The 57,671-nt window shown below is 49.6% G+C and carries 56 protein-coding genes (1 of these 56 running past the window's edge); 40 read left to right on the top strand and 16 right to left on the bottom strand.

The features are described 5' to 3' along the window. From ACI955_RS07795 to ACI955_RS07785, 3 genes are all read left to right on the top strand, one after another. Window positions 1-1,272, top strand: partial view of a DUF3604 domain-containing protein gene (locus tag ACI955_RS07795; RefSeq protein ID WP_415243174.1) — the 3' portion only. The gene continues 789 nt to the left of window position 1, outside the view; the window shows 1,272 of its 2,061 coding nt (coding positions 790-2,061); the start codon falls outside the window, past its left edge; its stop codon occupies window positions 1,270-1,272. 119 nt (window positions 1,273-1,391) lie between these two features. Continuing rightward, window positions 1,392-2,177 carry a hypothetical protein gene (locus ACI955_RS07790; protein ID WP_415243173.1) on the top strand — a complete coding sequence of 262 codons (786 nt, stop codon included), beginning with the start codon at window positions 1,392-1,394 and terminating at the stop codon, window positions 2,175-2,177. Continuing rightward, a complete protein-coding gene (locus ACI955_RS07785; RefSeq protein ID WP_415243172.1) occupies window positions 2,164-3,189 on the top strand; it encodes a HupE/UreJ family protein in 1,026 nt (341 codons plus the stop codon). The genes ACI955_RS07790 and ACI955_RS07785 overlap by 14 nt, the downstream gene beginning before the upstream one ends. 19 nt (window positions 3,190-3,208) lie before the next feature. Here ACI955_RS07785 and ACI955_RS07780 read toward each other — a convergent pair whose 3' ends face one another. Next, window positions 3,209-4,033, bottom strand: a complete 825-nt coding sequence (locus ACI955_RS07780; RefSeq protein ID WP_415243171.1) for a hypothetical protein — start codon at window positions 4,031-4,033, stop codon at window positions 3,209-3,211. Between the two features lie 69 nt (window positions 4,034-4,102). Here ACI955_RS07780 and ACI955_RS07775 point away from each other — a divergent pair, with 69 nt between their 5' ends. Then, window positions 4,103-4,909 carry an alpha/beta fold hydrolase gene (locus ACI955_RS07775; protein ID WP_415243170.1) on the top strand — a complete coding sequence of 269 codons (807 nt, stop codon included), beginning with the start codon at window positions 4,103-4,105 and terminating at the stop codon, window positions 4,907-4,909. A 91-nt stretch (window positions 4,910-5,000) separates the two neighbouring features. Further along, window positions 5,001-5,867 (top strand): DUF2971 domain-containing protein, encoded by an 867-nt coding sequence (locus ACI955_RS07770; protein ID WP_415243169.1) that lies wholly within the window; start codon window positions 5,001-5,003, stop codon window positions 5,865-5,867. Between the two features lie 14 nt (window positions 5,868-5,881). Here ACI955_RS07770 and ACI955_RS07765 read toward each other — a convergent pair whose 3' ends face one another. Beyond that, entirely contained in the window at window positions 5,882-7,483 is a 1,602-nt protein-coding gene (locus tag ACI955_RS07765; protein WP_415243168.1) for a GMC family oxidoreductase, read from the bottom strand. A 119-nt stretch (window positions 7,484-7,602) separates the two neighbouring features. Then, window positions 7,603-8,403 carry a pseudouridine synthase gene (locus ACI955_RS07760; protein WP_415243167.1) on the bottom strand — a complete coding sequence of 267 codons (801 nt, stop codon included), beginning with the start codon at window positions 8,401-8,403 and terminating at the stop codon, window positions 7,603-7,605. A gap of 103 nt (window positions 8,404-8,506) precedes the next feature. Between ACI955_RS07760 and ACI955_RS07755 the strand changes: the two genes are divergently transcribed. Continuing rightward, entirely contained in the window at window positions 8,507-9,010 is a 504-nt protein-coding gene (locus ACI955_RS07755) for an SRPBCC family protein (protein WP_415243166.1), read from the top strand. Between the two features lie 21 nt (window positions 9,011-9,031). Here ACI955_RS07755 and ACI955_RS07750 read toward each other — a convergent pair whose 3' ends face one another. The 4 genes from ACI955_RS07750 to bioA all read right to left on the bottom strand — a co-directional run bounded on the left by ACI955_RS07750 (window position 9,032) and on the right by bioA (window position 12,378). Continuing rightward, on the bottom strand, window positions 9,032-9,601 hold the full coding sequence (locus ACI955_RS07750) for a YtfJ family protein (protein ID WP_415243165.1): 570 nt from the start codon (window positions 9,599-9,601) through the stop codon (window positions 9,032-9,034). Between the two features lie 155 nt (window positions 9,602-9,756). Continuing rightward, window positions 9,757-10,167, bottom strand: a complete 411-nt coding sequence (locus ACI955_RS07745; protein ID WP_415243164.1) for a secondary thiamine-phosphate synthase enzyme YjbQ — start codon at window positions 10,165-10,167, stop codon at window positions 9,757-9,759. A gap of 84 nt (window positions 10,168-10,251) precedes the next feature. After that, entirely contained in the window at window positions 10,252-11,070 is an 819-nt protein-coding gene (locus ACI955_RS07740; RefSeq protein ID WP_415243163.1) for an ion transporter, read from the bottom strand. Between the two features lie 6 nt (window positions 11,071-11,076). Then, the gene (bioA, locus tag ACI955_RS07735; RefSeq protein WP_415243162.1) at window positions 11,077-12,378 is read right to left on the bottom strand and encodes an adenosylmethionine--8-amino-7-oxononanoate transaminase; all 1,302 of its coding nucleotides are present in this window, start codon (window positions 12,376-12,378) and stop codon (window positions 11,077-11,079) included. 280 nt (window positions 12,379-12,658) lie between these two features. On the opposite strand from bioA, the gene ACI955_RS07730 reads away from it, so the two are divergent. Continuing rightward, entirely contained in the window at window positions 12,659-14,023 is a 1,365-nt protein-coding gene (locus tag ACI955_RS07730) for a class II fumarate hydratase (protein WP_415243161.1), read from the top strand. Between the two features lie 28 nt (window positions 14,024-14,051). On the opposite strand, the gene ACI955_RS07725 is transcribed toward ACI955_RS07730, so the two are convergent. Then, entirely contained in the window at window positions 14,052-14,525 is a 474-nt protein-coding gene (locus ACI955_RS07725; RefSeq protein ID WP_415243160.1) for a thiol-disulfide oxidoreductase DCC family protein, read from the bottom strand. A 42-nt stretch (window positions 14,526-14,567) separates the two neighbouring features. Further along, on the bottom strand, window positions 14,568-15,230 hold the full coding sequence (locus tag ACI955_RS07720; RefSeq protein WP_415243159.1) for an arylesterase: 663 nt from the start codon (window positions 15,228-15,230) through the stop codon (window positions 14,568-14,570). Between ACI955_RS07720 and ACI955_RS07715 the strand changes: the two genes are divergently transcribed. Then, window positions 15,217-15,912, top strand: a complete 696-nt coding sequence (locus ACI955_RS07715) for an ABC transporter ATP-binding protein (protein ID WP_415243259.1) — start codon at window positions 15,217-15,219, stop codon at window positions 15,910-15,912. The two genes, ACI955_RS07720 and ACI955_RS07715, sit on opposite strands and share 14 nt — an antisense overlap. Beyond that, window positions 15,909-18,404 carry an ABC transporter permease gene (locus ACI955_RS07710; RefSeq protein ID WP_415243158.1) on the top strand — a complete coding sequence of 832 codons (2,496 nt, stop codon included), beginning with the start codon at window positions 15,909-15,911 and terminating at the stop codon, window positions 18,402-18,404. Before ACI955_RS07715 ends, ACI955_RS07710 begins: the two co-directional genes overlap by 4 nt. Before the next feature lie 13 nt (window positions 18,405-18,417). On the opposite strand, the gene ACI955_RS07705 is transcribed toward ACI955_RS07710, so the two are convergent. Then, on the bottom strand, window positions 18,418-19,095 hold the full coding sequence (locus ACI955_RS07705; RefSeq protein ID WP_415243157.1) for a TetR/AcrR family transcriptional regulator: 678 nt from the start codon (window positions 19,093-19,095) through the stop codon (window positions 18,418-18,420). Window positions 19,096-19,473: 378 nt separating this feature from the next. Between ACI955_RS07705 and ACI955_RS07700 the strand changes: the two genes are divergently transcribed. Continuing rightward, entirely contained in the window at window positions 19,474-20,265 is a 792-nt protein-coding gene (locus tag ACI955_RS07700; RefSeq protein ID WP_415243156.1) for an SDR family oxidoreductase, read from the top strand. Between the two features lie 119 nt (window positions 20,266-20,384). Here the strand turns inward: ACI955_RS07700 and ACI955_RS07695 are convergent, their stop codons facing one another. Next, complete coding sequence (locus tag ACI955_RS07695; protein WP_415243155.1) at window positions 20,385-20,642, bottom strand: translocation/assembly module TamB domain-containing protein; 258 nt, start codon at window positions 20,640-20,642, stop codon at window positions 20,385-20,387. A 28-nt stretch (window positions 20,643-20,670) separates the two neighbouring features. After that, window positions 20,671-21,093: a hypothetical protein gene (locus ACI955_RS07690; RefSeq protein ID WP_415243154.1), complete on the bottom strand. Its 423-nt coding sequence runs from the start codon at window positions 21,091-21,093 to the stop codon at window positions 20,671-20,673. Between the two features lie 221 nt (window positions 21,094-21,314). Here ACI955_RS07690 and ACI955_RS07685 point away from each other — a divergent pair, with 221 nt between their 5' ends. Further along, window positions 21,315-22,604: an MFS transporter gene (locus tag ACI955_RS07685; protein ID WP_415243153.1), complete on the top strand. Its 1,290-nt coding sequence runs from the start codon at window positions 21,315-21,317 to the stop codon at window positions 22,602-22,604. On the opposite strand, the gene ACI955_RS07680 is transcribed toward ACI955_RS07685, so the two are convergent. After that, a complete protein-coding gene (locus ACI955_RS07680) occupies window positions 22,597-23,262 on the bottom strand; it encodes a nitroreductase (protein ID WP_415243152.1) in 666 nt (221 codons plus the stop codon). The genes ACI955_RS07685 and ACI955_RS07680 overlap by 8 nt on opposite strands. Window positions 23,263-23,432: 170 nt before the next feature. Next, on the bottom strand, window positions 23,433-24,413 hold the full coding sequence (locus ACI955_RS07675) for a malate dehydrogenase (RefSeq protein ID WP_415243151.1): 981 nt from the start codon (window positions 24,411-24,413) through the stop codon (window positions 23,433-23,435). A gap of 287 nt (window positions 24,414-24,700) precedes the next feature. On the opposite strand from ACI955_RS07675, the gene ttcA reads away from it, so the two are divergent. From ttcA to ACI955_RS07560, 23 genes are all read left to right on the top strand, one after another. Next, window positions 24,701-25,603 (top strand): tRNA 2-thiocytidine(32) synthetase TtcA, encoded by a 903-nt coding sequence (gene ttcA / locus ACI955_RS07670; protein ID WP_415243258.1) that lies wholly within the window; start codon window positions 24,701-24,703, stop codon window positions 25,601-25,603. Window positions 25,604-25,898: 295 nt separating this feature from the next. Continuing rightward, the gene (locus tag ACI955_RS07665) at window positions 25,899-26,609 is read left to right on the top strand and encodes a hypothetical protein (RefSeq protein ID WP_415243150.1); all 711 of its coding nucleotides are present in this window, start codon (window positions 25,899-25,901) and stop codon (window positions 26,607-26,609) included. Then, window positions 26,609-27,604 (top strand): FliG C-terminal domain-containing protein, encoded by a 996-nt coding sequence (locus ACI955_RS07660; RefSeq protein WP_415243149.1) that lies wholly within the window; start codon window positions 26,609-26,611, stop codon window positions 27,602-27,604. The genes ACI955_RS07665 and ACI955_RS07660 overlap by 1 nt, the downstream gene beginning before the upstream one ends. Before the next feature lie 137 nt (window positions 27,605-27,741). Then, complete coding sequence (locus tag ACI955_RS07655) at window positions 27,742-28,086, top strand: Hpt domain-containing protein (protein WP_415243148.1); 345 nt, start codon at window positions 27,742-27,744, stop codon at window positions 28,084-28,086. A gap of 120 nt (window positions 28,087-28,206) precedes the next feature. Next, window positions 28,207-29,163, top strand: coding sequence for a flagellar motor switch protein FliM (gene fliM / locus ACI955_RS07650; protein WP_415243147.1), 957 nt, complete (start codon window positions 28,207-28,209; stop codon window positions 29,161-29,163). 96 nt (window positions 29,164-29,259) lie between these two features. Then, a complete protein-coding gene (gene fliN / locus ACI955_RS07645; RefSeq protein WP_415243146.1) occupies window positions 29,260-29,679 on the top strand; it encodes a flagellar motor switch protein FliN in 420 nt (139 codons plus the stop codon). 64 nt (window positions 29,680-29,743) lie between these two features. Further along, on the top strand, window positions 29,744-30,310 hold the full coding sequence (locus tag ACI955_RS07640; protein ID WP_415243145.1) for a hypothetical protein: 567 nt from the start codon (window positions 29,744-29,746) through the stop codon (window positions 30,308-30,310). Then, window positions 30,307-31,149 carry a MinD/ParA family ATP-binding protein gene (locus tag ACI955_RS07635; RefSeq protein WP_415243144.1) on the top strand — a complete coding sequence of 281 codons (843 nt, stop codon included), beginning with the start codon at window positions 30,307-30,309 and terminating at the stop codon, window positions 31,147-31,149. The genes ACI955_RS07640 and ACI955_RS07635 overlap by 4 nt, the downstream gene beginning before the upstream one ends. A 95-nt stretch (window positions 31,150-31,244) precedes the next feature. Continuing rightward, window positions 31,245-31,625: a response regulator gene (locus ACI955_RS07630; RefSeq protein WP_415243257.1), complete on the top strand. Its 381-nt coding sequence runs from the start codon at window positions 31,245-31,247 to the stop codon at window positions 31,623-31,625. A 247-nt stretch (window positions 31,626-31,872) separates the two neighbouring features. After that, on the top strand, window positions 31,873-32,763 hold the full coding sequence (locus tag ACI955_RS07625; RefSeq protein WP_415243143.1) for an Hpt domain-containing protein: 891 nt from the start codon (window positions 31,873-31,875) through the stop codon (window positions 32,761-32,763). Window positions 32,764-32,909: 146 nt separating this feature from the next. Continuing rightward, window positions 32,910-33,548, top strand: a complete 639-nt coding sequence (gene ccmA, locus ACI955_RS07620) for a cytochrome c biogenesis heme-transporting ATPase CcmA (RefSeq protein ID WP_415243142.1) — start codon at window positions 32,910-32,912, stop codon at window positions 33,546-33,548. Further along, on the top strand, window positions 33,541-34,227 hold the full coding sequence (gene ccmB, locus ACI955_RS07615) for a heme exporter protein CcmB (protein ID WP_415243141.1): 687 nt from the start codon (window positions 33,541-33,543) through the stop codon (window positions 34,225-34,227). Before ccmA ends, ccmB begins: the two co-directional genes overlap by 8 nt. 141 nt (window positions 34,228-34,368) lie before the next feature. Then, window positions 34,369-35,118: a heme ABC transporter permease gene (locus tag ACI955_RS07610; RefSeq protein WP_415243140.1), complete on the top strand. Its 750-nt coding sequence runs from the start codon at window positions 34,369-34,371 to the stop codon at window positions 35,116-35,118. Beyond that, a complete protein-coding gene (gene ccmD / locus ACI955_RS07605; protein WP_415243139.1) occupies window positions 35,119-35,310 on the top strand; it encodes a heme exporter protein CcmD in 192 nt (63 codons plus the stop codon). It begins immediately after the preceding gene. 54 nt (window positions 35,311-35,364) lie between these two features. Then, the gene (gene ccmE / locus ACI955_RS07600; protein WP_415243256.1) at window positions 35,365-35,808 is read left to right on the top strand and encodes a cytochrome c maturation protein CcmE; all 444 of its coding nucleotides are present in this window, start codon (window positions 35,365-35,367) and stop codon (window positions 35,806-35,808) included. Window positions 35,809-35,823: 15 nt separating this feature from the next. After that, a complete protein-coding gene (locus ACI955_RS07595; protein WP_415243138.1) occupies window positions 35,824-37,806 on the top strand; it encodes a heme lyase CcmF/NrfE family subunit in 1,983 nt (660 codons plus the stop codon). Continuing rightward, window positions 37,793-38,350, top strand: a complete 558-nt coding sequence (locus tag ACI955_RS07590) for a DsbE family thiol:disulfide interchange protein (RefSeq protein ID WP_415243137.1) — start codon at window positions 37,793-37,795, stop codon at window positions 38,348-38,350. Before ACI955_RS07595 ends, ACI955_RS07590 begins: the two co-directional genes overlap by 14 nt. Next, the gene (locus ACI955_RS07585) at window positions 38,347-38,838 is read left to right on the top strand and encodes a cytochrome c-type biogenesis protein CcmH (protein ID WP_415243136.1); all 492 of its coding nucleotides are present in this window, start codon (window positions 38,347-38,349) and stop codon (window positions 38,836-38,838) included. The genes ACI955_RS07590 and ACI955_RS07585 overlap by 4 nt, the downstream gene beginning before the upstream one ends. Continuing rightward, window positions 38,835-40,043 carry a c-type cytochrome biogenesis protein CcmI gene (ccmI, locus tag ACI955_RS07580; RefSeq protein ID WP_415243135.1) on the top strand — a complete coding sequence of 403 codons (1,209 nt, stop codon included), beginning with the start codon at window positions 38,835-38,837 and terminating at the stop codon, window positions 40,041-40,043. Before ACI955_RS07585 ends, ccmI begins: the two co-directional genes overlap by 4 nt. 156 nt (window positions 40,044-40,199) lie before the next feature. After that, window positions 40,200-43,697 (top strand): chromosome segregation protein SMC, encoded by a 3,498-nt coding sequence (gene smc / locus ACI955_RS07575; RefSeq protein ID WP_415243134.1) that lies wholly within the window; start codon window positions 40,200-40,202, stop codon window positions 43,695-43,697. A gap of 127 nt (window positions 43,698-43,824) precedes the next feature. Continuing rightward, a complete protein-coding gene (gene zipA, locus ACI955_RS07570) occupies window positions 43,825-44,808 on the top strand; it encodes a cell division protein ZipA (protein WP_415243133.1) in 984 nt (327 codons plus the stop codon). A 32-nt stretch (window positions 44,809-44,840) separates the two neighbouring features. After that, window positions 44,841-46,868, top strand: a complete 2,028-nt coding sequence (gene ligA / locus ACI955_RS07565) for an NAD-dependent DNA ligase LigA (RefSeq protein ID WP_415243132.1) — start codon at window positions 44,841-44,843, stop codon at window positions 46,866-46,868. Further along, window positions 46,865-47,470 (top strand): transglycosylase SLT domain-containing protein, encoded by a 606-nt coding sequence (locus tag ACI955_RS07560; RefSeq protein WP_415243131.1) that lies wholly within the window; start codon window positions 46,865-46,867, stop codon window positions 47,468-47,470. Before ligA ends, ACI955_RS07560 begins: the two co-directional genes overlap by 4 nt. Here the strand turns inward: ACI955_RS07560 and gloA are convergent, their stop codons facing one another. Continuing rightward, window positions 47,471-47,911, bottom strand: a complete 441-nt coding sequence (gene gloA / locus ACI955_RS07555; protein ID WP_415243130.1) for a lactoylglutathione lyase — start codon at window positions 47,909-47,911, stop codon at window positions 47,471-47,473. A 108-nt stretch (window positions 47,912-48,019) separates the two neighbouring features. Between gloA and ACI955_RS07550 the strand changes: the two genes are divergently transcribed. The 5 genes from ACI955_RS07550 to ACI955_RS07530 all read left to right on the top strand — a co-directional run bounded on the left by ACI955_RS07550 (window position 48,020) and on the right by ACI955_RS07530 (window position 55,623). Beyond that, window positions 48,020-48,493: a flavodoxin family protein gene (locus ACI955_RS07550; protein ID WP_415243129.1), complete on the top strand. Its 474-nt coding sequence runs from the start codon at window positions 48,020-48,022 to the stop codon at window positions 48,491-48,493. 230 nt (window positions 48,494-48,723) lie between these two features. Further along, a complete protein-coding gene (locus ACI955_RS07545) occupies window positions 48,724-51,123 on the top strand; it encodes a TonB-dependent receptor (protein WP_415243128.1) in 2,400 nt (799 codons plus the stop codon). Window positions 51,124-51,380: 257 nt separating this feature from the next. Next, entirely contained in the window at window positions 51,381-53,966 is a 2,586-nt protein-coding gene (locus tag ACI955_RS07540) for a TonB-dependent receptor (RefSeq protein WP_415243127.1), read from the top strand. Window positions 53,967-54,047: 81 nt separating this feature from the next. Further along, on the top strand, window positions 54,048-55,022 hold the full coding sequence (locus ACI955_RS07535) for an XdhC family protein (RefSeq protein WP_415243126.1): 975 nt from the start codon (window positions 54,048-54,050) through the stop codon (window positions 55,020-55,022). A gap of 4 nt (window positions 55,023-55,026) precedes the next feature. Continuing rightward, a complete protein-coding gene (locus ACI955_RS07530; protein WP_415243125.1) occupies window positions 55,027-55,623 on the top strand; it encodes a nucleotidyltransferase family protein in 597 nt (198 codons plus the stop codon). On the opposite strand, the gene ACI955_RS07525 is transcribed toward ACI955_RS07530, so the two are convergent. Further along, the gene (locus ACI955_RS07525) at window positions 55,620-56,504 is read right to left on the bottom strand and encodes a LysR family transcriptional regulator (protein WP_415243124.1); all 885 of its coding nucleotides are present in this window, start codon (window positions 56,502-56,504) and stop codon (window positions 55,620-55,622) included. The genes ACI955_RS07530 and ACI955_RS07525 overlap by 4 nt on opposite strands. Window positions 56,505-56,634: 130 nt before the next feature. Between ACI955_RS07525 and ACI955_RS07520 the strand changes: the two genes are divergently transcribed. After that, window positions 56,635-57,671 (top strand): 3-isopropylmalate dehydratase large subunit (locus ACI955_RS07520; RefSeq protein WP_415243123.1); only part of this gene is annotated, 1,037 nt, incomplete at its 3' end.

Below are 57,671 nucleotides of genomic sequence, written 5' to 3'. Positions count from 1 at the left end.
GATCGTGACTGTGTTAATGCGGGAACGGGCTGTGAGGTACTTGTGATACCGCATAATTCGAATCTGAGCGATGGCTATATGTTTAGCTTGACTCGCGATGATGGCGCGCCCATCACCGCCGAAGATGCCAAGCAACGGGCGAGGTTGGAGCGTTTGGTTGAGCTGATGCAGCACAAGGGTAGCTCTGAATGTTTTTACGACCCCTTAAATAGTGCCGATGAGCTATGCGGTTTTGAACAACTACCCTACGGGACTTTCGCGGATAAATTTGTCGGTAAAATATTGCCATTTATGAGTAAGCCGGCCAAACCAGATGCAGGGTTTATTCGCGATGTTTTACGTGATGGTATGGCGCAGGAACAACGATTGGGGGTGAACCCATTTAAACTTGGTTTTATTGCTAGCTCAGATACCCATCTAGGCGCGCCGGGTGCGGTGGCAGAAAAAGGATTCTTGGGGCATGGCGGCGCAGGAGTGCCGGTTGGTGAAGAAGTGCCAGAAGGTCTACCCGATGATTTAGAGTTTAATCCTGGCGGCTTAGCGGCAGTATGGGCGGAGGAAAATAGCCGGACGTCTTTGTTTGAGGGCATGCAGCGACGCGAAACCTATGGCACCAGTGGCCCGCGTATAAGCCTGCGATTTTTTGGCGGTGATGAGGCTTTGCCAGACGATATTTGCGAACGCCGTGATTATGTTGCACTAGGTTATGAGCACGGCGTCGCGATGGGCGGCGATTTAAGCTTGCCGGATGTAAGCGCGTCGCCCGTGTTTACCGCATTTGCAAAAATGGATGCTGGTCGTTCCGGTCGTCCCGGAATGCCGCTGCAGCGAATTCAAATCATTAAAGGTAGTGTTGATGATAAGGGTCAGCGTAATGAAAAGGTGATTGATATTGCGGGTGACGCCGCCAGTGGTGCGGGTGTTAATTTAAAAACCTGTGAAACCTTTGGTCGCGGATATACCCAACTATGCGGTCGCTGGAAGGACCCGCAGTTTGATCCCGCCGAGTATGCTTATTACTACGCGCGTGTCGTCGAAAATCCGAGTTGCCGTTGGAGTCAGCAAATATGTGTGGCGGCAAAAGTTAACTGTGACGATCCCAGCACCATAAAATCAGGATACGAGCAGTGCTGTGTCGCCGCGCATCGACCTATTATTCAGGAGCGGGCGTGGTCGTCGCCTATTTGGCTTTCGCCTAAGGCCGAGGTAAGCCTTAGGCCGATGGCCGTCAATAAGCAAGACTCTAATGCTGTCGAGGGTCTTCTGCCTTGAGGCGAGAATTGTTCTCGCGACTATTGCATTTTTTTATTATCGGCTTCGCGCTCTACAGTGTTTCTGCTACCTATGATAAACATCAGCAGCGCTATATAGATTGTCTTTCTGAATCACAGTTGAAAGTTTTAACATCTGATTGGACGCGCAGTACTGGCCGAGCGGCGACGCCGATTGAACTCAGTCATTTAGCGCAAGTTGCTTTGGATGAGAAAATGCTAGTGAAGGAGGCCATGCTGCAAGGTTTGCATAAATCAGATTCCGTCATAAATCAGCGCTTGCTTCGAGATGCGGACTTTTTGGGTTTAGAGGGAAGTGTAAAAGACAAAATTGATGCAGTAATGACTATGAATATGCCGGCGAGCGATGAGGTTATTCGTCGTCGCTTAATTCAGCTTTTGCAGCATAATATGACAGAGCTTGAGGAGGGCAGTTATCCCTCTGCAGCGCAGTTAGACCAGATATACGCCGAGAGCAAAGAGCTCGGTCTAGTTGCAGCGCGTTTTAGTTTTGAACATGTGTTTTTTGACTCTGATGACGGAGAAGCAAAAGCGCGAGTGGCGCTAGACGCGCCCGTGCCTAATCAGGGTGATGTCTTCTTGGATGGCAATTATTTTTCTAACATGACGCTGGTGTCGATCACCTCAAAATTCGGTGAAGACTTTAGTCTTGCCCTAGTGAACACAGATACACCTGTGAGTGACTGGTTTGGGCCGCTGGAATCAGTTTACGGATTTCATCTGGTGCGTATTCTGCAACGTCACGATAGCTATCGGCGTTCGCAGGCAGATATGGCGCCAGTGCTAGCAGATCGTTGGCGGCGAGAGCGGCAAACCCAAGTCTGGGCTGCATATATTGACAAACTGCGTGATAAATATCAGGTGGTTTGTCATGCGAATACTTAGTGCTTTACTGATGTTTTTTTGCCTTTGCAGTGAGCTTAATGCGCATAAACTGGCGCCGTCTTTACTAGAACTTAGGGCGTTGCCCGGCGGTGCGATTGGGCTTGTATGGAAGACCCCGGTTTTAGCGGCAACTTTGCCTACTGTGGTCTTGCCTGAATCCTGCCGCACTATAGATCGTATTGAGAGAATAGTTCGTGATGGCGCAGTAGAGCAGCGTTATACCCTTGCCTGTGCAGCGCCAGTGTCCTCCTTAGTGTTTGCTATTAACGGACTAAGTGAGTCGCGTTCTGCTGCGCTACTGCGCTGGTATGGCAGTGATGGCGGCGAGCAACAGAGCTTAATAGGCTCGGATGAAGATCGTTTTTCGCCGGCGCTTGTCAATAGTAATGGGCCGCCGATATTGCAATTTACTGGCCTCGGTATTAAGCACATCCTTATTGGCAGCGATCATCTCTTATTTGTTTTGGGTTTGTTACTGATTGCCGGTAATCGCTATCGCCTACTCATCTGGATAAGCGCTTTTACCGTCGGTCACAGCATCACCTTATTTCTAGTCAGTATGGGTGTCATTCCACATTGGCCTGCTATGGCTGAATGGCTCATTGCTGCGAGCGTTTTAGTCATGGCGCTGTATGCGGGCAGGTATCCGCACAGCGATGAATCAAGAAATTATAGTAAAGGCTTTACAGCCTTAGTCGCGGTCTTTGGTGTGTTGCATGGCCTGGGTTTTGCGGCGGTATTAGAAGAGCTTAGGGTGCCCAGTGGCGACATGCTGCCTGCGCTTTTGGGCTTTAATATAGGCATTGAGCTTGGACAGGTTTTCTTTATTGCCATGGTGACAGTTGCACTAATGATAGCTAAGCGTTTGTTAGTGGCTAGGCTCCAATGGCGAATTCGCGTCATAGCTATGACGCGTTCGGCAACAATTTATGTTATGGGCTCAGTCGCTGCTTACTGGATGATTGATCGTGGCATCGTTTTATTTGAAGCCACGTTTCGCAGTATTTACTAAGTTAAATATGAGAGCGGCGTTAAGGTTTTGACGCCTCGGCGTCAGCGGCGACTTTGGCTGCGACAGGTGCAGCTTTTCCTGGGTAATTTTTCATGTTAATCAGCGGGTGAAATGCTATTTCTATGCCTTCTTCGATGTTGTTGCTGCGGCTAAGAATTTTTTTGCGTCTAACAAAGCCCTTGTCAGATTTGCGGGAATCGATCCCGTGCAAGGTATCGATACCACCGCGACTAGAGAACAGTGGCTTGCCTTCGGTAGTATAAATTGTAATCAGTAGTGACGCGCCTTTTATAACTTGCGTCCAATTGAAATCGGTTGGCACGCTGGAGGTGGTGCCTTCTGTGGCCGGTTCGCGTGTTACGCCGTACCAGCGGGCATAGTGTTTCATCCCCGGGCTATGCTGCACGTCGTGTTCGATAAGATCAGTAAATACCACTGCATCGATGTCGTTTTGTGCCTGCAGACTTTGCAGGGTAGCGGACATCACTTTTTGCCAGCCAACGCGGTCTACTTTCCCGGTAGTAGGGTCATAAAAATTACCGTAGGTTAGTAGCGCTTGCTGCCAGGCATTATTAAATAAGTGGTTTGGCGCAAGGCTTATGCCGTTGTCTTCTAAATAGTCTTCTACCATACCGTCAACTTTATCAACGCTATCGCGTAATACTGAGCGAGTCGGTTCGCCGCTGACATTGACGGTTGCCAGAATGATTTTCTTAAGCGGCTTTTGTTGTATGTCTTCACGACTGATAAAATAGTCGTAGGTGGTTGGGTTGTAATCTGTTGAACTACAGCCGGTAGTTACTGCGGCGCCAATTAGCGTCAAGATAAGCAGAATAAATCGCACAATGAGCCCTTTTTTATTGAAAATGCCTGCGCATTCTAGCAATGGCCATAGGTGAAGAGAAGCGAACATATGCCCAGAGTAGTGAGATTGCATACTGAAGTGAGTGGGAGTGGGGCTGTCAGCGTAGTTTTATTACACGGCCTGTTTGGCTCGGCGAGTAACTTGATGGCAGTTGCACGTTGTTTAGAAAACTATTTCACGGTAATTCGCATGGATCTTCGTAATCACGGTAAGTCGGCGCATAGTGATCAAATGGATATTCCGGTCATGGCCGAAGATGTTGTTGCGGCTATGGACGCGCTGGATATTCCAAGGGCACATTTACTCGGGCACTCGCTTGGTGGCAAAGTCGCGATGCAAGTCGCAATAACACAGCCCAAGCGGGTGCTGCGCTTGATCGTTGCTGATATCGCTCCGGTGCGCTACGGGCGCGGCCACGACGCAATTATTACTGCATTGCTGGGTCTTGATTTACGTTCACTAAAAAACCGCGAACACTCAGATCAACTGCTAATGAAGGATGTGCCCGAGCTTGGAATACGCCAATTCTTACTCAAAAATTTAATGCGCGACGGCAAGGATGACTGGGCGTGGAGAATGAATCTGGCGGTGATCGCTGAGTTGTATGACAATCTTCGAGATGCACCATCTCCTGAACCATTTAATGGCCCAAGCTTGTTCATTCGCGGTGAAAAGTCAGGCTATATTCGCGACGAAAATCGGGCGCCGATGATGCGTCAATTCCCCAATATGTATTTTGAGACCATTCCTAAGGCGGGTCATTGGCTACATGCGGAATACCCGGCTATTTTTAATAGTCTGGTGGAAGAGTTTTTGCGGGCTGATGAGGCAGCGTACGAGGGTGGCGTGGCATAAGCTAAGCTAAGTTAAATTTGTTTGCGGTGACCGTTGCGAAATTATAGCGCTCATAACACGACAGTAAAGCGGCGGAAGTCGAGGAGTTGATATGATAAGTAACATCACCGAAGCCTTATTTTCTGAACAGCCCCAAGAAACCCTATACCACTACACATCACTCAGTGGCGTTCTCGGTATTATCGGTAGTCGCACACTGTGGGCCAGTGATATTCGTTATATGAATGATTCTGCAGAATTGCGTCATACCGCAGACTTGCTTGCCAATGAGGTCGCTAAACGTATTAACCAAGTTCATCCCCGGCCGCATTTATTGACTTGTTTTTTGGACTGGGTAAAACACCGTATTACCAACGGTCATATATTGTTTGGCGCGTCGTTTCGTTCAAATGGTAACTTGTTGAGCCAATGGCGCGGCTATAGTTCGGTGGGCAAGGGTGCCAGCCTAGGGTTTAATCCCAGCGCGGTGGTGGCCTGCGCGGCGAAGCAGCAATTTCGGATGGGGCGGTGTATCTATGATCACTTGGCGCAGCAAGCCTTAATTGCGCAGGTGATCGATTCAGTAGAAGTATTGGCCGATGGCATTGAGGACGGCGTGGAGCGTACCGTTTACCATCAGTTGTTTGAGCATCTTGAGAGTGATTTACTGCGCCTAGCGGCCATTCTTAAACATCCCTCGTTTGAGGAAGAGCAAGAGTGGCGACTGGTATCGCCAGTGGTTTCAGATTATCGTGACGCCGCGGTAAATTTCCGTGAAGGTCGCAGCATGCTAGTGCCCTATATGCGCTTTTCACTAGTACTGGACGACAGTAATGCCGTCGATCTAGATCATGTGTATTTAGGGCCCACACCAAATATTAGCTTGTCGATGAACTCGATGAAAATGTGTCTAGACAAACACGGTATTCGCCCCCTGAGTGGCATTGAATACTGTCAAATTCCCTATCGCCAAAACTGACTTTCACGAGGCGCTCAGCCCTTATTCTCGCCCAGTATAAAGTCAGCACAACGCTCGCCTATGAGCACGGTAGTCGCATGGGTATTTCCCGATATTAGGGTGGGCATAATGGACGCATCTGCGACCCGAAGCCCTTCTATACCATGTACTTTTAAACGGTCGTCAACCACGGCCATGTCATCGCTGCCCATTTTGCAGGTGCCTACAGGGTGGTATACCGATTCGCCGGTATTGCGAATAAATTCCAGAATATCTTCATCGCTTTGGATCTCAGGTCCAGGCAGCAGTTCTTCTCTGCGATGTTCATTAAAGACAGGAGCTTCAAAAATACTGCGAGTTTTGCGCACCGCCGCAATCATTTTTTGACGATCGCCTTCGTCGGCAAGGTAGTTGTGTAGCAGGGCCGGTGCATCTTTTGGGTCGTTGCTGCGAATATGCACGTGGCCGCGACTTTTTGGGCGTAAATAGCACACGGTTGCGGTCGTGCCGGGCACCGTTATCATCTTACCGTTGTCGTCTTGCGTCCCAGCTGCCGGAGTAAAGTGAATTTGCGCGTCTGCGCGTTGCTCGGCGCTATCGGTTTTAAAGAAAACACCGACCTGTGAGGCGGGATGCACCAACATGCCTTTGCGTTTAAAGGCCAGCTTTGCAAAGGTCGCTATCATGGCCAGCGGCCGTGAATCGTCATAGAATGTTTTTAAGCCCACAAATGAACGCTGGGTATTTACGGTCAGGTGGTCCTGCAAATTTTCGCCGACACCCTTCAATGCGGTGTGAACTTTTATGCTGTGTTGCTGCAATACCGCTGGGTTGCCGACACCCGATAGCTCTAATAATTGGGGTGAGTTAATGGTCCCGCCACACAAGATGATCTCGCTGCGGCAGCGAGCGGTAAATTGTTTACCCTTGTGGATATAGCGCAGCGCGGTCGCGCGATTGCCTTGGAACTCTATTCTGCTTGCCAGAGCGTGGGTTAAAACGTTGAGGTTGGGTCTTTCCATCGCAGGCTTCAAGTGGGTCTTAGCAGTACTTTGGCGCAAGCCATTGCGAATGTTCACTTGATAGAATCCCGCTCCCTCTTGATTTTCTCCGTTGAAATCCGTGTTTGCAGGGATGCCGGATTCAGTAGCGGCCTGAATATACATATCGGCCAAAGCGTACTTGTCGCCCACGTTATCAACCCAGAGCTGACCGTCGCTGCCATGATAGTCACTGCTGCCGTTAGTGTTGTGTTCGCAGCGTTTAAATATAGGGAGTAGGTCGTCGTAGCCCCAGTTGCGATTGCCTAACGCTGCCCAGTGATCGTAATCCTCTCGCTGGCCACGAATGTACACCATGCCGTTGATTGAACTAGAACCGCCCAACAGTTTGCCTCGCGGCTGGTCGATACGCCGGTTGTTCATGTGCGGCTCGGGCTGGCTTTGGTAACACCAGCTAAATTGTGGGTTCTTCATGGTAAATGCGAAGCCCAGCGGTATATGTACCATGGGATGGCTATCTTTACCGCCCGCTTCGAGCAGCAGAACGCTGTGTTTGCCGCTAGCAGAAAGACGGTTGGCTAGGGCGCAGCCGGCAGATCCTGCGCCGACAATAATATAATCATAATGAGTTAGCATACTTGGTTTCCGCGTTACCCCGCTTGAGCGTTATTGGTTTTTGCGACGGGAATATTGTTATATCCGTTACCATACGATTAGGGGATGCCGGATGTAAGTTATAATTTTGTAACCTTTTACTATTGCCATTCCGGTGGCAGTAAGTCAATCCATGCAAAGCGACTGAGAAGATCTGAAAAGTGCACATCGATTGGCGCATTGATGCATATTTCAAGGCCGCTTACCGGGTGTTGAAAGGTTTGCTGTGCAGCGTGTAATAGCAGCCTGGGGCATTGAAGGTGTTCTGCAAAGTAGCGATTATGGCGACCTCGGCCGTATTTGGCGTCGCCAATAATAGGGTGGGATATATGCTTTAAATGGCGACGTAACTGATGGCGTCTGCCGGTCTGCGGTTGCAGTTCTAAAAGCGAATAGCGAGACTGGGGATAGCTTTCAATCTCGACATCCAGCTGGTATTGCCCCAATAATCGAAAGTCGGTAACGGCGGATTGTTTCGCCGCTACCTTGCTCTTGGCAATGCGCTGGTCGGTAATTTCTGTTAACGCGTGGTCGATACGGCCCGCTGAGGGGCAATGGCCGCGAACGACTGCCAGGTAAGACTTTTTAATTTGCTGATTGCTGAAGGTGTGTCCCAGTTTGCTTGCCACGGCGGCACTGAGGCCGAATAATAAAGCGCCGGACGTGGGCTTGTCTAAGCGATGAGCTGGATAAACATACTGGCCAATTTGGTCGCGGAGTATCTGGATAGCAAAGCGGGTCTCGTGGCGATCAATTGGGCTGCGGTGAACTAATAGGCCGCTGGGCTTATTTATCGCGATGATATATTCGTCCTGATAAAGGATATTTAGCTTTTCAGCTGTCTTTGCTACTTGCTCGAAATTTGGCATTTGCCTGCTGATCTTAGATGAAGACTTTGTCATATTTACGTTCATGTCTTGTTAGAGAATTACCGCTGATGTTAGATTCCCGCATACAGGCGCAGTTGGCCTGATTAGTGAGAGATCACTTTATTGGAGAGTTCGCGTGGCAAATAAGTACCTGTGTAAAACCGTCGACATGACATTTTTTGATGTCGCCCCGTTTCGCTATGTTGCCGAAGTGGAGGTGAAAGTCAGTGCGGCAGACGTATTTGCATCTTTCGAGAATGCTGACGACTGGCCGCGTTGGGCTATGCCTATCCAAAAAGTGGAGTGGACTGCGCCTAAACCCTTTGGTATAGGCACCACGCGTACGGTCAGTATGATCGGCGGCCTTGTGGGTTATGAGGAGTTTATCGCGTGGGAGTACGGACGGGAAATGGCTTTTTGCTTTACCCATGGCAGCAAGGACAATATTGAGTCGTTTGCAGAGCGCTATGAGGTCGATGCAATCGATGAAAATTCCTGTCGCGTACGCTGGACAATGGCGATGAAACCCAAGGGGGTCAGTAAGTATTTTTTACCGGTATTCAGTCCGATGATGCATTTAGGTGTAAAGGCAATGCTGCGCAGATTTGCGCGCTTAGTTGAAGGCCGCCGCTGTTTCTAGCGGCCCTCGCGGCTAAATGGCTTAGCTTTTGCTCTTTGCTATCTCTTCGTCTAGCATCGCGATAATAGTATTAATATCGTCTGCCGACAATTTACCCTGCTTTAGGTAGCGAATTTTACCCTTATAATCCACCAAGATAAACGCCACGGTTCCCTGTTCCAATTGCCACGCGGCAAGACCATGGCCTTCCTCATCCGCTACAAGCACCGCCTCTGGGTGCTCGCGTTTGTTCTTGACTAGCTCACCGCTAACCAGTCCCGACGTGCCCCACAGCGCATCATCTAGATTAATAATACTGATTGACTGGAAGCTGCCTGGCTCATAGTTCGCTTGGTTGAGACGCTCTTTGAGCGGCGCGATAATCGAGTCAGCAGACATTCTGGCGGCGACGTGGAAAACCAAGGCGGGTGTGCCTGTGCTTATTTGCGCTGTCGACCAAGGTTGATGGTGTATTTTGTCGTTATCCAGTATGAGCTCACCTTTGGATGGAACCTCAAAGCTCGGCAGGGTGCCGTTAACTTCGATAGCGCTGCAAAAGGCCGACGCCCCTATCATTGATAGGCTTAATACAATATTTTTAATACTACTCATGGAGTAAGCACCTAGTTTATTAGTGTTGAAAAAATCTGGCCCAGAATACCACAGGCTTTAAGACCTAAAAATGACGCTTAGTTCATATTGTTTGCCCATGTATATGGGTAAAGAGGTTACTAGTTGCAGATTAACGCAAACTGAATACGGGTGGCTCAACTGCCGATATGCATGATGATATTACGCCTTGTCGCCGCATGCCGGTGCTCCCACAGGTAAATGCCCTGCCAACTTCCAAGGGCGAGTTGACCGTCGATTATTGGTATGGATAGAGAGGTTGCGGTTAGTGAGGCTTTTATATGAGCGGGCATATCATCGCTGCCTTCAAGCGTGTGGGTGTAGAGAGGGTCGTGCTCGGGCACCAAGCGGTTTAACCAGTGTTCCAAGTCTCTGCGGGCGCTGTCATCATAATTTTCTTGAACCAGAAGGCTAGCCGACGTGTGCTGAATGAACAGGGTGCAGAGACCATCTTGGCCGCGATATAGCCGGGATATAGTTTCGCTGATCATACTCGTGACACTGTGCAAACCTTGGCCTGAGACCGTCAAAGCTAGTCTTTCAATCATGCAGTGCATCCCCTTAGAATTAGCTGATCACCTTTTGGCACAGTATATTATGTCGTTTTAATCGGGCTATATTTTTTTGAGTTTTTAACTAGGTGGAAGCAGTTTGTCGCCGCAGTGACGGCAGAAGTCAGAGTCTTTTTCATGGCCAAATTTCTTACAACTATCGCATTGCTTATTACTAATATTACGTTGGCTTTCTTGTATTAACTCGGCACTTAGAATACCGGTAGGAATAGCGATAATGGCATAGCTGGTGATCATAGCCATAGCGGCGACTAGCTGGCCCAGTGGGGTGCGCGGGGCGATGTCGCCGTAACCTACGGTGGTTACTGTAACAATGGCCCAATACATACTGCGCGGCAAACTCGTGAAGCCGTTTTGGGGGCCTTCGATGAGGTACATTAAAGCGCCAAAAATAACGATAAGTGTGAGCACACATACTAAAAAAACAGATATCTTTCTGCGCGAAGATACCAGTGACCGAATGAGGACGTTGGCTTCGCTCATATAATGAAATAATTTGAAAACTCGAAATACCCTCAGGACCCGAAATATTCGAATGATCAAAAGATGTTGGGCGCCGGGTATTAGTAAAGATAGATAAGTGGGTATGGTAGCCAGCAGGTCTACCACACCGTAGAAGCTGAAAATATAGGCTCGACGGTTGGGCGAACAATAAATGCGCGCCGCATATTCCAGTGTGAATAGCACCGTAAACACAACTTCTGCTGCGAATAGCCAGTCTCCGTATTTTTGATGGATGGTGGCAACGGAATCAATGAATAGTGCGGCAACACTGCTTAATATTATAATAATTAAAAAAATATCAAAATTTCTACCCGCACCAGGTTCCGTGCCAAAAATAACGGTGTGCAGCCGATTTTTAAGATTCACTGTTGGCATGCTAAATTATTCCTCTTCAGTCACAGCAGCAACAATACTCCGGCATAGCTGAGTTAGGTCTTGATCACTAATAATATAGGGAGGCATGGTATAAACCAGTTTGCCAAAGGGCCGCATCCAAATACCTTTATTGATAAATCGCGCTTGAATACTCGTCATATCAACATTGTCTTTAAGTTCTATTACGCCTATTGCTCCTAGGCAGCGTACGTTTGCGACAGAAGTTAATGACGCTGCATGGCTAAGTTCTTCGCGGAGGATAGCCTCTATTCTTTGGATATTAGTTTGCCAGTCACTGGCCAATAGTAGGTCGATACTGGCGTTGGCGATACTGCAGGCTAAGGGGTTACCCATAAATGTGGGTCCGTGCATAAAGACGCCAGCTTCACCATTGCAAATACCTTCTGCTATGCGGTCGCTGCACAGGGTAGCGGCTAATGACAAATAGCCCCCCGTTAAGGCTTTGCCAAGACACATAATATCTGGACTGATCTCGGCGTGTTCGCAGGCAAATAATTTACCAGTGCGACCAAAGCCGGTCGCAATTTCATCGTGGATTAATAAGACATCATACTCATCGCAGAGCTTGCGCAGTCGGCGAAGATAGTCGCCACTGTAAAACTTCATACCGCCAGCCCCTTGTACAATGGGCTCTATAATCACCGCGGCCAGTTCTTGATGATGCTCTTTTAATGCGCTGGTGATGGCTGCCATGTCGGTGTCGCTGGCGGCATTGCCAAACGCGGTGCGGGGGGATTCAATAAAGATATGTGACGGTAATACTTTATTGAATAAGTGATGCATGCCGGTCACCGGATCACAGGTCGCCATCGCACCAAACGTATCGCCGTGGTAGCCATTGCGCAGTGCAAGCAATCGAGTTTTATGTTGGTTGCCAGTGGAGTACCAATATTGCAAGGCCATTTTAATGGCGACTTCAACCGCAACCGAGCCGGAATCTGAGATAAATACCTTGGTGAGGGCGGCTGGCGTTAGGTCTACCAGACGCTTTCCTAAGGTGGCAGCGGCGGGGTGAGTGATGCCACCAAACATAACATGGGACATATCGCTTAACTGTGCGGTGGCAGCGGCATTTAGAGCTGGGTGATTGTAACCGTGGATAGCCGACCACCATGACGACATACCGTCAATTAGCTCGGTGCCATCAGCTAAGGTGAGCCGCACACCTTTTGCAGAGACTACCGGAATCATTTCTACAGGGTTCAGCATGGATGAATAGGGATGCCAAATATGATCTTTGTCCCATTGAAGCCATTGTTCGGTAGTGGCATTGTGGTAGTCAGACATTATCATCTCCCTGTTAATTTACGTTATTTTAAGCATTTAGCGGCGATAACACGAGGGTATCGTGTCTGTGGCCATGCAATGTTTGGAATGGCGCGGGGTGATATCGCCGAAAAGGTGTTTAATGAACTCATTTTACTAAACGGGCGGTGATAATAATGTCACTATCAGTGCTGAAAATGGCGGCGTCTGCAGCCATTAATGACTGGCGGTGATAAGGTTTAACTGTAATAGATACGATACTGGTCGCAGCTGTGATACTCGTGAGAAGGAAGAAGCAACTATGAGCGATTACCGGATTGAGCGTGACAGCATGGGCGAGATTTCTGTGCCAACAGGTGCTAAATACGGCGCGCAAACACAGCGTGCCATCAATAATTTTGCAATCAGTGAACTCACCTTACCGAGCCAATTTATTGCGGCTATCGTTCGTGTCAAACGCTGCGCAGCCATGGTGAATCACAAGGAAGAATTGCTGTCAGAGCCCCTATTCCAAGCCATCACCACCGCCGCAGATAAGTTGCTTGCGGGGGCGTATAGCGAGCAGTTTCCCCTCGATGTGTTTCAAACAGGCTCGGGTACGAGTACCAATATGAACGTCAATGAGGTCTTGGCGAATTTAGCCGCTGAGCAAAGTGGCTTAAGCGTTAGTGCCAATGATCATATTAATATGAGTCAAAGCAGTAATGACGTGATCCCAACGGCCATCCACGTCAGTGCGGCTATGGCAATACAGCATCGCTTGCTACCCGCACTAGAATACTTGGAAGCCACCATACGCGAGAAAGCGCGCAGTCTAGACAAGGTGATAAAAACAGGCCGCACTCATTTGATGGATGCAATGCCCTTAACCCTAGGTCAAGAGCTCAGCGCCTGGGCTGAGCAAGTCCATAAGTCTAAAAATCGCTTGCTCGAATCTCAGCAATATCTGTGTCAGTTAGCGCAGGGTGGAACGGCGGTGGGCACCGGCGTGAATGCGCCGGACTTATTCGCAGAAAAGTTCTGTGCCGCCATTAGTATAGACACCGGTATAGAATTTGTACCTAGTCCATCTTTATTTGAAGCGCTGTCTTCTCAAGACACTGCCGTGGCGGTTTCTGGGCAACTAAAAGTACTTGCTGTTACGCTGATGAAAATAAGTAATGACTTGCGGTGGATGAATAGTGGGCCACTGGCAGGGCTAGCGGAGATCCGCTTAATCGCCTTGCAGCCGGGCAGCAGTATTATGCCGGGAAAAGTGAATCCGGTTATTCCCGAGGCGGTTGCGATGGCGTCTGCGCAGGTTATTGGCAATGACAGCTGTATTACGGTGGCGGGTCAGTCAGGTAATTTCCAACTTAATGTGATGCTGCCGCTGATTGCTTACAATCTATTACAGAGCATTGATTTAATGGCGAACTCTTGCCGTGCAATGGCAGATCAAGCTATTACTGGTTTCGAAGTAAACGAAGACGTACTGGCGGCGAGCGTGGCTAAGAACCCAATATTAGTAACCGCCTTAAATCCTATTATTGGTTATTTGGCGGCGGCTGATATTGCCAAAAAGGCCTACGCACAGCAGCGTCCAATACTCGACGTCGCGGAAGAGATGACAGATCTGAGCCGAGAGCAGTTAAGCGAGTTATTAGACCCCTTAAAGTTGGTTTGACTAGCTGTTTTAGTGGACGACGCTACAGTTAAGGTTTCAAGGTGGCTCGGTTAAAATTTAAAAAGCGGTTATCGTGATCCGGGCTTGGCAGGGTGCACTGAGTATATTTTCCGAAAAGCTGGTAGCGACGGCAAGCAATATAATCGTAGACCCAGTCTCGAATAAACCGTGGTACGATCTTGAAAATACACAGCAGTCGCCAGGGGTAGGGAATGGTGGCCATGATAGCCAAGAAAGCCGTGCTTTTCTCATAAACCTGGCCTTGCGTTAAATAATACATGGTGTCGTATCGACCTTGCTGGGTGTTGGCTTGATTCAATTGATAGTAGGCCATGAGTGCGAGACCTTCGTCAGATTGCACTGCCGCGAGTTTAATTTTCTGAGTTTTATCAAATCGAATAATAAAACGACCCCAGGCGTGACATAGCTTGCATACGCCGTCGAACAAAATCACCTTATCTGCGGCCTGTATTGCAGCTAATTGGTCGGCATCTGTCATCATGTGTCCCGCTAGGTTTGATGGGAATCGTTGGCTTACAAAAACTTAATCCAGCATTGCTCGCAGTGTAGGCAATACATTCTGTAATATCAGCGGCTGGGCCTCAGCGGTGGGGTGTATGCCATCACGCTGCATCAGCGCGGGCTTGCCGGCTACGGACTCGAGTAAAAAGGGAACCAGAGCCAGTGTGTATTTGTCCGCTAGCTGAACGTAATTTTGCGCAAAAGCATCGGTGTAGCGTTTACCGTAGTTTGGTGGTATTTGCATGCCAATGAGCAGTACTTTGGCGTCAGCATCCATACTTTTGCTGATCAATGTCTGCAGGTTTTTACGTATCCCTGATGCGGGATAGCCTCTTAGGCCGTCGTTGCCTCCTAGCTCAATGACCACAATATTGGGTTGGTGTTCTTTTATTAGTCGCGGTAGGCGCTGTACTCCGCCTGCGGTGGTCTCGCCGCTGACACTGGCATTGATGATGATCGCGCGATCAGCCAGCGCGGTTTGCAAGAGATAAGCCCAGCCGTCTTGCTGGCGAATACCGTAGGCGGCACTCAGGCTGTCGCCTAGAATCAGTATTTTATGACTGGGTGCGTCAGCAGCAGTGGCGAAAGTAGTACTCAGAATTAGGCTAATTAAGCCGCCAGACAATAGTATCAGCCGCACAAGTGCCGTGCTGCTTGAATGGATAAGGGAAATAAACTTCATCATGATTTGTGTTAATAATCTCTGTAAGACGGTTGTCACCGGTGGGCAGCAATTAGACATATTGAAAGGGATCAGCTTTGAAATCAAGGGAGGCGAGAGCGTTGCCATCGTTGGTGCATCGGGAGCGGGCAAGTCGACGCTACTCGGATTACTGGCAGGCCTTGATAATGCCAGCAGTGGCGATATCTTTTTGCATAATCAAAATATCAGTGTGATGACTGAAGATCAGCGGGCCGCGCTGCGTGCACGTCACGTTGGATTTGTGTTCCAGTCATTTCAATTATTGCCAGGTATGACAGCGCTAGAGAATGTGATGTTGCCACTAGAGTTGGCTGGCCATCGTTCGCCCGCTACTGAGGCTAAGCAGTTCCTAGATAAAGTCGGCTTGGCCGAGCGTGGCGGTCATTATCCCCGCGTATTATCAGGTGGTGAGCAGCAGCGAGTTGCCTTAGCTAGAGCTTTTGCGGTTAGCCCTGACATTTTGTTTGCGGATGAGCCTACCGGTAATTTAGACGAGCACACCGGTCAGCGGATTATTGATTTACTCTTTGAGTTAAACAGTCAGAGTAAGACTACTTTAGTATTGGTGACGCATGAGGCAGTTTTGGCGCAACGCTGCGAACGTACCTTGGTGATGCATGACGGTCTGCTGCGTGAAGAGCCGGTCGCCGGTACCACGGTATGATTATTCGTGGCATGCGCCATTTATCGCGAGCATGGCGCGGTGGAGAGCTGGGCTTACTGGGTTTTTCGCTGGCCTTGGCAGTAGCGATTGTCAGCGGCATCGCGGGGTTCTCAGATCGGCTAAGCCGCACGATGGAACAGCAAAGCCACCACTTTTTAGCTGCAGACCGAGTTTTGAAAACCGCGCGCACGGTTCCCAGTGAATGGCTTGGCGAGGCTCAGTCTCGGGGTTTGCGAACCGCGACGGTGGCGAGTTTTCGCTCCATGATTTATGTTGGTGACGCCATGCAATTGGCCTCGATACGCGCAGTTTCAAACGACTACCCGCTACTCGGCGAGCTGGGTGTGAGCGATCAGCTATTCGGCGCACCGACCATGCAGGCGGCTGGCCCCAAACCCGGTGAGTTATGGATGGACTCGCGGCTGTTCACCTTGCTAGATTTGAAAGTCGGTGGCTCTGCCGGGTTAGGGGATAGCGACTTTACTGCCAGTCAGGCGCTGATAAGCGAACCAGATCAAGGCAATATCAATGAGATGCTGGCGCCACGCGGACTGATTAACTACGCGGACCTAGCAGCAACAGATGTTGTCCAGCCCGGCAGCTTAGTGCGTTACCGCTATTTATTTGCCGGTGCCGAACAGGCGCTGGAAGATTTTGCGCAGTGGTTATCGCCGCAATTAGATGAAGGGCAGAGCTGGCAGGATGTCCGTGATGGTCAACCGGCGATGGCTGCGACCCTGCAACGTGCAGAGGGCTATTTATTATTAGCTGCGAGCCTTGGTGTCGCGCTTGCGGGCGCGGCGATTGCCTTGGCTGCGCGTCGCTATGGCGAACGCAACACGGACAATGTGGCAATAATGAAAGCGCTGGGGGCGAGTCGACGGCAGGTATTAAGCCATTATACGACCCAGCTCAGTTTACTTTGCTTAGCGGCCATCATCGTTGGCGGTGTTGGTGGTCACGGTTTGCAGTGGGCTTTATTTGCCAGCCTGAAAGAACTTATTGCGGTGGATATTCCCCCCGCTAGCTGGCGTCCGCTCATGGTGGGGGCAGTAACTGCCTTTGGTTGCACCGCGGTGTTTGCGATGCCACCGGTGTTTGCTCTTAGTAAAGTTTCGCCACTGCGGGTATTGCGGCGCGGGAATGATGAGACCGGCACGGGTTTGTTGCTGAGCGCCCTGACGGGCATCTTTGGCATTGGCTTGCTAATGTTCTGGTATAGCGGTGATGTATTGCTGAGTACGGCGGTATTAGGTGCCGCATTGGTGACTGCTTTGTTGGCCAGCGTGCTAGTGCTGTTTTTGATTTCATTCGCCCGTCGAGTGTTTCTTGGCCGCGCTGGCGGTGCACTGCGCATTGCTTTGGCGGCAATTTATCGGCGCCGTATTGGCAATGCCTTTCAAGTTGCGAGTTTTGCCTTATCGCTGATGGTGCTCACCTGTCTTGGTGTGCTTCGCACGTCATTAATTGAGGACTGGCAAATGCAGATGCCAGTTGATGCGCCCAATCATTTTTTGATTAATATTCAACCATCAGAAATTGCAACGCTAGATACTTTTTTTAAGCAGCATGATTTGAAAGACGCTGGCCTGTACCCGATGATCCGCGGCCGATTGACGCATATTGATCAGCAGGAATTAAATGAAGTTAGAGGTCTTGATGCCAATAGCGGCAGCATAGATAGGGAACTGAATTTAAGTTGGGCATCTGACTTGCCTGACGATAATCGGTTGCTGTCCGGGAAGTGGTGGCCAGACCTTCCGGCTCAGAACTCAGATGTGATACCCGTGTCGGTAGAGTCTGAACTTGCGGACAAGCTAAACCTGACAATAGGTAGCGTGTTGTCGTTTAATATTGGCGGGCAGTTGCTCAAAGCCCAGGTGAGCAGTATTCGGAGTTTAGATTGGGCCAGCATGCGGCCGAATTTTTATTTTATATTTCCGCCGCAAAGCTTAGAGAATTATGCGGGGAGTTATATCACCAGTTTTTATTTGGCGCCTGAAAAAAAGGCCTTGCTCAGTGATTTACTTAGGCAGTTTCCCACCGTGACACTTATTGAAATTGATACGATTATCAAACAAATGAAAATAGTGGTGAGTCAGGTCAGCACCGCTATTGGGTTGGTGTTGATGCTAGTAGTAGTGTGTGCCCTGCTGGTTGGGGTGGCTAATGTATTAGCCAGTTTAGATAGTCGCCTGCAAGAGAACGCAATTTTGCGAACCCTTGGGGCGAGTAAAAAGTTAATTGTGAGTGGCTTGCTAATGGAGTTTGCGGCAGTTGGTTTACTATCTGGTTTGCTCGCGGCGCTGGGGAGTAACATCGCTTTATTTGGTTTGCAGTATTGGGTATTAGAAATGGATGTCGCTGTGCATGGCGGGGTGTTTATTGTGGCACCGCTGATCGGTGTACTTACAATGTGTACTCTAGCTTGGCTGTCTTGCCGTAAATTAATTACTCAGCCGCCATTGGTGGTGTTGCGCCAAACCCTTTAGGCGGTATTTGGGCTTAGGCACTTTCTGGCGGATAGGCGGTTGAGATCGTTGGCAGCCGCGAGACTTCGCTGGGGTCAGTACAAAGCCCGGCGATCATCATGCGCAGCGATTTTTCGGCTTGTAAATCTAAGTCTCGGTGGTAACCATAGGTGTCGCCGTGATCCAGCATTAGGGTTGCCACCCCGTGCACTGCAGCCCAAACAGTGTGCGCCATTGAGGCGACGTCATCTAGTTCTCTTAATACCCCAGTTTTAAAACCGCGCTCTACACCAGCTCGCACTCTGTAAATGGCTTCACGTCCAGCGGCAAAAAGTTCTGGATAGTCATTTCGCGGTTGTAAGACTGGACCAAACATAAGGTTAAACATTTCAGTATGAGTTTTGGCAAAATGCACATAACTAAGGCCAAAATATAAAAGGCTAATGTCTGCGCGCGGTTCGCGCTCACTGGCTGTGCAAAATTCGAAAAAACGCCGGAAACCCTCGGTCGCTAGTGCTGCCAGTAATGCGTTTTTGTCTTTGAAATGCCTATATGGTGCAGTTTGGGATACGCCGATCTCCCTTGCTAGTGCACGCAAACTCAGTTCGCCAATACCTTCATTAACGAGGTGTTTTTCGGCAAGCTCCATGAGTTCTTCACGCAGATTGCCGTGATGGTAGCTAGTGCTAGTGTTAGTGGTAGTCATAGTCATAGTTTTGTTGTCTGTCATAGCGATGCAATGTTGACAGCGATCATATCAAGTGTCATGTGTTTTTTTGGATTTGTGTGAGTAGGCTTGTAACGCGGCGCTATTCTAACCAACTTCTGACAGCGCGTCGCCTTCTTGATAAGACTGTGTGCACCCAGCGAGTATTTTGTTTCTCTGCGATAATGCCGTCTTGCTAGTCCGCAGTGCAAATCTGCGGGTTGGTTTTTCAAGGCAATAGTTTCTCAATACGATCGCTTCACGAGCTGGTAGTTTCTGTAGGTAATCGTTTTTAGAGGTGATTGCTTTTAGCTAAGATTTTTTGCAGGTACCGGTGGTTTTCGATATCGCTACTCGCAGACAATATCGATAAAAGAGGTGGAAATGGAACTCAATGTGAACAACAAGGTGTATCTAGTCGCTGCTGCGAGCAAGGGCTTGGGTTACGCGATTGCTGAACAGCTAGCGTTAAACGGCGCGTCGCTTGCTATCGCCAGCCGCAGTGAAAGTGGTATTCAGGTGGCTGCAACCCAGCTGGCGGCGGCAACAGGTGCGAAAGTGCGGGGCTATTGTATGGACGCTAGCGACGCGGACAGTATTTCCGCGTGGGTTGCCAAGGCAAGCGCTGATTTTGGCCGCGTAGATGGCTTGGTGGTTAATGCTGGAGGGCCCCCGCCAGGTCAATTTGACGTGTTTAACGATGACGATTGGCAGACTGCCTTTGAGCTGACATTAATGAGTACAGTCCGCATGATTCGCGAGACCTTGCCGCATTTGCGGGCGGCCGGGGGTGGGGCAATCTTGACCATCACTTCGTCATCGGTGAAAGAGCCGGTGGACTTTTTGTTGTTATCTAATGTCATGCGCTCCGGCGTGACCAGCTTGGCTAAGAGCTTGTCTAAGCAGTTGGCGCCAGAAAATATTCGCGTTAATAATTTAGTGCCGGGTTTAATTGCCACCGATCGTATGGTGAATCTTGATACGCTGCAGGCGAAGGCAAAGGCCATAAGTTTTGATGAACAGCGCGCTGTGAGTCAGGCTACCATTCCCCTTGGTCGCTACGGCGATCCCAGTGAGTTCGGCAAGGCTGGAGCCTTTTTACTGTCAGATGCGGCTAGCTATATAACGGGTGCCACCCTTGTAGTAGACGGAGGCACTATGAAAACCGTGTGGTAGATAGTCTAGGCTTAGCAGGGGAGAATTACTGTTTACGAGGCCATAGCAGTGGCTTTTTGCCGATAATTGACGCCTCGCTATTGTTGGCCGTGTTCGATTTTATATAAGAGATCAATACTTTAGGCTTTACCAGATTGCGCTTTCAGACCTAGGTTTTTGCTTAATGTATAGTCGAGCTGCACGCTACCGGCAGGTGTGAAAAGATTTTGTGCATAGCTAATAAATAAATCCGGGCTTAGATGTTTACCCCCTACCAGCGAACTGTCTTCATAACTGTCGCCCCCCTGCAAGCTGACGACATCGACGCCAAAGGTGTTTTGCAGCGTATTGCTAATACCTCGACTTTGAGAAATTCCCAGCGCGGTGGCGGCCTTCATAACTTGATCGGCGTCAGACTTATTAAGATCAGCGGGTGCTTAAGTCATAGCCCTTAAACTCAAAACTGTCATTCAGCACAATGTCTGTTCGGGTGACGATAGCCCGACTTTTTACATCGCTAGTGGCCTGCTGATTGACGATACGCTCATCTGCAGATACCCCTGCGGCCTGATCTGGCAGGATTTTAAGGCTGTAGTTGCCTTTTGGAATTGTTAAGGTGCCGCGTATCTTAATAAGATCGGGGTTGAGGTTGTCATTATTATCTGGTGATATCAGCACTAAGCCATTGGCGCGGTCTAAGACGGTGATATTGTCGCCGCTGATGCGAAGTTGACCGCCTGGTCCATCAATGCCGCCGCTAATGTTGAGCTTGATGCTGTCATTGGCCATGACGTTCAGACAAAGGCTATAGGGAAGCAACGCTGCTAGGGGCTTGGCCGGTCCTAACATAATTACTGTGTACTTTAGGGACGACGTGAATCACGATTGGGTTATACCTTGCTAGCTACTTTAAAGGTAAGGACTTGCTGTGTAGCAATAGGATATGGAAATAATACTCAGTTCAAAACCCTATGCTGCTGTTAGACTGCGCGCCTCGGCTTGCGATTAACTGCAACTATGCTTGGGTTTCTCAAGTGTTCAATCACTTATTTTATAGGGCATAGGGCTTTATGAGGCGTTTGTTATTGCCGCTGGCAGCATTATTACTATCCGATGCCTTGGTGCTAATTGGGCATGGGCTGATGCTGACGTTGCTGCCATTGCGGGCCGAGATAGAACAATTCTCGGCCGCCCAGACCGGCTTTACCGCGTCGACCTACTTCATTGGTTTTGTTATCAGCTGTCTTGTTACCCCACATATTGTTCGACGTGTCGGGCATATACGCTGCTTCGCGGTATTGGCAACGGTATTTTCGGCGGTGGTATTACTATTTCATGCCTTTCCGGGTTTCGTCGTATGGCTGGTCTTGCGGTTTATTGTGGGCTTTTGTATTGCCGGTTTATATATGGTGATAGAAAGCTGGCTTAACGATCGCGCCACGCGTGAGACCCGCGGTACGATTCTTTCGCTTTACACTGTCATAAACCTCAGCATGATTATCGTCGGTCAGCAGATGCTTAATTTTGCCGATCCGTCTGGACCGATGCTCTTTGGCTTAGCGGCGATATTATTGTCCTTGGCAATTGTGCCTGTTTCCCTAACAGCAACCTTGGCGCCAGCGCCAATGCAGGTAGTGAAATTAGATTTTCGCCGCCTCTGGCAGCTATCGCACGTGGGTATGGAGGGCGCTATTACCAGCGGCTTAGTAACGGGCGCGTTCTGGGCCCTGGGCCCGGTTTATGCCCGTGGGCTTGGATTGGATACATCACAACTGACCTTGTTTATGAGTGGGGTGGTATTGGGTGGCGCACTGTTTCAGCTGCCACTAGGTCGCCTATCGGATCGCTATGATCGCCGTTTAGTTTTATATTTTATGAGCCTGGCGGGCGCGGCAGTGTCAGCGGTGTTGGTGTTCGTTCCCGTGGTTGGCAATGCATTTTTACTGTTGGCCGTGCTCTGGGGCGGAACGGTGATGACGATGTATTCAATTTGTTTGGCGCATACCTCAGATAACGCCGAAGCCAGTGATTTTGTGTTGGTGGGGAGTGGAATTTTGTTTTTATATGGCTGTAGCTCGGCGGTGGGGGCGCCGTTGGCGTCGGCGTTTATGTCTCTGTTCGGGCCGCGGGGTCTATTTGCCTTTGCGGCGGTGTGTCTATTGGGCTTCACTCTGGGTATTTCGATTCGCCGTAAATCTCATGTGGTAGCGATTGTGGATGAGACCGAACCCTTCGTAACAATACTTGAGACCTCACCGGTAATTTTTGAACTGGACCCGCGGCACAGCGAAGTTGAGGACAGTGAATTCCTCGCGGCTGAGAACTTGTCGCCGGGGCCCCAACAGGATAAGGCTAGCTGATAAATTGAGTTGTATCGCTTAGCGGAGCGCGATCCATAATCACCTGGTTGATTTGTGCTCCCACGTCTTCGTAGCCAAAGGACAATCCGCAGATAATGCCGTTGCCTTCGGGAATGTCGGCGATTTTAAAGACTTCGTCGGGATAAAACGCCAAGGCGCCCTGGGGGCAGCTGGCTAAACCGTGCTCAACCAAGACCATCATTAATGTTTGCAGGTAAATACCCACATCTACGGCATTGACCGGCCCCATACTGGTAGGCATAGAAATAAAGGCAACGTGCGGGGCATCGAAAAATTCCCAGTTTTTCATCATCAGCGCAAAGCGCTTGTCTTTCTCATGACGCTCAATACCCATGGTGCCGTAATAGCCCATAGCGCATTGGTATTGGCGGTCTTTATAGACCCCTGTAAGGTTTTGGTCTCCTGGGGTAAACGCGGAGGATGGCGCTTTTCCGGCACTCATTTCGGCGAAAATGGCAGCTTGCAAATCTTTTCTGGCTTGGCCAGATACCACCACCGTATGACAGGGTTGGGTATTGCAGTTGGACGGCGCTAAGCTGGCGTTTGAAAATATTTTTTCCAGTAATTCCGGCGCGATAGGGTCGGGTTTAAAGCCACGAATTGAGCGTCTGGCTTTGAGTGCATCGGAGACATTCATTTGACGTTATTCCTATGGTTTTGGAGCAGGTTATCAATGTTAAAAAAGCGTAAAAGGTAACGCGTTTTGACAGAATAGTCACCATTCAAAGGGCGCTGGCGATAGTGATCGATATTATATAGAACAAAAAAAAGACGGCCCAAGGGCCGCCTCTTTAATTTGCCGTAATACTATGGCAGCAGGTGTTTTACACCATCACGCTCTTCAGCGAGCTCTTTTTCAGAGGCTTCCATTTTGCCACGGCTGAAGTCATTAACTTCTACGCCTTGAACAATTGCCCACTCGCCGTCTTTGCAGCGGCAAGGGAATGAGTAGATCAGGCCTTCGGCAATGCCGTAGCTGCCGTCACTGTAAACGCCCATAGAAACCCAGTCGTCGCCTTCAGTACCAAGTGCCCAGCTGCGGACATGACCAATAGCGGCATTGGCTGCAGAAGCGGCAGAAGATGCGCCACGCGCTTTGATAATTGCCGCGCCGCGTTGCTGAACGGTTGGGATGAAGTCAGCTTCAAGCCATGCTTGATCAACAAGGTCGCTGGCGGTTTGGCCAGAAACTTTGGCATTGAACAGGTCTGGGTACTGAGTCGCTGAGTGATTGCCCCAGATAGTCATGTTAGTAACGTCATTAACAGTTTTGCCGGTCTTGATAGCAATCTGTGTCATGGCGCGGTTGTGATCCAGGCGCGTCATCGCGGTAAAGTTGCGCGGGCTGATAGACGGCGCGTTGCGCTGCGCAATCAGAGCATTGGTGTTAGCAGGGTTGCCGACAACCAGTACTTTGATGTTCTTGCTAGCGTTCTGATCAATTGCCTTGCCTTGTACCGAGAAAATAGCGGCATTGGCTTCGAGCAGATCTTTACGCTCCATGCCGGGACCACGCGGACGTGCGCCAACAAGCAGGGCGTAGTCAGCATCTTTAAAGCCAACGCTTGGATCATCGGTGCAAACCACGCCGGCCAATAATGGAAACGCGCAATCTTCCAACTCCATACGCACGCCTTGAAGAGCATCCATAGCAGGGGTGATGTCGAGTAAGTGCAGAATAACGGGCTGGTCGTCGCCCAGCATAGCGCCGGAAGCGATACGGAAAAGAAGTGCATAGCCAATTTGGCCGGCTGCACCGGTAACGGTGACGCGAACTGGTTGTTTCATTGGGCGATTCCCTTTCTGGTGGTGGTCTGATTTTTGAGCGGGTGCGATCGGACGTGGATTACACAGTCCGACATGCACCCGTGCCGGGGTCTGGCCGTGTACGAGACACCTCATGCCAGCAGATTTTGGCGGCCCAATGATAGTCATCTAAGCCGCCGATTGCCAGCGATTGAGGACGTAAAGGCCAAATACTGGACCCAATAGTACCGCAAAAGTGCGATTTTGTGGCCGCTGACTGCATGTTTCTATATGATGCGCGGCCCAGTCCTACAATTGATTTGCGTGTTATGTCTAGCTTGCCAAAACTTGAATTCAATAAACTTCAGAAGCGTTTGCGCCGCCATATGGGCCAAGCGATTGACGACTATAAAATGATTGAAGAGGGCGACCGGGTGATGGTTTGCCTATCTGGCGGCAAAGACAGCTACACCATGCTCGATATTCTCATAAACCTACAAAATAGCGCGCCGATTAAGTTTGATTTGGTGGCGGTGAATATGGATCAAAAGCAGCCTGGCTATCCAGAGCATGTGTTGCCTGAGTACCTTGATGCCTTGGGGCTCGAGTACTACATTGTTAATAAAGACACTTACTCGATAGTTAAGCAAAAGATTCCTGAGGGCAAAACTACCTGTGGTCTCTGCTCGCGCTTACGTCGCGGTACCCTATATGCATTTGCCGAAGATATTGGTGCAACTAAGATTGCGCTGGGACACCACAAAGACGATATCGTACAAACCTTATTCCTAAATATGTTTTACGGTGCGCGCCTATCAGCTATGCCCCCAAAACTATTGTCTGATGATAAGCGCAATATCGTGATTCGCCCGCTGGCATACTGCCGTGAGAGTGATATTGAGGCCTTTTCTGAGCACAAGGAATTTCCGATTATTCCCTGCAATCTCTGTGGCTCGCAGGAAAATCTTCAGCGCCAGAATATTCGGAAGATGCTCATGGATTGGGAAAAAACCGATGGTAGTCGCATAGAGAAAATTTTCTCGTCGATGCAAAAAATCGCACCATCGCAAATGGCAGATCCAAATTTATTTGATTTTGCGTCACTGGCCATTGACCGCAGTGGTGAGCGCAAAGAATATCAGTTTGGGTCTGCGCTCAAGGTTGATGCTGGGGGTGTACCAGCGTCTACACCAGTATTGGCTGACTTTATTGAATTAGTTGAGCTTAACTAGCGCTGTGAACTCTCAATAGACTGCATCTGGCAAGCGACTTATTCGCTGTTGCCGGATGTACACCCTACCTTTTGCGCAAAGATCGACGCCCCGCTTACCACGTCCCTGTATCTGCTGTTACTCCATGCTGGCCTAATTACTGCAATAACTGCTGTTATAAGTGAGGTGGCAGTGATTATCGCTGTGATCTACGCTCTTTTTCATAATGGGTTGTCAAAAAAATGACGCTTTATGGTTCGTGTTCCTGTATTTTCGATTGCCGTCATTATATTGACGGTCGCGGGAGTTGGCGTTAGTGGTGCAAGAACATGAGACGGCAGAGATAATCGAGGCCGAGGCATTATCGATATCTAGCTATATTTCCATGTTGGTTATGGCGCTGTGTTTTATCGCCGGCGCGCTGTTGATGACGGAAGTGGCTTGGCAGTACTGGCGCTCTGTCTACAGTGCAGGGTTTGAGCCAGCTCAAAACGACCTACTTAGTCAGCGCGAGGCTTATTTGACCCGCAAAGTGCTGAGTTTGGCGACGTCAGTTATTGATGGTCGCGATATGAAAATAACGGTGCAAGTAGACAGTGGCGACAAAAATGGGCTTGCCGAAGGCGTGGAAGTGAAAGCCGTTCTGATTTTAGTAAATCGACCTGCGCACGTGCCGGACGTTGAAGAAGCGCTTGCGGCGGTCGTTACCGCAGGCTTGGCCTTGAATACTGCGCGGGGAGATCAGCTAAGCGTGCAGTTTCGCGCGTTTTCGAAAATAAATAATGGTGGTAATGCCTTCTGGGGGCTCGCGCTTATTCATCGGCTATATCTGGCCGTGGGCCTATTGCTGATCGGCGGTAGTGGCTTCGCGTGGGCATACCATCGTTACCAGCAATTGCGAGCAAAAACTCGGCAGATCGAGAGTGACTACCTTGATCAATTACGGCGCTTTCAGGCCATTGCTGAAGAAGAGCCCGCCCGTGTTGCTAGCGTCTTAAGTGATTGGTTGAATGGGGCTCGGGGCTAATGGCCACATCGATGAACTTAGGGGATGTGGAGCAGGCAGCGGCCTTAATTATGTCGCTTGATAAACCGCAGGCCGCCGCTGTTTTACGGGCACTGCAGCCCGCCGACGTGCATCGCTTGGCGGCAGCGATGAGCTGTATGGACGCCCCGAGCAGTGCAGAATTTGGTCGCGTGCTGGCGCGTTTCCATCGCGACGTAAACACCTTCTCTGGGGTGAAACCGGGCGCGGGAGACGCGGTGTTGAGTTTGCTGGAAGAGGCGCTAGGCGAAGAGCGCGCAAAGCTCCTGGGTGATCGCCTAGACCTGCATGGTCAGTCTCGACATATTAATAAGTTAAAGTGGCTCGAAGCTAAGACCATTATCGATATCATCAGTCGCGAACATCCACAAATACAGGCTGTTGTTATTGCCTGTCTGGATGCTAAGCAGGGTAGTGAGGTGTTGCTCGCATTTGAGGAGTCGCGAAGATTAGATTTATTAGGCCGTCTGTCGGGGTTGAAGAATCTAACTCCGGCAGCGCTTGAAGAGCTGGATTACTTGCTTGAGCAGTATTTTAGCGAGGTCGGTCGACCAATGGGGCGGGCGATGACAGGTGATTCTTTAGCGGCTGCCTTGCTCAATGAAATGGATGTCGGGGCGGAGAGCAGCTTACTTAATGGGCTGCGCGCAAGTCAGCCAGAACAGGCTGCCCGAGTTGAGGAGTTAATGTTTGGCTTTGGCCAAATTGTGAATATGGCGGAAGACGATATTGCGATTTTGGCGAAACAGCTAGCGCCAGATATCCTGGCGCCCGCATTAGCAGAAACTGGAGCGCAGCTCCGCCGCCGATTTTTAAGTGTGCTAACAAACGAGAAGAAGCAGGCAATTTCCTTGTTGTCACGCCGTTTCACGCAAACAGAGTCAATGAGTGCGCAAGCGGAGATAGTCAGGGTTGCAAAACAAATGGCGGCGGTTGGCGAAGTTATTCTCGATGCCCGTAAAATAGACGTATTTTAGTACTCGGTTTCACTTGCCGATAACGTAGACTTATCTATCATTGCCGGGCAAAAAATAGCAAGCTGCAATCAACGACGCATTAGCCCTGAATAGATAACACGATTTATCCAGCTATTTAAACAAGGACGTTTGAGCACATGCCTGCATTAGATTTAGCCTTATTGGAAGAACTACGTGAGTTTATGGAAGACGATGTTTGCTCCTTGATTGACGAGTTTGAGATCGATACTCAAGAGCGGCTAGCGGCGATAGAGCAAGCCATTATAAACCGCGACGCCGACACGCTCAGGGCCATGGCGCACACCATGAAGGGTGGGGCTGCATCGCTTGGCGCAGAAAATCTATCTCAGCATTTTCGCGGTTTGGAATATCGTGGTCGCGATGCAAGTTTTCAAGATATCCAGCAGGACTTTAGCAATGCCAAGCACTGCTTTGCTGATTCAATGTTCTTGTTGCGTAAATGGTTGGCGGAAGATAAATAGCGACTGTCATTTTTTTGACGCACGGTCGAGTTATTAAGTCATTGATTTAAATAATAAAATATTGGCGTAAGTCTTGCTCTAAGTCCTATATTCCTTTTGTTTAGTAGCGGTGCGGGCGTAATGGTGAAGGATTTACTTTCTCAAGCAGAAATAGATGCCTTATTGGCGAATGTACAGGCGCAAGCACCAAGTCCAGATCGGCAAAGTAAGGGTTCTACAGGCGCACGTTCCTTTGATTTAGCCAGTCGGCGACGTCTAAAAAAGCGGCCCTTGCCGGGTCTCGAGCATATTAGTAAACGATTTGCGGAATACTTTCGAGGCAGTCTTTCCGACGTCCTAGGTCAAAGTGTCGATGTGGCTGCAATTGATCTGCAGTTCCAAGCTTATAGCGAATACCTACATTCTTTGTATGTCCCTACATCCCTAAATTTAATGCGCTTACATCCGCTGAAAGGCGCTGCGATGATTGTCTTTGATGCGCGCTTGGTATTTCGATTAGTGGATATGTTCTTCGGTGGCAACGGTACTCAGGGCCATGCTGACGGTCGCGACTTTAGTCAGGTAGAGCGTCGTGTTATCGGTCGATTAGTCAAGCGCGCTCACACTGATTATGATCGAGCTTGGCGCCTGGCAAGTGCAATGCGCTGCGAGTCATTGGCAATGGAAGTGAATCCCGCGATGGCCTCTATCGCGGGCCAGGCCGATAATATTGTGGTGTGTCGTTTTCAGATTGAATTAGATAGTGGTGGTGGCGGTGAGTTTCATATTGCTTTGCCAGTGGCGATGTTGGAGCCCGTAATGGCGCTGCTTAGCAAGAACGAATCGGCTGAGCATCCAGGTGATAATTTATTGTGGCAGAGCTCCCTGAGTCAATCGCTGCTGGATACCAGGGTGGTAACACGTTGCACCCTGGCGGAGCCGGTGATGAGTTTGGGGCAGGTTGCCGGCTTGCAAGTGGGTGATGTTATTCCCTTGAGCAGCCGCGAGTCGTCGGTGTTGAAGGCGTCTGGCGTGCCTGTAGCAAGAGCGCAATTGGGCGTTGTGAATGGGTATTTGGCGCTTAAAATAGTTGAGTAAGGCGCGGCGCTGTAAAACGCTAACAATTATCATAAATAGTTAGGATGTAAAAAGTCGACAGTCGTGCGACTTTAAATGTGATTAAGAGACTGCAATATGGACAAGCAAGACGAACCGCGACGTCAGCGTCAGGCCTTAAAAGAAGAAATGGAGGCGGCTGACAAGCTCGGGTTTCAAGACGCTGATAGCGCAGGGTTAAAAGGGCCAAATCCGCGCGAAGGTGCCGGTGCCAGACTTCGTGATCGGAGTCCTGCCGGCCCAGATTTGACCATGGTGATGGATATTCCGGTTCGCCTCACCTTGGAGGTGGGTGGCAGCGATATGCCAATACGGGATTTATTGCAGCTACATCAGGGTGCTATTGTGGAGCTTGACCGGCAAGCTGGCGAGCCTTTAGATGTGCTGGTAAACGGCACATTAATCGCGCGTGGGGAAGTGGTGGTGATAGAGGATAAGCTGGGAATTCGGCTGACTGAGGTGGTAAGTCAAGCTGAGCGGCTGCAGTCATTGCGATAGTTATTGCTCGTCGGTTTGTATGCCGCGCTGGGCGCGGGGGTGTCTACCCGGGAGATGAAGAATAATGAAACGTAGGCTGGTATTTTTAAGTCGCGATCACAACGAGCTTTGCGAAATTGTTGAAATGCTTAACCAATCGCATTTGAATTGCTGGCGCTGGCGGATTTTTACCGGTGCTGCCGCCGATGTTCAGCGCCTTGGTCTGCCGCTGGCATCTCCGCTGATGCTGAGTAATGTTCTTGGCGGGGCATGGCGCGGTGGTTTCTGGGGTTTTTGCTTGGGTGTCTTGTTGGCAGTGTTTGCTTTGAGCTTGTTTACTGTCGACGACGGCGTGGCGCGGACTATTATTATGTATTCGCTGCCCATAACCCTGCTGTTATTTGGTGCTTGGGAGGGCGGTTTTCTCGGCTTGATGCAGGATAACCCTGCCTTCGATGATTACCGACCCTATGCCGAGAATAATTTATTTGTCCTCCTCGTTGATGTTCATGCAGTGGATCAGCGCTTGCTAAAGAAAATCATGGCGATGTGTAATGCCGACCAAGTTGGCGAACATTGTCGCAGAACGTGGGGTTTTCCCTGGCGTGAGAATATTTTTAACAACACTGAAGTGCCAGCGGAGCTATCATGACGCGTGCAATTCAAGTGATCGCCGTAAGTGGCGGTAAAGGTGGCGTCGGCAAAAGTAATGTCGCTATTAATCTCAGTGTCGCGCTGGCGGAAAATGGTGCAAGGGTCGTGCTCTTAGATGCAGATTTTGGTCTGGCAAATGTCGATATACTGCTTGGACTCAAGGCGTCAAACACCATAGAGCAAGTCTTAGATGGTCAGTGTTCCCTGCAGGATATTTTACTGACAGGCCCGGCGGGCATAAGAATTATTCCGGCGTCGTCGGGAACACGACGCTTGAGTATGCTCAGCTCCCTAGAGCACGCGGGTTTAATTCGCGCTTTTAGTGATATTTCCGGTCAATTGGATGTTTTGATCATTGATACCGCGGCGGGCATCTCGGACTCTGTGGTCAATTTTCTTTCTGCTGCACACGAAGTTTTAATGGTGGTCTGTAACGAACCAAGTTCGATAACAGATGCTTACGCACTCATTAAACTATTGAAGCGCGATTTTGGTCGCAGTCGTTTTCGTATTTTGGCTAATATGGTTGCCGATGAAGGGGAGGGGCGTCAACTTTTCGAAAGTTTGAACCAAGTTTGTGCTCAATTTTTAGATGTCGCCTTGATCTACGCAGGCACTGTGCCGTTTGATTTGAAACTAAGAGATGCTGTGCGCCAGCAAGAGCCGGTGATCTTGGCGGCGCCAAGTAGTCCGTCTGCCAGAGCATTGAGGGACTTAGCAAAACAGGTGCAAACTTGGCCTTTGCCAGCTAAGGCACAAGGGCATTTAGTGTTCTTTGTTGAGCGCTTATTGGCGCTAAACGCGGACGCTGATGACGCGGTGGCGCAACGTTTATGAGTGAAGATGATCTTCAAGATTTAAGCCCAAACCCCTTTAGGGCTGATCATGAAGAAATCGATCCTGTTGTCTCGGCGTCGTGTTCGCCAGCTGAGATGCGCATATTGGTGGTGGAAAGCTTTTCTTCAATGCGACGTATTATTTGTAATTTACTCACTGACTTGGGATATCGCTATATTAGTGAAGCGGAAGACGGCTTGTCGGCGCTACCCATGCTCCACAATCAGCGTTTTGATTTTGTTATTACCGATTTGATTATGCCGAGGATGTCCGGTTTAGATCTTCTGCGGGCAATCAGGGCAGACAGTAACTTAACGCATATTCGGGTATTAATAATTACCGCTGACGCTCAGCGCGGACAAATTATTGCCGCCGCGCAGGCCGGGGTAGATGCGTATATGGTTAAACCATTTACGGCGGCGATGCTGGAACATAAAATTCTGGCTGTTATCGGCAACCCTAGATCAAAGTCCTAAACACGGCAGTCTGCGCTATGGCACCCGCTTAGTCCCTTTGATTGTCAAGAAATTCCAACTTAAGGGCGCTCCGGGTATATTGCACGATATTTCGTAAGTGTGACCTAGTGGGCATCCTTGGCGCCAGCGATCGGTGATAATGTTCTTATCAAGACTGTTTTAGTGATTGCGGCGCCGCTAAATAAAGTCATTTGTTGTGATTGCTGGATGTGCTGTTTAGCTGTTTGCCAATAAAGTAGGGCTGAGTGTGAATGAACAAGAGCACGAAGGTATTTTGGCGATTTTCCTTGCGGAAGCAGAGGAGATTGTTCAGCGATTGTCAGAGCAGCTTGCAGAATTGCGTTATGGTTATGATGGCCAGAAAATACTTGACGATATCCATAGAGGCTTCCATACCCTCTATGGCGGCGCAACGGTTTTAAAGATGTCTGAGCTGGTGGAATGCGCGCAGTTAGCTGAGCGCGTTATGGAGCGTGTCCGCACCCGGCGGGTCTCAATGACACCAAGTTTGGTGTCATTGCTCTTCGCTGCTATCGGGGCTTTAGAGCTGATGCTGGCGCGTCGCATTAACCATCAGACGCCAAGTGCCATTGATGGCGAATTAAAATCACGCTTACTGCGCGCGGCTGATCGCAATAGTAGCCCGTCTGCGGCTAATAACCCAGTTGATAGCTACACTGATCCGCTGAGTGTTTTTTTTGACGGTCGCTTGCAGCCCAGAGCTAGTCAGCTCTATGACTCGGCGCCCTCGGTTTTACACTATGAAAGTGCGAACTTTATGCCGCTTCAGGCAAGCAATCCAAATGATGTAACTGCCCCCCAGATGCGCGACGATTCTGGGGCATTTCGGACTTATATTGGTAGTCAGTTCGAGACGATTGGTGCCGACCTAGCTTCACTGACTCCTCAGTCAGTGCCGGTCGTAAGCCCGAGTCTTGCTTTGCAGGTGGTTGCGGATAGCAACGTCAGTAATTTGGTGAGCGAGCTGAGTTGGGTGCGTCAGCGCTTAATGAAATTTCGCGCTAAGGGTTATTCTGCGGAGCTAGATAAAGCGCTAAGTTATCTTGATCTGGTGACACAAGATTTTGAAAGCTGGGAGCGCGATCGCGCTAACGGCGACGATGGCAAGTCTCGTTGAGTCAATTGCTAATCGCGTTCGGGTGTTTGCCTGCAAATATTTTGGTATCTCGTTTTAGGCACTAAATTTCCTTTATTTCGTATATACTTGGCGGCGATTTTACGCATGTCGTCGACATGTCTGTGCGTGGATAGGCGGGAGTGGTTTTGGCAGTTACGGGCCTAGAAGTTAAGCAGTTGTGCAGCGAGCGAGACGATCGGGTGCTGTTTTCAGATTTGTGCTTTCAGCTCAATGCGGGTCAGCTTGTCCAAATTGCTGGCCCAAATGGCAGTGGTAAGACGAGTTTACTTCGCATTTTGGCTGGTCTGTCGAGTCGCTATGAGGGCGATGTTTTATGGCAAGGTAAATCTTTGCAGCGTCAGCGCCACGACTATTTACAGCAATTACTGTATATCGGCCATGGCGTTGGCATAAAAGCAGTGCTGAGTCCTGTTGAAAATTTGCGCTGGTCGTGCGCCCTGCGCGGCATTTCCAATAGCGATGCTCTCATTAGGTCTGCGCTCGACAAAGTCGGTTTGGGTGGTTTCGAAGAGCAGCCGTGTTTCTCTTTGTCAGCTGGTCAACAGCGCAGGGTAAACCTGGCGCGCTTATTCTGTATTCCCGCTAGTCTTTGGATTCTTGATGAACCCTTTACCGCCATAGATCAGCGCGGTGTGGCCGAGGTCGAACATTGGCTCAGCGAATTTGTAAGTGGTGGCGGAGCGCTATTATTAACCACTCATCACCGTCTTAACTTCCCTCAAGACTTTAAAGTCATCAATCTGGGAGCCGTCACCGATGCCTAATCCCGGGCTGATTAAATTAGCCTTAGCGGTATTGCGACGCGATGTTGTTGCATCATTGCGGCGCGGCAGTGAATGGTCTAACCCTCTGGTTTTTTTTGTGATGGTGTGCGCCTTATTCCCCCTTGGGATTGGTCCGCAGCCAGATCGTCTTGCCGAGTTGGCCCCTGGCATTCTATGGGTTGTTGCCCTACTCGCGTCGTTGCTCGCCATGGACAGTTTGTTTAAAGGCGATTTTGATGATGCGACCTTGGAGCAAATGTTGCTGACCCACCAGCCGCTTTACCCGCAAGTATTGGCTAAAACAGTAGCTCACTGGCTAATAACTGGTTTGCCCTTGAGTCTTTTGTCACCGGTTTTGGGCGTCCTCTTACATTTGCCCATCGCTGGGATGCTGCCGCTAATGATGAGTTTAATTTTGGGTACCAGTGTGCTTAGTTTTATAGGTGCTATTGGCGCCGCATTAACGGTAGGGCTGCGCAAGGGCGGCCTGTTACTATCGCTCATCGTGTTGCCACTATATATACCGGTACTTATTTTTGGCAGTAGCGCAGTGAAAGCAGCAGTTGAGGGCGGCCCTTATTTACCGCAGCTGGCGATGCTGGGTGTGTTTTTTCTGATAGCGCTAGCGTTATCGCCACTGGCCATTTGCGGTGCTTTGCGAATTAGTATTGATCAGTAGGTTAAGCGAGAGGTAAAAATCAATATTGCTGTGTTCAAGTATGCCAGTGCGTGTCTGAATTTCAGTCAAGCTAGGGTACAATGTTTTACGTTTGCGCTGAGCTATCAGTGGCTAAATAGCTTTTAAAAAGAGAATACTGCTTTGTCGATTAGCTCAACCTTCCATAAATGGGGTTCCCCACGCTGGTTTTACCAGTTCAGCGGCCGCCTTTTACCCTGGCTGGCAACACTGTCGTTGCTGCTATTGCTTGGCGGTGTTGTTTGGGGCTTGGCGTTTGTGCCACCGGATTATAAACAAGGCAATAGTTTTCGTATTATTTATATTCATGTTCCCGCGTCGGCCGTGGCAATGGGTGCTTATGTGACGATGGCAATTGCCGGTGCCATCCACTTGATCTGGCGCATGAAATTAGCGGCCATGATAATGAAAGCTATTGCACCTATCGGTGCCTCACTTACCTTTCTTGCCCTATTAACAGGCGCAGTCTGGGGAAAGCCAACATGGGGTACTTGGTGGGTGTGGGATGCGCGTATTACCTCAGTGCTGATATTGTTTTTTTTATACTTAGGTATCATTGCCTTGCACCAGGCATTTGAAAATCGTGATGCCGCCGCCAAGGCCTGTGCGGTACTTGCCATTGTCGGGGCAGTGAACATCCCTATTATTTACTGGTCTGTTGAGTGGTGGTATAGCTTGCATCAGCCTGCCAGTATTAGTTTTACCGGTCAGTCGACGATACACCCCACCATGTTGCGACCCCTGATGGCGACCTTGAGTGGTATGTATTTGTTTTTCGGCTGGGTTTTGCTGTTGTTCACCCGTGCGGAAATTTTGAATCGCGAAAAGAATACTCGCTGGGTGCAAAACCTTATCTGTGGAGAGTCTCGCTAAATGTATTTTGATAGTTTTAGCGATTTACTCATAATGAGTGGTCACGGCCGCTATGTTTGGTTTTGCTACGGCGTAAGCCTGTTAGTGCTCAGCGCCTTACTCTGGGTGGCGCGCCACCGTCGTCGCCAAGCGGAGCAACATATTCGCGCTATAGTGCGACGTAAACAGGCGTCGTCACCCAGCACAAATTAAATCGCCGCTACTTGTTGTAAGCGGCTCAGATGTAATGAAGAGACAGTTATGGCTATGCATCCACAGCGAAAGCAGCGGCTTTTGATTATCATATTTATATTGATTGTGGCAGGTCTTGCGGCGGGCTTGCTGGGCTATGCCTTAAAGGAAAATATAAATCTATTTTATCCCCCAGCTGATATTGCGGCTGGCAAAGCACCCGTTGGCAAGGCAATTCGTGCCGGCGGCATGGTTCAGGAAGGCAGTTTGCAGCGTGCCAGCGATAGTTTGAAAATACGCTTTGCTGTCACTGATTATAGTGCTGTTGTCATCGTTGAATACGAAGGGATTCTGCCAGATCTATTTGCCGAAGGTGAGGGCGTGGTGGCGTCTGGTAAATTAGGTGAAGACGGTGTTTTTTATGCCAGCGAAGTGCTGGCGAAGCATGATGAAAACTATATGCCGCCAGAGGTTAGTTATGCCTTAGAGAAATCTGCGGCCAGTCGGGCTGAAAAATAAGAGAAGGGTTAATCTGTGATTGTTGAAATCGGCCACGTTGCTTTAATACTCGGTTTTTGTTTTGCGCTTGCATTGGCTGTTTTGCCATTGTGGGGAGTTTACTGCGGCGATCAGTTGGCGATGCGCTCCGGCCGCTATTTAAGTTTTGCGCAGTGTCTATTCACGAGCATTGCGATTGGGTGTTTGTTTTATGCTTTTTTAACAGATGATTTTTCTGTTGATATCGTTGCTGCGCAGTCGAATACACTTTTGCCAGCTGCCTATAAGTTCAGCGCTCTCTGGGGCGGCCACGAAGGTTCATTAGTATTGTGGCTGCAAATCCTGACCTTGTGGACGGTAGCCGTCGCGGTTTTTTCACGGCAATTACCCCAAGATATACTCGCCCGCGTGCTGTCTGTAATGGGTATGATTGCCGTCGGGTTCTTTAGTTTTTCACTGTTTACCTCTAATCCGTTTGCCCGCCATTTACTGAATACACCCTCTGATGGGCAAGACTTAAACCCTCTTCTGCAAGACCCTGGGATGGTGATTCACCCGCCGATGCTATACGTCGGTTATGTCGGTTTTTCTGTGGCTTTTGCCTTTGCGATTGCGGCACTGATGAGTGGTCGAATGGATGCTAGCTGGGCGCGCTGGTCGCGGCCATGGACAAACATTGCCTGGGCATTTCTCACCGTCGGCATCGCCTTGGGAAGTTGGTGGGCCTATTACGAACTGGGTTGGGGCGGTTGGTGGTTTTGGGACCCTGTAGAAAATGCGTCTTTTATGCCTTGGTTGGTGGGTACCGCGCTAATACATTCCTTGGCAGTGACCGAAAAGCGCGGTGTTTTTAAGAGCTGGACTTTGTTGTTAGCAATATTTGCATTCTCGCTGAGCTTGCTGGGTACGTTTTTAGTCCGTTCCGGTGTGCTTACCTCAGTGCACGCTTTCGCTGCTGACCCCACTCGCGGTATGTTCATTCTTGTATTTTTGGTGATTGTCGTCGGCGGCTCGCTGACCTTATATGCCTTTCGTGCGCCAGCGAATGAGAATGCTCCCACATTTACTTGGCTGTCGCGAGAAGCGTTATTGCTCGTCAATAATATCTTATTTCTCGTTGCCGCAATGACGGTGTTACTCGGTACTTTATTCCCGCTGATTATGGACTTTGCTGGCTTGGGTAAGTACTCAGTAGGGCCGCCGTATTTTAACGCTATTTTTGTACCGTTAATGTGCTTAACGGCCTTGGTAGTTGGCATTGGCCCCTCGTCACAATGGAAGCGTAGCAAGCCATCGTCGTGGCTAAAGCCAATGATTATTGCGTTTGCGAGCAGTGTTGTTTTAGGCTTGATACTGCCACGCTGGTTTGGTGGCAGTGTGCACATTGGCGCGACGATTGGTGTCTTGCTGGCGGCCTGGATAGTTCTTAGCAGCCTAGTTAATCTGCGCAGCAAAGTTCGCAATGCGCCGACTCTGGCGAAAGGTCTACGTCGACTGACCCCCTCATATTACGGAATGCTGACGGCGCATATAGGTTTTGCTTCGGCTGTACTTGGCGTCGGTATGGTGACTAGTTTTAATAATGAGCAAGATATTCGCATGATGGTAGGTGAGCGCGCTGACACTGCCTTTTCTTACGAGGTGAGCTTTGATTCTGTGGAAGCCATTCAGGGCCCCAATTATAGCGGTCAGCGCGGTAGGTTTACGCTTTGGCAGGATGGCAACTTCATTGCTGAAATGCACCCAGAGAAACGTCGTTATCATGCCCGCAGTGGTCAGGTAATGACTGAGGCGGCAATCGATGCTGGATTAACGCGAGATGTGTTTATTGCCTTAGGTGAGCCCGTTGGTAAAGACGCGTGGGCGGTGCGTATACATGTGAAGCCGTTTATTCGTTGGATTTGGCTGGGGTCGTTATTAATGGCGATAGGCGCCTTGCTGGCGATCTGTGATAGGCGTTATCGGCCAGCTGAAAAAACAGTGCTTGATGAAAAGGGAGAGAGTAATGCAACGACTTAAACTGTTTTTGCCCTTACTGATTTTTGCTCTTTTAGCCGCAATGTTTTTTGGTGTTGAGCGTCGTGTACTGAACGGTGATTATACCCCGACAGACTTACCATCGGCTTTGGTAGATAAGCCACTTCCCGAGTTTTCCGAACCGGCCTTAGACGACGGTCGCCTTATTGATAAGGCGCAGATCGTCGGCGAGCTATTCTTATTGAACGTGTGGGCAACGTGGTGCCCGACCTGTCATTTTGAACACCCATTTTTAATGAAACTTGCAGAGCAGGGTGTGAATATTGTCAGCATCGATTACAAGGATGACGCCGAGGCCGCCAAACGCTGGTTAGTTCAGAAAGGTGACCCCTATACCGTGACTTTATTTGATGAGGACGGCTCTTTGGGCTTGGATCTTGGTGTCACTGGTGCGCCAGAAACTTATTTGGTTGATGCGTCTGGAACGGTTCGGTTTCGCTATCAGGGTGCTTTAGAGCAAGGAGTGTGGGATAAAGAATTCGCGCCACGGATTGCTGAATTGAACGGGCAGGGACCGAAGCAATGAAAGCGATCATTTTAAGCAGCGTTTTAATGGTATTCAGTTTAGTCGCCGCGGCGGTTATAGAAACCTATCAGTTCGATACACCTCTGCAGGAAAAACGCTACCACGCGTTTACCCAAGAGTTGCGTTGCCCCAAATGCCAGAATCAGAATTTATCTGGTTCCGACTCGGCCATCTCGGTGGATTTACGTCGGCAGATTCATCGCATGATTATGGATGATAAGTCTGACATAGAGATCACTCAATACATGGTTGATCGCTATGGTAACTTTATTTTGTATCGCCCCCGCTTTAGCGCTCAAACGGCTGTGCTGTGGTTCGCGCCCCTAGGCTTGTTAATATTGGGTTGCTTGGTGTGGTGGCGGATGGCCTCTGGCCGCAAACGTCGGCAAGTCCCTAGCGATGTCTCGCTGTCGACGGTTGAGCAGGCGCGCTTGCAAGAACTGCTCAACGACGATGCGGATGGAAAGCATTCGGGGGACCGAGCATGATTGGCCTGTATATTGGCGTTGCCAGTTTATTCTCGTTGGCAGGCATATTAGTTTTACTGTCTTTACGAAGCCGGCAAACAAGTCAAACTGATCAACAACTTCATCGCAGCGCCCAGCGTGATTTCTATCGCCAACGTCAGCGTGAGCTGGCCGCGGATTTAGCGTCTGGGCTTATTGATTCAGGGCAGTTGGCAGAGCTAGAACGTGAGCTAGATCGCCAGTTGGTCGCCGAATCTACGAGTGGTGGATATGCTCCGGTGCAACGCTCTAGACGTGGCTATATCTTGGCCGTACTAGTGTTGATACCGGCGACTGCTTTGATTATTTACGATCGCCTTGGCTATCGACAAGATTTAGCCCTGCAACAACTACAGACAGAGATCGTTAGCGAGGGTGCTGACGATCTTCGCTGGCAGCGTTATAAAGAGCTATTAGATGCTATTTTAGCGCGGCGGCCAGATAGCGCCGAGCATTTAATGATGATGGCGTCCCTATTTCGTCAGCAAGGTGATTTTGCCGGTGCGCTGCCTTATTACCAGCGACTAGAGGCGCTGTATCCGGAAGATCCTAATGTGTTAGCGCAATTAGGGCAGGCGCGGTATTTGGTTGGGGGGCGGAAAATCGACGGTCAAACCCGCAGCTTGCTTGATAGGGCCTTGGCGATTAACCCCATGCAAGGGACGGCGCTAGGGGTGTTGGGCATTGATGCCTTTGCAAGCGGTCGATACCTAGATGCCTTGGCATATTGGCAGAAGCTGCTTACTCAATTACCGCCAGATTCTTCTGAAATTGGCGTAATTAGTGCCGGTATTGTCGAGGCTAAGCGTCTCGCAGAAGACGCGGGCAATTTACAGTCACTGGACATTAATGTCAGCGTGGCGCCAGAGTTGGGCGCTGCACCGCAAGGTATTTTGTTTGTGGTTGCCAAGAGTACCGATGGTAATCCTATGCCGGTAGCGGCGTTGCGAGTGCCTTTGTTGACTGCGCAGCAATGGCCTATTAATGTGCATCTCACAGATTCAGATGTGATTCGACAGGGAATGAGGTTGGATGATTTTTCTGAATTGGCATTGTCGGCGCACATAAGTCTGGTGGGGACCGCTATTCGTCGCGACGGGGACTGGGTCGCTAAGCCTGTAACGGTTGAACCGGCGAAGGTCAGTGATCCACTAAGTTTGTTGATTACTGAGGTGCAGGGGCGATAGCCTGAAACGGTTTCTCTGTTCATAAAGTCACAAATACTACTGTCAGTCCTCGCAGCTATCGCTATAATCTCGCCTTGCGCAAATTTATCCTGTTATTGCCTCGAGAATATAATAAAACTCAGCGTGGCAGCATCATAGAGTGTTGGTTATTGGTTTATGCGTCTTAAAAGTATCAAATTAGCTGGTTTTAAATCGTTCGTAGACCCGACTACGGCTTATTTCCCGACCAATCTGTCGGCGGTAGTTGGGCCTAATGGCTGTGGTAAATCAAATATTATCGATGCTGTGCGTTGGGTGATGGGGGAAAGCTCGGCCAAAAATCTTCGCGGCGAGTCGATGACTGATGTTATTTTTAACGGGTCTGTTAATCGCAAGCCGGTCGGGCAGGCGAGTATTGAGTTGGTGTTTGATAACACCGACAAAAAGTTAGGGGGTGAATATGCCGCCTACGACGAAATTGCCATTCGACGCAAAGTAACCCGTGAAGCGGTCTCTGAATACTATTTAAATGGCACCAAGTGTCGGCGCCGCGACATTACCGATATTTTTCTGGGTACCGGGCTGGGGCCGCGCAGCTACGCTATCATTGAACAGGGTATGATCTCTCGGCTGATTGAATCTAAGCCTGAGGAGTTGCGGGTATTTCTTGAAGAAGCCGCCGGCATTTCAAAATATAAAGAGCGTCGTCGAGAAACCGAAAATCGGATGCGCCGAACGCAAGAAAACTTAGAGCGACTTACAGATCTTCGCGATGAATTAGGGCGCCAACTACAGCACTTGCAGCGTCAGGCGGCTGCGGCAGAAAAGTACACCGAGTATAAAAAAGAAGAGCGTTTATTAAAGGCGCAATTGCAGGTTTTGCAATGGAAGGCATTGGATGAACAGGCTGGTTTAAAAGAACAAGATATCAAGCGTCTTGAGCTCGAGCGGGAAGCGATTGTCACTGAGCAGGTAGGTTTAAATACCCGCATAGAGCAGGCCAGAGATCAGCATAGTCAACTCAATGATACGTTTAACGAAGTGCAGGGTCGGTTCTACAGTATCGGCGCTGAAATAGCGCGTGCTGAGCAGGGTATTCAGCATCAGCAGCAGCGCCGTCAGCAATTAGATGCAGATCTGCAACAGCTAAGCGTGAATGTACAAGAAACCACCCGTCATCTAGAGGACGATCGTGAAAAGATAGCCCTGTGGCAAGAAGAAATCACCGAGATCGAGCCAGAGCTGGAAATTACCGAAGCCTCCGAAGAGAACGCTGCAGAGGCCTTGGCTGGCGCTGAAGATGCCATGCAGTCTTGGCAACATCGCTGGGATGAGTTCAACCAATTAGCCGCGGGCCCCCGGCAGCGTGCCGAGGTAGAGCAGTCTCGTATTCAGCACTTGGAAATGAGTTTGCAGCGCCTCCAAGAACGCATTGAAAAGCTTGATCAAGAACGTCGAGGTTTGAATGTAGAAGATACTGACGACGATATTGAAATACTGCAGCAAGAAGTGGCTGAGGTTGAATTAGAGGCCTCGTCCGCGCAAGAGCGTCACCAGCAGATTATTCCGCAGATTAGCGAATGTCGTGAGCGTATTACGCAGGCCAGTGATGAGCTGGACGCCTGCCGAAGTGAATTGCAGCGCATGCGCGGCCGTATGGCGTCATTGGAAGCCCTGCAGCAAGCTGCGCTGGGTCAGGGTGATAAGGCCACAGGTAAATGGCTTGAAGATCAAGGCTTGGCTAGCGCACCTCGCTTAGCTGAGCAATTACAAGTCGCCGAGGGTTGGCAGCAAGCGGTGGAAACTGTGCTAGGTGATCAACTGCAAGCGCTCTGTGTTGAATCGCTCGAAGGTGTTGGCAGTATTCTAGATAGTTTAAAAGAAGGCAGTGTGTGTTTTGTTGAGGGCGCGGCAAAATCGACATCGTCGGCTGCGTCACTCGCGGATAAAGTGAGTGGCAACGCGGCTTTGTTGGGCATTCTTGGCAGTGTTCGTGTTGCAGACGATTTAATAGCCGCATTGGCTATGCGTTCAAGTTTGGCCGCCAACGAATCTGTTATCACACCCGAAGGTTTGTGGCTTGGTGCAACGTGGCTGCGAGTAAGTCGCGGCAATACCGAGCAAGGTGGTGTATTGCAGCGCCAGCAGGATTTGCAGGAGTTACGCGAGGCAATAGCGTCCGCTGATATTCATATACAAACCGTTGTTGAAGGTCTAGATACCGACAAGACTTTGCTTCAGAACCAGGAGCAATATCGAGAAGACCTTAATCGAGAAGTGCAGCAATTTAATCGTCAGTACAGTGAACTTAAGGCCAAGCTTAGTACTCAGCAGGCACGTGTCGAACAGGTCTTGGCCCGTCGTCAGCAATTAGATGGCGATGGCAAAGATTTGCGAAGTCAATTTCAGCTCGAGCAGGAATCCGTCGCCGAGGCGCGAATGATTTTGCAGGAAGCGATTGAATCTATGGAGCAGGACTCGAGCAAGCGCGAAGCCCTGCTCAGTGAGCGCGATAATAACCGCACCATACTTGATGCTGCTCGGCAAACGGCGCGACAAAGTAAGGACCATGCTCACCAGTTGGCCATGCGTCACCAATCTTTGCGAACTCAGCGCGACTCGGTCTTGCAAAACATCGGTCGAACCGAAGAACAGTTGGCACAATTTCAGGAGCGTCGCGAGCAATTAGCGGCAAGTTTAGATGAAAACGACGCGCCGATTGATGATTTAAAAATTGAACTAGAGGCTCGTCTTGAGCAGCGTCTAGCGGTTGAAGAAGAGCTGTTGGAGTCTCGTCGTGCTCTCGAAGTGGTCGATCATCAGCTTCGTGAAAATGAGCAGAAGCGTCATGGCATTGAGTCGCGGCTGCAGACCGTGCGCAATAATTTAGAGCAGGCGAGGGTAGAGAATCAGGGTCTACATGTCCGGCGCAAAGGTTTGCAGGATCAGCTTCAAGAAGCGCAGTTCGAGTTGCAGTCGGTATTAGACACGCTGCCAGAAAATGCCAACGAGGCTGAGTGGTTGGAGTCTCTAGAGCAGGCCGGCAGACGTATTTTGCGACTAGGCCCCATTAATCTCGCGGCGATAGAAGAATTTAAGCAGCAATCTGAGCGCAAAAATTACTTAGATGCGCAAAACAACGATTTGGTTGAAGCGCTGGAGACCCTAGAGGGCGCGATTCGCCGCATCGATAAAGAGACTCGCAACCGCTTCAAAGAAACCTTCGACAAGGTAAATGGTGGCTTGCAGGATTTATTTCCGAAAGTGTTTGGTGGCGGCAGTGCATCGCTAGAAATGACGGGCGATGATTTATTGAACACTGGTATTTCAATAATGGCGCGGCCACCGGGCAAACGAAATAGTACAATTCATTTGCTGTCGGGTGGAGAAAAAGCGCTGTGTGCCATTGCGCTGGTGTTTTCGATATTTCGTCTCAACCCGGCGCCATTTTGTATGCTTGATGAAGTTGACGCACCGTTGGATGATGCCAATGTTGGCCGCTATGCTCGTTTGGTCAAAGAGATGTCGTCGGAGGTGCAGTTCATTTATATCAGTCACAATAAGATTGCCATGGAAATGGCGCATCAGCTTATGGGTGTGACTATGCATGAGCCGGGTGTTTCCCGCTTGGTATCGGTAGACTTGGAAAAAGCAGCAGAAATGGCGGCGATGTAAAACGACGCAATATAGCTAAAATCTGGATATTTACTAAATCGCGTGGAACAATAGCGATAGAATTTTATCTAACGGCAAAGCAAATTTTTTGAAGAAATGGCCACTACGGTCAATTAAGGGCTAGGTAATGGATCTCAATGTCAGAGACTGGTTGATTATTATTGGTACTCTGCTGGCGGCGGCGGTGCTGCTTGACGGTGTTCGGCGGATGCGGAAAGACCGTCGCGATACCGTTCGATTAAGCTCTAAAATTCGTCAAGATGACGATGAACTCTCTAATCCCGAGTTGCCGTCAGGTGTAAGGGTGGTGGCTGTGAGAGAGACCCCTAGTCTTCATATGAAGCGGGTTCCAGCTACGGTGACTAAGGCGCGTCAGGAGCCTGAGTTCAAGGCACAAGATGATATTGAACAGGTTGATGATCTTGGTGAGGATAGCGTTAAACTAGAAATTGAGGCTGAGCCGGAAGACGATATTTTGTTTACTGACCCCGCCGATGAATATCGCTCAAAGGCAGATGATGACGATGATGAAGACGAAGTGGTTGCAGGTTGGTCGTCGCCTGAAAATGATGATGACGAAGAGCTGCCAATGCGTGCAGATTCAGAAGATAACCCCGAGCTTGTGACTCCGGCGACCGCTGGTAAAGCCGGATTCAGCAAAGAAGATACGGTCCCTTCAGAGCATCACGAGCTGCTGGTTATCAATGCCATGGCACCGGAAGGTAAGCAATTTAAAGGCAATGATCTGCTCCAAATTTTGATGGCCTGTGATGTCCGTTATGGAAAGATGAGTATTTTTCATCGTTATGAAAATTCTGACGGCACCGGACAAATTCAGTTTAGTGTGGCTAATTTAGTAGAGCCGGGAAATTTCAACTTAGATGGAATTGACGAATTCAGTACACCTGGTGTCGTGTTTTTTATGCATTTGCCGGGGCCGAGAGAGAGCATCAAGGCCTACGAAGCAATGGTCGAAACGGCGCGCTGCTTAGTTAAAAATCTTGAGGGCGAGCTGCGCGATCAGACTCACAGTGTGGCAACTAAGCAAACCCTTGAACACTATAAACAACGCATCCGAGATTTCGAACGTCATCAGCTAACCCTGATGTGACTGAGCGGTGCACGATAATAACGGCGTTTTGAATGTCTGACAGTCCCCTGCGTGAGCGCCTAACGGCGCTTCGCGATCAGCTCCACCACCATAGTTACCAATATTATGTGCTCGATGCGCCGTTAATCCCGGATGCTGAATATGATCGCCTGTTTAACGAGCTGCTAACAATTGAAGCAACTCATCCCGACTGGTTGAGTGCAGATTCACCTTCACAGCGGGTGGGAGCAGCGCCCTTACCTTCGTTTAGCCAGGTGCGCCACGAAACCCCAATGTTGTCGCTTGATAATGTCTTTTCTGAGCAAGAATTACTGGATTTCGATCGCCGGGTAAAATCCCGTTTAGACGACGGTTTCACACTAAGCTATGCCTGCGAGCCAAAATTAGATGGTATCGCGGTGAGCTTGCTATATGTGGATGGTGTGTTCGTTAGGGGCGCAACCCGAGGCGACGGCCGGGTTGGCGAAGATATCACTCAGAATGTGAAAACCGTAAGCTCGATTCCTTTGCGCTTGCGCGGCAATGACTGGCCCGATGATCTGGAAGTTCGTGGCGAAATATATATGCCGCGATCAGGGTTCGAGCGCATCAATGCGCTGGCGCGGGAGAGCGACGGTAAGGTGTTCGTCAATCCACGCAATGCGGCGGCGGGCAGTTTGCGCCAGCTAGATAGCCGTATTACTGCCAAGCGTCCCTTAGAAATGAGCTGCTACGGTATTGCTCAGCAAGACGGCGACGCGCTGTTTACTAGCCATAGCGAAGGTTTGCAGCGCTTGCGAGAGTGGGGTTTTTTGGTGAGCCCCGAGCTGCAGGTGGTCGATTCTATTGAGGACTGTGTTAGCTATTACCATGCTCTGTTGGAGCGACGTGATGGCTTGGCCTACGATATTGACGGCATAGTGTTTAAAGTGGATTCTCTTGCTCTGCAAGCGCAGCTGGGCTTTGTTTCGCGCGCGCCGCGCTGGGCTATTGCCCACAAATTTCCCGCCCAAGAAGAAATTACGGTGCTTAGGGATGTGGAGTTTCAGGTTGGTCGCACCGGAGCGGTAACGCCGGTTGCGAAGCTTGAGCCGGTGTTCGTGGGTGGCGTCACGGTTAGCAATGCCTCGCTTCATAATTTCGACGAGATTGAACGTCTGGGTGTGATGGTCGGAGACTCCGTTGTGGTGCGACGCGCCGGTGATGTTATTCCCAAAATTGTTCAGGTGGTGTTAGAGCGTCGGCCCGATACCGCCGCCGCCATTATTGCGCCAAATCATTGCCCAGTGTGCGATAGCCCATTGGAGCGCGCCCCAGGCGAGGCGGTGTTACGCTGCAGTGGCGGTTTGATTTGTGGCGCTCAGCGCAAAGAAGCCATTAAACATTTTGCGAGTCGCAAGGCCATGGATATCGACGGCCTTGGTGATAAACTGGTCGAACAGTTTGTCGATGTGGGATTAATAGAAACCGTTGCTGATTTGTATCTGCTGACAGTCCAAAAAATTGCGGACTTGGAGCGTATGGGGCAGAAATCGGCGAAGAACTTGATCGCCGCTCTAGAGAAATCCCGTGCCACTACATTGCCGCGCTTTTTGTACTCGCTGGGTATTCGCGAAGTCGGAGAGGCAACCGCGCTGAGTTTGGCTCGTCATTTTGGTGGCTTGCCAGAGTTGATGGCGGCGCCGGAAGAAAAGCTTATTGAAGTTGAAGACGTTGGTCCCATTGTGGCGAGCCATATACATGCGTTTTTCGCCAGCGAGTTTAATCGGGTGGTGGTCCGCCAATTAAGTGAGCGCGGGGTACAATGGCCTAGCGCTCAACAGTTGGGTGGCGAGCAGTCACTGGCTGGCCAAACATGGGTGCTGACCGGCAATTTGGAGACGATGACCCGCAGTGATGCCAAGGAAAAATTGCAGGCGCTTGGTGCAAAAGTTGCCAGTAGCGTGTCGGCGAAGACGGATTGCGTTGCCGCTGGCACAAGTGCCGGCTCTAAATTAGCGAAAGCGGAGGCATTGGGTGTGAAGGTGATTGACGAGCAGGGCTTACTTGCGGTGTTCGCCAGCACAGGCGGCTCCGAATGAGATTTCTTTGGGTAGTCTTACTGTTATTGTCAGTGACGGCTTGTACTACGTCGCCGCCGCGCAATCCGGGTGATGTGTGCGCGATTTTTCGTGAAAAAGGGGGTTGGTACGGCGACGCCAAAGATGCGTCCAAAAAGTGGAACTCTCCCATCCCAATAATGATGGCAATTATGCATCAGGAGTCCAGTTTTGTAGCTGATGCTAAACCACCAAAGAAATATTGGTTAGGCTTTATTCCCGCAGGACGGATGTCAGATGCCTATGGCTACCCGCAGGCCAAAGACGGCACTTGGGACTGGTATATTGATAAGTCTGGAAATTGGGGCGCGGACCGCGATGATTTTGCCGACGCCATAGATTTTATCGCTTGGTATAATAATACTAGTGGCAAAATAAACGGCATTAGTAATACCGACGCTTATAGTCTGTATATGGCTTACCACGAAGGGCATGGTGGTTTCAAAAAGCGCTCATTCGATAATAAGCCCTGGTTGAAACGGGTTGCCGCTAAGGTGTCAGCGCGGGCGGCGACATATGGCGGTCAGCTTAACCGCTGTGAGAAAGACCTCAACAGCGGCGGTTGGTTCTTCGGTATCTTTTAACTACCACTCGCCGGTATTAGTCATAGACAGCCACGGCTCTTGTGGCGACAGCGCTTCGCCGCGTTGCAGTAATTCAATAGATATCAGGTCTGGTGAGCGCACAAAGGCCATGTGGCCGTCACGCGGAGGTCGACTAATCGTGACGCCGCCATCCATTAGTTTTTGGCAGCTGGCGTAAATATCGTCTACTGCGAACGCGAGGTGGCCAAAATTGCGGCCACCGGAATACTCTTCGGCATCCCAGTTGTAGGTTAATTCTATGGTCGGGGTCTGCTTGCTCACGGCCATGTCGTAGTCGTCTGGCGCGGCGAGAAAAATAAGACTGAAGCGACCTTTTTCGCTGTCAAAGCGGCGCACTTCTTTTAATCCTAATAAATCACAATAAAATCGCATTGATGCATCTAAGTCTTTTACCCGAATCATAGTGTGAAGATATTTCATGCGGCTACCTTGTGTCGTAATCGATAAATGTCTAACGTCCATTGTAAATGACGCCAGCGCGGTGATTTTATTAACTCAGCGTGTTGCTGAAAATCGTGAGAGAGTAATGTGGATAAGATAGAGAAAAAGCATTTACTGATTGTATACCACACTCAGTCAGGCCGAAATGAAAGTCTAGCCTATGCGGCGAGTCGAGCCGCCAGTGACGCAGAGCCTGATGTTGAGGTGCGATTGTTGCGGGCCGCAGAGGCGGGTACCCGAGATGTACTCTGGTGTGACGGGGTTTTGCTGTTTTTTCCAGAGAACTTTGGCGCGATTGCCGGTGGCATGAAGGATTTTTTTGATCGCACATTTTATGCTGTTATCGACAGAGAAATCCACCGACCCTATGGTGTCTTTATCTGTACTGGTAACGATGGTAGTAACGCTTTGCAGCAGTTTGAGCGCATCGCGCGGGGTTACTCCTGGCGCTGTGTGACTGAGGCTATTATTACTGCCGGGCATCCCGATGCCGAGATGTTTAGTAAAGCTGAGGAGCTGGGGGCGGCTTTCGCAGCGGGTTTAGATCTCGGTGTTTTCTAAGGTTTACTACGTTGCATGAAATCAGTGGTTATTCGGTCTTTTCATTGATCTGAGTGGCCGCGCTATTTGTAGTCTAATAAGCGCTTTTAATGCGCGAATATAAGGGTATGTCACAGTTTACTTCTCTGAAATACCGACTAAACTTACCTTCAACCCTTATTGTCTGGCACTGATGTGGTGCAAAGTTCACGGGTTAATAATTAAAATAAATCTTTGTGGGAGAGTCTTAGATGACAAAACAGCGCATAGTAAATCGTCGTGTCGCACCGTTGGTGTTGGCAGTTGGCTTGTGTGCAAATCCGGCTTTGTATGCTGCGCCGGCGTTAGAAGAAGTGCTGGTAACGGCAACCCTTAGAACTGAAAGTCTCCAAGATGTTCCAGTCTCGGTAAATGCGATGGCTGGCGAAAAGATGCAGGAGGCGGGTATTGATAAAATTGAAGACCTTCAAGCTTATGTGCCAAATTTATCGATGTCAGAAACGGGTATCGGTACCAATATTTACATTCGCGGTATCGGTTCTGGTATCAACCCCGGCTTTGAACAGTCAGTAGGGATGTATTTCGATGGTATTTCATATGGGCGCGGACAGTTGACCCGTGCGCCATTTTTAGATCTGGCAAGGGTTGAAGTGTTGCGCGGCCCGCAAAATATTCTTTACGGCAAAAATAGTATCGCAGGCGCCTTAAGCTTGATTTCTGCTCGTCCAGGTCAAGAGCAAGAGGGCATGATTTCCGGTTTGTACGAACCCGACCACGACGAAAAGATCGTTGATTTTATGGTGTCTGGTCCCATTAACGATACCTTGGGTGGACGTATCGCTATTCGCAAACGTGAGTTCGGCGGTTATATCGAAAACCTAACTTTGAATCGCGATGAGCCCCAGCGCGATGAGGGTACAATTCGAGCCATTTTAGATTGGGATGCAACCCCAGATCTTACCGCCATGCTCAAGGTCGAAATAGGTAAGTTTAATGTGCTGGGTCGCCAGGTTGAAATTGTGAATGATAAGCCTTCGATCACCATACCTGGCAGCCCGACTTATTCTCAAGCTTTGGCTGCTCCGCCGCCGAGTGGTTTTGGTGCTGATGTATCAGTATTGAATACCACCCAGGATTATAAACGTTCGTCCAACGGCGACTACAGTAATAACCGTACCAAGAATCTGACCCTCAATGTAGATTATGCCTTGGGTGAGGGTACCCTGACGTTTATCACCGGGTTTCTGCATTACGAGTTTAAGGAGCTTTGCGATTGCGATTTTACCGGCGCGCCAGTATTTAGTGTGCCTTTTGAGGAAGAATACGATCAATACAGTCAGGAAGTTCGCTGGGTGTCTGCTGCGGGCGGGACTTTTGAGCACATTGGGGGTGCATACTTTCAAAGAAGTGAGCTTGATTTTTTCGACGAAATTTTAATTGATAGCCCGATTCTCCCTTCGGCTATTGCGGGTCGCCTGGGACCGGCTGCAGGGGCGAGTCTTTCTAATACGACAACGCCACGTAATTTCACCACAGATGCCGACTTATGGTCAGTATTCTGGCAAACCACTTGGAATGCCTCCGACCGTTTAAGAGCCACTTTGGGTCTGCGATATTCGTATGAAGAGAAGGAGGGCACCAGAGATCTATCGGTTGCTGATCTCAACGGTGTGACCAAGGCTCCCGATGGCACTGTTCCTAGTGGTATAGACTTTATTTTGGCTGCGGTTTTCAAAGTTGAACGGCACGACTTAGAGGGCAAACAAAGCGGAGGTAATTTAGCGCCGTCCTTGAACGTTCAATTTGATGTTAATGATGATGTAATGGCCTATGCGACAGCGAGCATTGGCTATAAAGCCGGCGGCTTTGATGCGCGGTCTAATGCCTCTCCAAGTGCAGCGCCGAATGCAGGCGGGCTGTCCCTTGAAGGGTCATTTGAATATGATGAGGAGCAAGCGACTAGCTTTGAAGTTGGTGCTAAGACCCGCTTCTTTGACGGTCGCGGCGAGTTAAACATTGCCGCTTTCTTTACCAAATACGACGATCTACAAGTCAGTATTTTTGATGGAACGCTGGGCTTTAATGTCGGTAATGCCGGTGCAGCAGAGACGATGGGTATCGAGTTGGATGGTCGTTTTGCATTAACGGATAATTTGTTAATGACAGCGGCCTTGGCCTTCCTTGATTTTGAATTCACTGACTTCAAGAATGGCCAGTGCTACCAAGGGCAAGAAAGTGACAAGGATGACGCCGGGGCCCCGACTGGTTTTTGTGACTACAAAGGCAAGACCAACCAGTATGTTGCGGATTACTCTGGTAACGTGGGCTTTGTGTATACAAAATCTTTTGGTGAGGCTATGGAGTTCCGTGCTGGCACAGACTTCACGTTTACCGATGATTACAATTCCTCGCAAAATCTAGATCCTAGCCAGATACAAGACGGCTATGTTCGAGTAAATATGCGTGTGGCTCTGTCTGATATTGAGTCGGGCTGGGAAGTTGCTGTTGTTGGTAAGAACGTGACCGACGAAGATGTCATCTCTTACTCTAACGATGTTCCCTTAGCAAAGAGTAGCTTTGGAAGTATCGGCCATTATGCCTTTATTGAACGTCCCCGCAGTGTCGCTGTTCAGGCGGCTTATCGCTGGTAGGTCTGCCGGCGGCTTTAAAGGGTAGTTTAAGAGCGCAGCCTAGGCTGCGCTTTTTTTTGGGCCGTTTAGGCTTCTAATTACGCTTTAATACTTAAAAAAAATATTAAGTCATTGAACTATTCGGTAAAATTGGTATTGTATTCATTGCAAACATCTTGGCTACTTTGTAAACATAAGCTATTTCGAGATTAGGTCGCTGACAGTAGTTGAAGAGTTAGTGGCACTATAACTATAAAACTTTCGCACATGGAGGTCACATGACCTTAAAACGTCCTGTATCAAATTTTCGTCGTTCCGCCTTAGCATCCGCGATTGTATTGTGTTCTTCATACACAATGGCGGCGACTGTCCTTGAAGAAGTTATTGTTACCGCCACAATTCGGGCGGAAAGCTTGCAGGATGTTCCTGTATCTGTAAATGCAATATCCGGCGATAAAATGATGGAAGCCGGCATTAGCAAGGTCGAAGATCTGCAGGCTTATGTACCTAATCTGACCATGTCAGAAACCGGTATTGGTACTAACATTTATATTCGCGGCATCGGTTCAGGTATTAACCCTGGTTTTGAGCAATCTGTGGGTATGTATTTCGACGGTGTCAGCTATGGTCGTGCCCAGCTGTCACGCGCACCATTTCTCGATTTGGCGCGGGTTGAAGTATTGCGTGGGCCACAAAATATTCTGTTCGGTAAGAACAGTATTGCAGGTGCATTAAGCTTAATCTCTGCTCGTCCAGGGCGAGAGTTTGAAGGCTTGGCGTCTGCAACCTATGAAGTGGAAACAAATGAGCGAGTAATCGATTTCGTGGTGTCTGGTCCTCTTACAGACACGATAGGTGCGCGTTTGGCAATTCGTAAACGTGAGATTGACGGTCATCTGGAAAACCTCACCCTTAATCGCGATGAACCAATGCGTGATGAGCAAACTATTCGCGCTATGTTTGAATGGGATGCCACGGCGAATTTGACCGCAGCGTTGAAATTAGAAATTGGTCAGTTTGACGTTAACGGTCGTCAGATTGAGATTATTAACGACCAGCCCTCAACCTCTGATACAGATTCTTTTAACGGCCGTACTTACGCCGAGATTCTGGATTTCACCTCTATTGATGCTGGCCCGGTTAATTTAGTGACGGTTGATGCTGACTCCTCAGTATTAAATAATTTCCAGGATTTCAAACGTTCTTCGAACGGTGATTTCAGCTATAACGATACTCACAATGTAACGTTAAATGTTGATTACGTCTGGGGCGAACATACCTTTACCTTTATCACCGGCCTGCTCGGTTATGAAACGTCAGAGCTCTGTGACTGTGATTTCACCGGTGCCTCAGTATTTAGTGTTGCCGCTGAAGAAGAGTACTCTCAGTTCAGCCAGGAAATTCGCTGGGTATCACCATTAGGTGAAACCTTTGACTTTATAGCTGGCGCGTTCTATCAGCAGAGCTCTTTAGATTTCTTTGACAGTATTCGTGTAGCGAGTGACATTCTTCCTCAGTTGATTAACGCGGCTGATTTGCAGGAAGGTGGTGCACGCGGTGAGCGTCCTCCGTTCGACGCAACTGGTGGTCCATTTGAGGGCGTCACTCAGGCGCAGGTCGCAGGTACGCCGTTGGAGCCGCTATTCCAGCCTCTATTTGATGCCGGTGTACTGCAGCTTGGTGGCATTGGTGACGCGGGTGATGAGATAGTAAACCTTGGTACACCGCGTAACTTCACGGCAGACACCAAATTGTTCTCTGGTTTTGTTCAGGCGACGTGGAATGTGACTGATCTGACGCGTGCGACCTTGGGTTTACGTTATTCTTACGAGGAAAAAGATGGCAGTCGTAAACTTGAATTTAGTGATATAAGCACGGGTCAAATAAGAGACGTGGGCGAAGTTGACACCGTTGTTGCCAAGAACTTTTCTGCGGAGCGTCATGATTTGAAAGGCTCGCGGTCCGGTGGCAATCTAGCACCATCATTAAACTTCCAGCACGATTGGAGCGATGACGTGATGCTATACGCTACGGCGAGTATTGGCTATAAGTCAGGTGGTTATGACGCGCGTTCAAATGCGTCTCCAGAAGCCAACGTTATACGTCCTTTGGAAAACCCCGATAGCGATCCAATCATTCTGGTTGGTAGTTTTGAGTATGAGGAAGAGCAGGCAACAAGCTTTGAAGCCGGTGCTAAAACGACCTTGTTAGATGGCTCGGCTGAGTTAAATGTTGCGGCTTTCTATACCCAGTATGACGATCTTCAGGTCAGTATCTTTGACGGTACTCTGGGCTTCAACGTTGGTAATGCCGGCGCGGCAACCACGATGGGTATCGAATTAGATGGTCGTCTTGCGTTGACGGAAAACCTGATGATGACCGGTGCCTTGGCCTTCCTAGACTTTGAGTTTACCGACTTTGCTAATGGTCAGTGCTTTCAAGGACAGACACCCGATACCAATGTTAATGGCAAGCCGTTCTGTGATTACAAGGGTAAAACTAACCAGTATGTCGCTGACTACTCAGGTAACTTAACCTTTGTTTATACGGCTATGGTAAGCAAGGATATAGAGTTCCGTGGCGGTGCTGACTTCGTGTTTACTGGCGCGTTTAATTCATCTCAGAACCTTGATCCAAGCCAAGAGCAAGACGCTTATGTTAAGGCGAATCTGCGTTTTTCTTTGGCAGATGTTGCCATGGGCTGGGAAGCTGCTCTGTTAGTTAAGAATGCGACGGATGAAACCGTGATTTCTTACTCTAACGATACTCCCCTAGCGAATAGCATTTTCGGTGCGAAGGGCCACTATGGCTTCATCGATTTACCGCGTACTATCGCGCTTTCGGCAACGTACCGCTGGTATTAAATTTTTCATAGGAACGCTAGATGAGAACGCCGCGCAAGCGGCGTTTTTTTTGTCTCATGATTATACAGAGTGTCTTAAATAGTGAAGAGTATTGAGCAAATCGTGCTTGGCGCTGCAATTGAATTCCTTGCTAAAGGCGAGTTCGGCTGGCTGTGTACGGTGGTTAAAACCTTTGGCGCTTCGCCGCGACCACTGGGTTCCATGTTGGTGATGAATAGTCGTGGCGTGGTGTTTGGTTCCTTGTCGGGCGGCTGTATCGAAGACGAACTGCTAGACAAGTTAAAGCGTGGCGAGTTGGCAAGTTCTCGGCCAGCAATTCTCGAGTATGGTGTAAGTGCAGAAGAGAATGAGCGCTTTGGTTTGCCCTGTGGTGGGCGAATGCAGATATTAGTTGAGCCCTTAGCGCCGTCCGCTGAGCTTTGTATTATGTTGAGTGAGTTGTGCGACGCTTTAGACTGCAGACGCGCGAAGCGCAGGCAGGTCAATATAGGTACTGGGCAGTGGCAGCTGGAAGATATTATAGAATGTGAGCTTCTGAGTATTACTGAGAATGTGCTGGTTCAAGATTTTGGCCCCCGATATCGTTTGCTTCTAATCGGCGCAAACGAGCTGGCGCGGTGTATTTCCGAAATTGCTTTGGCAATGGATTATCGGGTGATTGTTTGTGATCCCCGCGAAGATAGGCTAAACCAGTGGGCGGTGAGTGGCGCTGAATTGAGTGGATCCATGCCGGATGACGCTGTGAGTGAGTTTGCAGATCCTTATACCGCGGTTATTACCTTAACCCACGATCCCCGAATTGATGACATGGCCTTGATGCAGGCCTTAACCGAATCGCTATTTTATGTCGGCGCATTGGGCTCGGTGAGAACATCTGAAAAACGTCGTCAGCGGCTTAAGCAGTTGGATGTTAGTGATGAGCAGATTGATCGCTTATACGCTCCGGTTGGCCTGCCGATTGGCAGTAAATCGGCGATGGAAATTGCGCTGGCTATTATGGCCCAGCTTACCCAACTTAGGTCGACTGCATCTAAAGCGCGCACAGTAGGTGGTTGAAATAATGACGCTGCCGCTGATTATTATGGCTGCGGGTAAAAGCCGGCGTTTTGGCGAGGCAGATAAACGCTTCACTATATTACCGCATGGCGGCGTACTCATTAATGCCTTGGTTCGTCGCGCTCGAAAAGCCGGTCTCGATGTGAGTGTGGTGCTTGACTCAGAGGATGACGTTTCTGCAGAAATTGATGCGCCCTGCATTTTTTCGTCAAACGCGGCGGATGGCATGGGTGCAAGTATTGCTGATGCACTTAGCTTAATCGCTTCGCAATCGCGGGCGGACTCATTATTGATTATGCCGGCGGATTTGCCCCTGCTCAGAATCGAGTCAATACGACGGGTTGCCGCGCTCGCAGGGTCCGATCGCATAGTTATTCCTCATTGTGGTGCCCGGCGTGGTCATCCCGTGGCATTTGGTCGGGCGTACTGGCCAGCGTTGTCGGTTTTAAGCGGAGACGAGGGCGCCCGAAGTGTCATTGCTGCGGCGAGCACCGAAAGTATTGAGGTGCTTGAGCTAGATGACGAGGGGATTTATCTCGACGCTGATACGCCGGAGTCGATGTCCGGTTTGCTCGAAAAGTTGCAACCAGTGCTGCGTTAAGCAAAGTTTTCTTTACTTGCGGTGCGCAGTAGTTCAATAAAAGCCACGGCGGCGTTAGATAAACTCCTATTGCGGTGATGCACGCAGCCAAGGGTTCTGCTTAGTGCCTGGCCTTCCCATTCGAGTGCTATCACACTGTCGTCCAATAACGTCAGCGGCAGTATGCTCCAGCCCAAGCCAATGCTGACCATGACCTTGATAGTTTCAAGATAATTGGTAGACATGCCGATATTCATTTTGAGGCCGCGTTGATCAAATAATTTTTTAATGATTTGCCCAGTATAAGTATTGAGGCCCGGCGGCAGGGCGGTGTGTTGACTCAACATTTCTGCGTTGACGCTGGTGTATTTCGCTAAGGGATGACTGTGGGCGACAGTGACAGTAAGGGGGTCGTTCCAAATAGGTATGGGTAGTAATTGTTGCTCGCCGGTGGGTGACAGGGTAATTACCGCCAAATCCATCTCACCGTGGAGAATAAGTTGATGGGCTTGTTCGGAATCCATAAAGTCGATATCGAGCTTAACGTCTGGATACAGTTGGCTATACTTACGCAATATGGGGGGGAGGCGATGCAGGCCAATATGGTGGCTTATCCCCATCGATAAGCGACCGCTGACGTCACCCCGTAAATCCTGAATACTGCGAACCGCTTCTTTGATATCTTGAAGAATTCGTCGGCTTTGCGGCAGTAGCGCCTGCCCAGCCTCGGTGAGATGAACATTGCGACCAATGCGGTCAAATAGTTTGCAACTTAATTGCCGCTCTAGGGCGGCAATGCGCTTACTCACGGCGGGCTGGGTGAGGTGCAGTTGCTCTGCCGCCAGTGAAAATGACTGTTGCTCGGCTACCGCGAGAAAGGCTTTTAACGATTCAGTATCCATTGTCGGATTGTATTTGCATTCCTGTATGGAATGCAAATAATGAAAAATATGAATTTGTGTTATTTGACGTGGCTGGGTAAGATTGTAGCTCAGAAAATTATTCATTTTGGCAGCGTGGCGGGACAGGGATATGGCTGGACAAACACTTTACGACAAATTGTGGGCGGCTCACTTAGTAAAAGAGCGTGATGATGGCACGGCGCTGCTGTATATCGACCGTCATTTAGTGCATGAAGTTACCTCTCCGCAGGCCTTTGAAGGGCTGCGCTTGGCCGGACGTTTACCATGGCGAGTGACCGCGAACATCGCGACACCAGATCATAATGTACCGACTGAGCGTGTTGAGCGCAGTGGCGGCGTAGAAGCTATTGCCGATGAAGTATCGCGAATACAAGTGCGAACCCTTGATGAAAATTGCGATGAATTTGGGATCACTGAATTCTCAATTAATGACGTGCGCCAGGGTATTGTGCACGTAGTGGGTCCTGAGCAAGGCGCGACGCTGCCGGGAATGACCGTAGTATGTGGAGATTCACACACCGCAACTCATGGCGCCTTAGGGGCGCTGGCACATGGTATAGGCACCTCTGAAGTTGAACATGTACTAGCCACTCAGTGCCTTATCCAAAAGAAAAGTAAGAATATGCTGGTGCGGGTGGATGGTGCGCTCGGTGCGGGCGTAACAGCCAAAGATGTGGTGTTGGCCATTATCGGCAAAATTGGCACTGCTGGTGGTAATGGCTACGCGATCGAATTTGGTGGCGAGGTCATTCGCAAGCTGTCGTTGGAAGGTCGTATGACCATTTGTAATATGGCCATTGAGGGTGGCGCTCGGGTTGGTATGGTGGCGGTTGATGATACTACTATCGACTATGTTAAAGGCCGTCCGTTTGCACCGAACGACAGTGAATGGCAGTTGGCCTTAACGTACTGGAATACCTTGCACAGCGATCACGATGCGGTATTTGATAAAACGGTTGTTTTAGACGGTGGGGATGTCCTGCCACAAGTCACTTGGGGAACGAGCCCGGAAATGGTGTTGCCAGTTAACGGCATAGTGCCCGGACCTAGTGATTACACGGACCCAGCGCAGCGCAGCGGCTGTGAGCGCGCCCTTCACTATATGGGACTGACTGCGGGACAGGCGATTACCGACATTAAGCTTGA

Source organism: Zhongshania sp. (assembly GCF_047636175.1).
Taxonomy (GTDB): Bacteria; Pseudomonadota; Gammaproteobacteria; order Pseudomonadales; family Spongiibacteraceae; genus Spongiibacter.
Note: the sequence above shows the minus strand (reverse complement) of the source record. Positions and strands in the feature narration are given on the sequence as shown.

Coding starts and splice junctions, on each gene's coding strand:
- ACI955_RS07545 (WP_415243128.1), top strand. CDS start 48,724: ATGACAAAACAGCGCATAGTAAATCGTCGTGTCGCACCGTTGGTGTTG.
- ACI955_RS07695 (WP_415243155.1), bottom strand. CDS start 20,642: ATGAAGGCCGCCACCGCGCTGGGAATTTCTCAAAGTCGAGGTATTAGC.
- ligA (WP_415243132.1), top strand. CDS start 44,841: ATGTCTGACAGTCCCCTGCGTGAGCGCCTAACGGCGCTTCGCGATCAG.
- ttcA (WP_415243258.1), top strand. CDS start 24,701: ATGTCTAGCTTGCCAAAACTTGAATTCAATAAACTTCAGAAGCGTTTG.
- zipA (WP_415243133.1), top strand. CDS start 43,825: ATGGATCTCAATGTCAGAGACTGGTTGATTATTATTGGTACTCTGCTG.
- ACI955_RS07560 (WP_415243131.1), top strand. CDS start 46,865: ATGAGATTTCTTTGGGTAGTCTTACTGTTATTGTCAGTGACGGCTTGT.
- ACI955_RS07705 (WP_415243157.1), bottom strand. CDS start 19,095: ATGACTATGACTACCACTAACACTAGCACTAGCTACCATCACGGCAAT.
- ccmD (WP_415243139.1), top strand. CDS start 35,119: ATGTATTTTGATAGTTTTAGCGATTTACTCATAATGAGTGGTCACGGC.
- smc (WP_415243134.1), top strand. CDS start 40,200: ATGCGTCTTAAAAGTATCAAATTAGCTGGTTTTAAATCGTTCGTAGAC.
- ACI955_RS07655 (WP_415243148.1), top strand. CDS start 27,742: ATGCCTGCATTAGATTTAGCCTTATTGGAAGAACTACGTGAGTTTATG.
- ACI955_RS07590 (WP_415243137.1), top strand. CDS start 37,793: ATGCAACGACTTAAACTGTTTTTGCCCTTACTGATTTTTGCTCTTTTA.
- ACI955_RS07710 (WP_415243158.1), top strand. CDS start 15,909: ATGATTATTCGTGGCATGCGCCATTTATCGCGAGCATGGCGCGGTGGA.
- ACI955_RS07775 (WP_415243170.1), top strand. CDS start 4,103: ATGCCCAGAGTAGTGAGATTGCATACTGAAGTGAGTGGGAGTGGGGCT.
- bioA (WP_415243162.1), bottom strand. CDS start 12,378: ATGTCTGACTACCACAATGCCACTACCGAACAATGGCTTCAATGGGAC.
- fliM (WP_415243147.1), top strand. CDS start 28,207: ATGGTGAAGGATTTACTTTCTCAAGCAGAAATAGATGCCTTATTGGCG.
- ACI955_RS07635 (WP_415243144.1), top strand. CDS start 30,307: ATGACGCGTGCAATTCAAGTGATCGCCGTAAGTGGCGGTAAAGGTGGC.
- ACI955_RS07585 (WP_415243136.1), top strand. CDS start 38,347: ATGAAAGCGATCATTTTAAGCAGCGTTTTAATGGTATTCAGTTTAGTC.
- ACI955_RS07685 (WP_415243153.1), top strand. CDS start 21,315: ATGAGGCGTTTGTTATTGCCGCTGGCAGCATTATTACTATCCGATGCC.
- ACI955_RS07680 (WP_415243152.1), bottom strand. CDS start 23,262: ATGAATGTCTCCGATGCACTCAAAGCCAGACGCTCAATTCGTGGCTTT.
- ccmB (WP_415243141.1), top strand. CDS start 33,541: ATGCCTAATCCCGGGCTGATTAAATTAGCCTTAGCGGTATTGCGACGC.
- ACI955_RS07700 (WP_415243156.1), top strand. CDS start 19,474: ATGGAACTCAATGTGAACAACAAGGTGTATCTAGTCGCTGCTGCGAGC.
- ccmI (WP_415243135.1), top strand. CDS start 38,835: ATGATTGGCCTGTATATTGGCGTTGCCAGTTTATTCTCGTTGGCAGGC.
- ccmE (WP_415243256.1), top strand. CDS start 35,365: ATGCATCCACAGCGAAAGCAGCGGCTTTTGATTATCATATTTATATTG.
- ACI955_RS07690 (WP_415243154.1), bottom strand. CDS start 21,093: ATGTTAGGACCGGCCAAGCCCCTAGCAGCGTTGCTTCCCTATAGCCTT.
- ACI955_RS07725 (WP_415243160.1), bottom strand. CDS start 14,525: ATGATGACAGATGCCGACCAATTAGCTGCAATACAGGCCGCAGATAAG.
- ACI955_RS07765 (WP_415243168.1), bottom strand. CDS start 7,483: ATGCTAACTCATTATGATTATATTATTGTCGGCGCAGGATCTGCCGGC.
- ACI955_RS07630 (WP_415243257.1), top strand. CDS start 31,245: ATGCGCATATTGGTGGTGGAAAGCTTTTCTTCAATGCGACGTATTATT.
- ACI955_RS07660 (WP_415243149.1), top strand. CDS start 26,609: ATGGCCACATCGATGAACTTAGGGGATGTGGAGCAGGCAGCGGCCTTA.
- ACI955_RS07525 (WP_415243124.1), bottom strand. CDS start 56,504: ATGGATACTGAATCGTTAAAAGCCTTTCTCGCGGTAGCCGAGCAACAG.
- ACI955_RS07730 (WP_415243161.1), top strand. CDS start 12,659: ATGAGCGATTACCGGATTGAGCGTGACAGCATGGGCGAGATTTCTGTG.
- ACI955_RS07770 (WP_415243169.1), top strand. CDS start 5,001: ATGATAAGTAACATCACCGAAGCCTTATTTTCTGAACAGCCCCAAGAA.
- ACI955_RS07740 (WP_415243163.1), bottom strand. CDS start 11,070: ATGCCAACAGTGAATCTTAAAAATCGGCTGCACACCGTTATTTTTGGC.
- ACI955_RS07750 (WP_415243165.1), bottom strand. CDS start 9,601: ATGAGTAGTATTAAAAATATTGTATTAAGCCTATCAATGATAGGGGCG.
- gloA (WP_415243130.1), bottom strand. CDS start 47,911: ATGAAATATCTTCACACTATGATTCGGGTAAAAGACTTAGATGCATCA.
- fliN (WP_415243146.1), top strand. CDS start 29,260: ATGGACAAGCAAGACGAACCGCGACGTCAGCGTCAGGCCTTAAAAGAA.
- ACI955_RS07785 (WP_415243172.1), top strand. CDS start 2,164: ATGCGAATACTTAGTGCTTTACTGATGTTTTTTTGCCTTTGCAGTGAG.
- ACI955_RS07745 (WP_415243164.1), bottom strand. CDS start 10,167: ATGATTGAAAGACTAGCTTTGACGGTCTCAGGCCAAGGTTTGCACAGT.
- ACI955_RS07540 (WP_415243127.1), top strand. CDS start 51,381: ATGACCTTAAAACGTCCTGTATCAAATTTTCGTCGTTCCGCCTTAGCA.
- ACI955_RS07720 (WP_415243159.1), bottom strand. CDS start 15,230: ATGATGAAGTTTATTTCCCTTATCCATTCAAGCAGCACGGCACTTGTG.
- ACI955_RS07530 (WP_415243125.1), top strand. CDS start 55,027: ATGACGCTGCCGCTGATTATTATGGCTGCGGGTAAAAGCCGGCGTTTT.
- ACI955_RS07675 (WP_415243151.1), bottom strand. CDS start 24,413: ATGAAACAACCAGTTCGCGTCACCGTTACCGGTGCAGCCGGCCAAATT.
- ACI955_RS07640 (WP_415243145.1), top strand. CDS start 29,744: ATGAAACGTAGGCTGGTATTTTTAAGTCGCGATCACAACGAGCTTTGC.
- ACI955_RS07760 (WP_415243167.1), bottom strand. CDS start 8,403: ATGACAAAGTCTTCATCTAAGATCAGCAGGCAAATGCCAAATTTCGAG.